This is a genomic window from Maribacter chungangensis (assembly GCF_042676845.1).
Taxonomy (GTDB): domain Bacteria; phylum Bacteroidota; class Bacteroidia; order Flavobacteriales; family Flavobacteriaceae; genus Maribacter; species Maribacter chungangensis.
In genome coordinates this window covers 57,672-115,342 of record NZ_JBHTHY010000024.1, presented here as the reverse complement: position 1 = coordinate 115,342, position 57,671 = coordinate 57,672, and the positions used below count along the sequence as shown (strand labels likewise).

Annotated in this window: 52 protein-coding genes and 1 tRNA gene (1 of these 53 only partly in view); 27 read left to right on the top strand and 26 right to left on the bottom strand. The window is 40.1% G+C overall.

The window, feature by feature from the left end; translation table 11 throughout:
* Positions 1-251 precede the first annotated feature (251 nt).
* Positions 252-336: transfer RNA gene (locus ACFQZJ_RS18510), tRNA-Ser, on the bottom strand.
* A 264-nt stretch (positions 337-600) separates the two neighbouring features.
* On the opposite strand from ACFQZJ_RS18510, the gene ACFQZJ_RS18505 reads away from it, so the two are divergent.
* The 5 genes from ACFQZJ_RS18505 (at position 601) to ACFQZJ_RS18485 (ending at position 6,111) form a co-directional block, all read left to right on the top strand.
* Positions 601-1,608 carry a glycosyltransferase gene (locus ACFQZJ_RS18505; protein ID WP_379936460.1) on the top strand — a complete coding sequence of 336 codons (1,008 nt, stop codon included), beginning with the start codon at positions 601-603 and terminating at the stop codon, positions 1,606-1,608.
* A 289-nt stretch (positions 1,609-1,897) separates the two neighbouring features.
* Positions 1,898-3,820, top strand: a complete 1,923-nt coding sequence (locus ACFQZJ_RS18500) for a vWA domain-containing protein (protein ID WP_379936459.1) — start codon at positions 1,898-1,900, stop codon at positions 3,818-3,820.
* 28 nt (positions 3,821-3,848) lie between these two features.
* A complete protein-coding gene (locus ACFQZJ_RS18495; protein WP_379936458.1) occupies positions 3,849-5,108 on the top strand; it encodes a dihydroorotase in 1,260 nt (419 codons plus the stop codon).
* Between the two features lie 3 nt (positions 5,109-5,111).
* Positions 5,112-5,444, top strand: coding sequence for a hypothetical protein (locus ACFQZJ_RS18490; RefSeq protein WP_379936457.1), 333 nt, complete (start codon positions 5,112-5,114; stop codon positions 5,442-5,444).
* Positions 5,445-5,448: 4 nt separating this feature from the next.
* Positions 5,449-6,111, top strand: a complete 663-nt coding sequence (locus ACFQZJ_RS18485; protein WP_379936456.1) for an alpha/beta hydrolase — start codon at positions 5,449-5,451, stop codon at positions 6,109-6,111.
* A gap of 151 nt (positions 6,112-6,262) precedes the next feature.
* On the opposite strand, the gene ACFQZJ_RS18480 is transcribed toward ACFQZJ_RS18485, so the two are convergent.
* The gene (locus ACFQZJ_RS18480) at positions 6,263-6,757 is read right to left on the bottom strand and encodes a hydrolase (protein WP_379936455.1); all 495 of its coding nucleotides are present in this window, start codon (positions 6,755-6,757) and stop codon (positions 6,263-6,265) included.
* An 86-nt stretch (positions 6,758-6,843) separates the two neighbouring features.
* Positions 6,844-7,614 (bottom strand): MBL fold metallo-hydrolase, encoded by a 771-nt coding sequence (locus ACFQZJ_RS18475; protein ID WP_379936454.1) that lies wholly within the window; start codon positions 7,612-7,614, stop codon positions 6,844-6,846.
* Positions 7,615-7,968: 354 nt separating this feature from the next.
* Here ACFQZJ_RS18475 and ACFQZJ_RS18470 point away from each other — a divergent pair, with 354 nt between their 5' ends.
* Positions 7,969-9,417, top strand: a complete 1,449-nt coding sequence (locus tag ACFQZJ_RS18470) for a TonB-dependent receptor (protein ID WP_379936453.1) — start codon at positions 7,969-7,971, stop codon at positions 9,415-9,417.
* Positions 9,418-9,941: 524 nt separating this feature from the next.
* On the opposite strand, the gene bcp is transcribed toward ACFQZJ_RS18470, so the two are convergent.
* Positions 9,942-10,397 (bottom strand): thioredoxin-dependent thiol peroxidase, encoded by a 456-nt coding sequence (gene bcp / locus ACFQZJ_RS18465; RefSeq protein ID WP_379936452.1) that lies wholly within the window; start codon positions 10,395-10,397, stop codon positions 9,942-9,944.
* Positions 10,398-10,450: 53 nt separating this feature from the next.
* Here bcp and ACFQZJ_RS18460 point away from each other — a divergent pair, with 53 nt between their 5' ends.
* The gene (locus ACFQZJ_RS18460) at positions 10,451-11,113 is read left to right on the top strand and encodes an endonuclease III domain-containing protein (protein ID WP_379936451.1); all 663 of its coding nucleotides are present in this window, start codon (positions 10,451-10,453) and stop codon (positions 11,111-11,113) included.
* A gap of 230 nt (positions 11,114-11,343) precedes the next feature.
* Here ACFQZJ_RS18460 and ACFQZJ_RS18455 read toward each other — a convergent pair whose 3' ends face one another.
* Both ACFQZJ_RS18455 and ACFQZJ_RS18450 read right to left on the bottom strand, forming a co-directional pair.
* The gene (locus tag ACFQZJ_RS18455) at positions 11,344-11,925 is read right to left on the bottom strand and encodes an RNA polymerase sigma factor (protein WP_379936450.1); all 582 of its coding nucleotides are present in this window, start codon (positions 11,923-11,925) and stop codon (positions 11,344-11,346) included.
* A 541-nt stretch (positions 11,926-12,466) separates the two neighbouring features.
* Positions 12,467-13,048 carry an RNA polymerase sigma factor gene (locus ACFQZJ_RS18450; protein WP_379936449.1) on the bottom strand — a complete coding sequence of 194 codons (582 nt, stop codon included), beginning with the start codon at positions 13,046-13,048 and terminating at the stop codon, positions 12,467-12,469.
* Between the two features lie 241 nt (positions 13,049-13,289).
* Between ACFQZJ_RS18450 and uvrA the strand changes: the two genes are divergently transcribed.
* From uvrA to ACFQZJ_RS18435, 3 genes are all read left to right on the top strand, one after another.
* Positions 13,290-16,067: an excinuclease ABC subunit UvrA gene (gene uvrA / locus ACFQZJ_RS18445; protein WP_379936448.1), complete on the top strand. Its 2,778-nt coding sequence runs from the start codon at positions 13,290-13,292 to the stop codon at positions 16,065-16,067.
* Positions 16,064-16,891 (top strand): sulfurtransferase, encoded by an 828-nt coding sequence (locus tag ACFQZJ_RS18440; RefSeq protein ID WP_379936447.1) that lies wholly within the window; start codon positions 16,064-16,066, stop codon positions 16,889-16,891. The genes uvrA and ACFQZJ_RS18440 overlap by 4 nt, the downstream gene beginning before the upstream one ends.
* Positions 16,892-17,092: 201 nt before the next feature.
* Positions 17,093-18,355: a hypothetical protein gene (locus ACFQZJ_RS18435; RefSeq protein WP_379936446.1), complete on the top strand. Its 1,263-nt coding sequence runs from the start codon at positions 17,093-17,095 to the stop codon at positions 18,353-18,355.
* Between the two features lie 469 nt (positions 18,356-18,824).
* Here the strand turns inward: ACFQZJ_RS18435 and ACFQZJ_RS18430 are convergent, their stop codons facing one another.
* Genes ACFQZJ_RS18430 through ACFQZJ_RS18410 form a run of 5 tightly spaced genes read right to left on the bottom strand, consistent with a single transcriptional unit; the run spans position 18,825 to position 25,143 of the window.
* The gene (locus ACFQZJ_RS18430) at positions 18,825-19,685 is read right to left on the bottom strand and encodes an RluA family pseudouridine synthase (protein WP_379936445.1); all 861 of its coding nucleotides are present in this window, start codon (positions 19,683-19,685) and stop codon (positions 18,825-18,827) included.
* A 1-nt stretch (position 19,686) separates the two neighbouring features.
* Entirely contained in the window at positions 19,687-21,141 is a 1,455-nt protein-coding gene (locus ACFQZJ_RS18425; protein ID WP_379936444.1) for an oligosaccharide flippase family protein, read from the bottom strand.
* Entirely contained in the window at positions 21,141-22,412 is a 1,272-nt protein-coding gene (locus tag ACFQZJ_RS18420) for a glycosyltransferase family 4 protein (protein WP_379936443.1), read from the bottom strand. The genes ACFQZJ_RS18425 and ACFQZJ_RS18420 overlap by 1 nt, the downstream gene beginning before the upstream one ends.
* The gene (locus tag ACFQZJ_RS18415) at positions 22,412-24,847 is read right to left on the bottom strand and encodes a YfhO family protein (protein WP_379936442.1); all 2,436 of its coding nucleotides are present in this window, start codon (positions 24,845-24,847) and stop codon (positions 22,412-22,414) included. The genes ACFQZJ_RS18420 and ACFQZJ_RS18415 overlap by 1 nt, the downstream gene beginning before the upstream one ends.
* Before the next feature lie 32 nt (positions 24,848-24,879).
* Positions 24,880-25,143: a DUF4834 family protein gene (locus tag ACFQZJ_RS18410; RefSeq protein WP_379936441.1), complete on the bottom strand. Its 264-nt coding sequence runs from the start codon at positions 25,141-25,143 to the stop codon at positions 24,880-24,882.
* An 87-nt stretch (positions 25,144-25,230) separates the two neighbouring features.
* Here ACFQZJ_RS18410 and ACFQZJ_RS18405 point away from each other — a divergent pair, with 87 nt between their 5' ends.
* Both ACFQZJ_RS18405 and ACFQZJ_RS18400 read left to right on the top strand, forming a co-directional pair.
* Positions 25,231-26,316, top strand: coding sequence for a transporter (locus ACFQZJ_RS18405; RefSeq protein ID WP_379936440.1), 1,086 nt, complete (start codon positions 25,231-25,233; stop codon positions 26,314-26,316).
* Between the two features lie 52 nt (positions 26,317-26,368).
* Positions 26,369-27,487, top strand: a complete 1,119-nt coding sequence (locus tag ACFQZJ_RS18400) for a GTP cyclohydrolase (RefSeq protein WP_379936439.1) — start codon at positions 26,369-26,371, stop codon at positions 27,485-27,487.
* Positions 27,488-27,547: 60 nt separating this feature from the next.
* On the opposite strand, the gene ACFQZJ_RS18395 is transcribed toward ACFQZJ_RS18400, so the two are convergent.
* The 3 genes from ACFQZJ_RS18395 to ACFQZJ_RS18385 form a co-directional block, all read right to left on the bottom strand.
* On the bottom strand, positions 27,548-28,807 hold the full coding sequence (locus tag ACFQZJ_RS18395; protein ID WP_379936438.1) for an aminotransferase class I/II-fold pyridoxal phosphate-dependent enzyme: 1,260 nt from the start codon (positions 28,805-28,807) through the stop codon (positions 27,548-27,550).
* A 120-nt stretch (positions 28,808-28,927) separates the two neighbouring features.
* Positions 28,928-29,968 carry a PLP-dependent cysteine synthase family protein gene (locus ACFQZJ_RS18390; RefSeq protein ID WP_379936437.1) on the bottom strand — a complete coding sequence of 347 codons (1,041 nt, stop codon included), beginning with the start codon at positions 29,966-29,968 and terminating at the stop codon, positions 28,928-28,930.
* An 82-nt stretch (positions 29,969-30,050) separates the two neighbouring features.
* A complete protein-coding gene (locus ACFQZJ_RS18385; RefSeq protein ID WP_379936436.1) occupies positions 30,051-32,108 on the bottom strand; it encodes a S9 family peptidase in 2,058 nt (685 codons plus the stop codon).
* A 142-nt stretch (positions 32,109-32,250) separates the two neighbouring features.
* On the opposite strand from ACFQZJ_RS18385, the gene ACFQZJ_RS18380 reads away from it, so the two are divergent.
* Complete coding sequence (locus ACFQZJ_RS18380; protein ID WP_379936435.1) at positions 32,251-32,577, top strand: YbaB/EbfC family nucleoid-associated protein; 327 nt, start codon at positions 32,251-32,253, stop codon at positions 32,575-32,577.
* A gap of 22 nt (positions 32,578-32,599) precedes the next feature.
* Positions 32,600-33,052 carry a thioredoxin family protein gene (locus ACFQZJ_RS18375; protein ID WP_379936434.1) on the top strand — a complete coding sequence of 151 codons (453 nt, stop codon included), beginning with the start codon at positions 32,600-32,602 and terminating at the stop codon, positions 33,050-33,052.
* A gap of 56 nt (positions 33,053-33,108) precedes the next feature.
* Here ACFQZJ_RS18375 and ACFQZJ_RS18370 read toward each other — a convergent pair whose 3' ends face one another.
* On the bottom strand, positions 33,109-34,209 hold the full coding sequence (locus tag ACFQZJ_RS18370) for an OmpA family protein (RefSeq protein ID WP_379936433.1): 1,101 nt from the start codon (positions 34,207-34,209) through the stop codon (positions 33,109-33,111).
* 143 nt (positions 34,210-34,352) lie between these two features.
* On the opposite strand from ACFQZJ_RS18370, the gene ACFQZJ_RS18365 reads away from it, so the two are divergent.
* Positions 34,353-34,676, top strand: coding sequence for a YegP family protein (locus ACFQZJ_RS18365; protein WP_379936432.1), 324 nt, complete (start codon positions 34,353-34,355; stop codon positions 34,674-34,676).
* Here the strand turns inward: ACFQZJ_RS18365 and ACFQZJ_RS18360 are convergent, their stop codons facing one another.
* Together ACFQZJ_RS18360 and ACFQZJ_RS18355 are read right to left on the bottom strand one after the other, a co-directional pair.
* The gene (locus tag ACFQZJ_RS18360) at positions 34,677-35,699 is read right to left on the bottom strand and encodes a threonine aldolase family protein (RefSeq protein ID WP_379936431.1); all 1,023 of its coding nucleotides are present in this window, start codon (positions 35,697-35,699) and stop codon (positions 34,677-34,679) included. It abuts the gene before it with no gap.
* A 46-nt stretch (positions 35,700-35,745) separates the two neighbouring features.
* Positions 35,746-38,142, bottom strand: coding sequence for a zinc-dependent metalloprotease (locus tag ACFQZJ_RS18355; protein WP_379936430.1), 2,397 nt, complete (start codon positions 38,140-38,142; stop codon positions 35,746-35,748).
* A gap of 140 nt (positions 38,143-38,282) precedes the next feature.
* Here ACFQZJ_RS18355 and prfB point away from each other — a divergent pair.
* From prfB to ACFQZJ_RS18340, 3 genes are all read left to right on the top strand, one after another.
* Positions 38,283-39,381 (top strand): peptide chain release factor 2 gene (gene prfB / locus ACFQZJ_RS18350; RefSeq protein WP_379936429.1). Its coding sequence is split into 2 segments (ribosomal slippage): positions 38,283-38,348 and positions 38,350-39,381, totalling 1,098 coding nucleotides; the frame shifts between segments, so codons are not numbered across the junction.
* A gap of 173 nt (positions 39,382-39,554) precedes the next feature.
* The gene (gene arsC, locus ACFQZJ_RS18345; RefSeq protein ID WP_379936428.1) at positions 39,555-39,899 is read left to right on the top strand and encodes an arsenate reductase (glutaredoxin); all 345 of its coding nucleotides are present in this window, start codon (positions 39,555-39,557) and stop codon (positions 39,897-39,899) included.
* An 85-nt stretch (positions 39,900-39,984) separates the two neighbouring features.
* Positions 39,985-40,485: a hypothetical protein gene (locus ACFQZJ_RS18340; protein ID WP_379936427.1), complete on the top strand. Its 501-nt coding sequence runs from the start codon at positions 39,985-39,987 to the stop codon at positions 40,483-40,485.
* A 356-nt stretch (positions 40,486-40,841) separates the two neighbouring features.
* On the opposite strand, the gene ACFQZJ_RS18335 is transcribed toward ACFQZJ_RS18340, so the two are convergent.
* A complete protein-coding gene (locus ACFQZJ_RS18335) occupies positions 40,842-41,015 on the bottom strand; it encodes a hypothetical protein (RefSeq protein WP_169734617.1) in 174 nt (57 codons plus the stop codon).
* 667 nt (positions 41,016-41,682) lie between these two features.
* Here ACFQZJ_RS18335 and fumC point away from each other — a divergent pair.
* A complete protein-coding gene (fumC, locus tag ACFQZJ_RS18330; RefSeq protein WP_379936426.1) occupies positions 41,683-43,080 on the top strand; it encodes a class II fumarate hydratase in 1,398 nt (465 codons plus the stop codon).
* A gap of 83 nt (positions 43,081-43,163) precedes the next feature.
* Here the strand turns inward: fumC and ACFQZJ_RS18325 are convergent, their stop codons facing one another.
* On the bottom strand, positions 43,164-44,051 hold the full coding sequence (locus ACFQZJ_RS18325) for a hypothetical protein (protein WP_379936425.1): 888 nt from the start codon (positions 44,049-44,051) through the stop codon (positions 43,164-43,166).
* 590 nt (positions 44,052-44,641) lie between these two features.
* Here ACFQZJ_RS18325 and ACFQZJ_RS18320 point away from each other — a divergent pair.
* Positions 44,642-45,463, top strand: coding sequence for an MBL fold metallo-hydrolase (locus ACFQZJ_RS18320; RefSeq protein ID WP_379936424.1), 822 nt, complete (start codon positions 44,642-44,644; stop codon positions 45,461-45,463).
* Positions 45,464-45,738: 275 nt separating this feature from the next.
* Here the strand turns inward: ACFQZJ_RS18320 and ACFQZJ_RS18315 are convergent, their stop codons facing one another.
* The gene (locus ACFQZJ_RS18315; protein WP_379936423.1) at positions 45,739-46,764 is read right to left on the bottom strand and encodes a WD40/YVTN/BNR-like repeat-containing protein; all 1,026 of its coding nucleotides are present in this window, start codon (positions 46,762-46,764) and stop codon (positions 45,739-45,741) included.
* A gap of 71 nt (positions 46,765-46,835) precedes the next feature.
* Here ACFQZJ_RS18315 and ACFQZJ_RS18310 point away from each other — a divergent pair, with 71 nt between their 5' ends.
* Positions 46,836-48,053, top strand: coding sequence for an RsmB/NOP family class I SAM-dependent RNA methyltransferase (locus tag ACFQZJ_RS18310; RefSeq protein WP_379936422.1), 1,218 nt, complete (start codon positions 46,836-46,838; stop codon positions 48,051-48,053).
* 36 nt (positions 48,054-48,089) lie between these two features.
* Here ACFQZJ_RS18310 and ACFQZJ_RS18305 read toward each other — a convergent pair whose 3' ends face one another.
* Together ACFQZJ_RS18305 and ACFQZJ_RS18300 are read right to left on the bottom strand one after the other, a co-directional pair.
* Positions 48,090-48,473 carry a winged helix-turn-helix transcriptional regulator gene (locus tag ACFQZJ_RS18305; protein WP_379936421.1) on the bottom strand — a complete coding sequence of 128 codons (384 nt, stop codon included), beginning with the start codon at positions 48,471-48,473 and terminating at the stop codon, positions 48,090-48,092.
* Between the two features lie 248 nt (positions 48,474-48,721).
* A complete protein-coding gene (locus tag ACFQZJ_RS18300) occupies positions 48,722-50,314 on the bottom strand; it encodes an amidohydrolase (protein ID WP_379936420.1) in 1,593 nt (530 codons plus the stop codon).
* Between the two features lie 257 nt (positions 50,315-50,571).
* Here ACFQZJ_RS18300 and ACFQZJ_RS18295 point away from each other — a divergent pair, with 257 nt between their 5' ends.
* From ACFQZJ_RS18295 to ACFQZJ_RS18275, 5 genes are all read left to right on the top strand, one after another.
* Positions 50,572-51,282, top strand: coding sequence for a class I SAM-dependent methyltransferase (locus tag ACFQZJ_RS18295; RefSeq protein WP_379936419.1), 711 nt, complete (start codon positions 50,572-50,574; stop codon positions 51,280-51,282).
* 366 nt (positions 51,283-51,648) lie between these two features.
* Positions 51,649-52,197 carry a CIA30 family protein gene (locus ACFQZJ_RS18290; protein ID WP_379936418.1) on the top strand — a complete coding sequence of 183 codons (549 nt, stop codon included), beginning with the start codon at positions 51,649-51,651 and terminating at the stop codon, positions 52,195-52,197.
* Positions 52,198-52,285: 88 nt separating this feature from the next.
* Positions 52,286-53,053 carry an SOS response-associated peptidase gene (locus tag ACFQZJ_RS18285; RefSeq protein WP_379936417.1) on the top strand — a complete coding sequence of 256 codons (768 nt, stop codon included), beginning with the start codon at positions 52,286-52,288 and terminating at the stop codon, positions 53,051-53,053.
* Positions 53,054-53,189: 136 nt separating this feature from the next.
* Complete coding sequence (locus ACFQZJ_RS18280; RefSeq protein WP_379936416.1) at positions 53,190-53,606, top strand: DUF2141 domain-containing protein; 417 nt, start codon at positions 53,190-53,192, stop codon at positions 53,604-53,606.
* Between the two features lie 191 nt (positions 53,607-53,797).
* A complete protein-coding gene (locus ACFQZJ_RS18275) occupies positions 53,798-54,736 on the top strand; it encodes a LysR substrate-binding domain-containing protein (protein WP_379936414.1) in 939 nt (312 codons plus the stop codon).
* A gap of 360 nt (positions 54,737-55,096) precedes the next feature.
* Here ACFQZJ_RS18275 and ACFQZJ_RS18270 read toward each other — a convergent pair whose 3' ends face one another.
* Complete coding sequence (locus ACFQZJ_RS18270; RefSeq protein ID WP_379936413.1) at positions 55,097-55,258, bottom strand: hypothetical protein; 162 nt, start codon at positions 55,256-55,258, stop codon at positions 55,097-55,099.
* 85 nt (positions 55,259-55,343) lie between these two features.
* A complete protein-coding gene (locus tag ACFQZJ_RS18265; protein WP_379936412.1) occupies positions 55,344-55,541 on the bottom strand; it encodes a hypothetical protein in 198 nt (65 codons plus the stop codon).
* Positions 55,542-55,686: 145 nt separating this feature from the next.
* Here ACFQZJ_RS18265 and ACFQZJ_RS18260 point away from each other — a divergent pair, with 145 nt between their 5' ends.
* Positions 55,687-56,955: a D-alanyl-D-alanine carboxypeptidase/D-alanyl-D-alanine-endopeptidase gene (locus tag ACFQZJ_RS18260; protein ID WP_379936410.1), complete on the top strand. Its 1,269-nt coding sequence runs from the start codon at positions 55,687-55,689 to the stop codon at positions 56,953-56,955.
* A 149-nt stretch (positions 56,956-57,104) separates the two neighbouring features.
* Here ACFQZJ_RS18260 and ACFQZJ_RS18255 read toward each other — a convergent pair whose 3' ends face one another.
* Both ACFQZJ_RS18255 and ACFQZJ_RS18250 read right to left on the bottom strand, forming a co-directional pair.
* The gene (locus ACFQZJ_RS18255; protein WP_379936408.1) at positions 57,105-57,617 is read right to left on the bottom strand and encodes a peptide-methionine (S)-S-oxide reductase; all 513 of its coding nucleotides are present in this window, start codon (positions 57,615-57,617) and stop codon (positions 57,105-57,107) included.
* Between the two features lie 42 nt (positions 57,618-57,659).
* Positions 57,660-57,671, bottom strand: the final stretch of a protein-coding gene (locus tag ACFQZJ_RS18250) for an NUDIX domain-containing protein (protein ID WP_379936407.1). Its footprint extends 576 nt past the window's final position; the window shows 12 of its 588 coding nt (coding positions 577-588); its start codon lies off the right edge, out of view; it ends in the stop codon at positions 57,660-57,662.

Here is a 57,671-nt window from a genome sequence, read left to right as displayed (position 1 = left end):
ATATTTTGGTCATTCTGGTGACCTTTAATTATACATTAATATACAAAAATTAGAGGTCTTTTAACTGATATGTTATACTGATTTATAAATAGTTATAGACAATTAGGTGACCTAATTAAGGTTATAAAACGGTCACCTAATAGGTCACCCACAGAATGGTTTTTTATACATTTTTTGATGTTTTTGGTAAAATAAAAAGTCCCATAAACATTGAGTTTACAGGACTTTCGTCGATTTTGAATAAATCTAAGCGGAGAAAGAGGGATTCGAACCCCCGGAGGTGTGACCCTCAACAGTTTTCAAGACTGCCGCATTCGACCACTCTGCCATTTCTCCAAGTGTCTCATCAGGTATTCCCTGAATGCGGGTGCAAATATAGAAAGCTTTTTCTAGCTATTAAAACCTTTTCAGTAAATTAATTGAAATGTTTTCGAGCAAAGAAACCGATTGGTTGATTTTCTAGACTAAAAAACAGAAAGAGACACGTGTGGAGTAGTACATTACGGCTTATGCCCATTATCAATCAAAATAAACTACCCTAAAGATTGGATACTTAAACAATCCATAGTAGTTTGCTTTTCCTTATTTCAAATCGTTATAATGACTCGGCCATTAGTTAGTGTTCTTATCCCTTACAAAAACACATCGACATACCTAAAAGAATGTTTGGATTCTATACTTGCACAAACCTATACGAATTGGGAGGTTATTGCTATAGACGACAACTCAACCGACGACAGCCTTAAAATTGTTACAAACTTTGGGGAACAGGATTCCAGAATAAAAACCTATCCCAATCAAGGAAGCGGAATTATACCAGCCTTGCGAACTGCCTATACAAAAAGTAAGGGCCATCTTATCACCAGAATGGATTCGGACGATATCATGCAGCCCTCTCGGGTACAGCAGATGGTAAAAGACTTGAACCTAAATGGAATTGGACATCTATCCGTAGGCCAGGTGCGTTATTTTTCGGAACGCGGTATAAGCAATGGCTATGAACGTTACGAGCAATGGCTGAACGGTTTAACTACCATGGGCACTAATTTTTCGGAATTATATAAAGAATGTGTGGTTCCCTCCCCTTGTTGGATGTTACACAGATCCGATTTGGATGCCTGTAACGCTTTTGAACCAGAACGCTATCCTGAGGATTATGACCTTACGTTTAGGTTTTACGAAATAGGTCTTAAAATCATACCTTGTAGTGAGGTGCTGCTTTTATGGCGAGATTACGATTCCCGCACTTCACGCACCAGTGCGCATTATGCACAAAATTATTTTCTAGAAATTAAACTACATTATTTCCTCAAACTCCATTACGACCAAAATAAGTCGTTAATCATTTGGGGGGCGGGAAAAAAAGGTAAGCAAATGGCACAATTACTTCAAAACGAAGGTATCCATTTTACCTGGGTCTGCGATAACCCTAAGAAGATTGGCAAAGAAATCTATGAAGTTCCCTTGATTTCGTTTCATAAACTGAAAGATATAGATGATTTCCAAAGCATCATCACCGTAGCCAATGCAGAGGAGCAAAATACCATGAGAAAGTATCTCTCACATTTAGGGAAATCTAACATGGTGGATTACTTTTTTTTCTGCTAAGTTCCTAACATCTATAATGTTAATCCGCTAAATAGGATTCCATTCATCCCAGCTTGATATAAAATAAAGTTATAGTCCCAAACCCATACCTTAAAAGGCTGTATCTAAATTATTGAAGGAATAGTAAACTACGGGGCAAGCCCACGTGGCATTACATAAGAAAACGATTTTTAATTTCGAGGCAAGCCTCGAAGTATCAAACCCTTTGGCGGTGCCAATGAAATATTAACGCTACTTCGCGAAAGTTGATACCTTCAAAATAAGTATCTTTACATAATTAAAAACAGGAATGCAGTTTAAATATCCAGAACTTCTTTGGGCGCTACTACTTCTAGTCATTCCAATTATCATCCATCTTTTTCAGCTTAGGAAGTTTAAAAAAACACCGTTCACCAACGTAAAACTGCTTAAAAAGGTAGTTTCGGAGTCTAGAAAGAGTAGTTCCATAAAAAAATGGCTCGTGCTTTTTACGCGGATGGGTATAATAACCGCCCTTGTTTTGGCCTTCGCACAACCTTTTAAGGCAGATAGCATTGCGTTGAAAGAAAAGGAGCATGTGTTTTATTTGGACAATTCCTTTAGCATGCAGACCAAACTTCAAGGCAGTACACTCTTGCAGAACACGGTACAGGATTTGATTAAGAACATCCCCGAGGAGCAACGTTTTACCTTGTTCACAAATAACAAGGTATACTCGGATGTGAACTTACAGGATATACGGAACGAATTGCTTCAACTACCTGCAAGCACTAATCAACTTACCATTGAAGAAATACTTCTTGCAGCGGAAACCTATTTTAAAAAGGAGCCTGGCATAAGTAAAAATAGCGTTCTAATTTCCGATTTTCAGAGCAACATGGGGCCTGTTCCTATGGAAAATGGTACGGAAACGAGCATCCACTTTATTAAACCAAAGCTGTCTCCCAGTTTAAATATCGCAATTGATTCTGTTTATCTTAGTACAATAGAATCCGATATTGTAGAGCTTACCGCCGAACTTTCTTCAAATGATGACATAGAAACCACTGCCGTTTCTTTATACGATGGCGATAAGTTAATTGCTAAGACCGCGGCAAAATTCAACCAAAACAAAAAGGCAACCGTACGCTTTTCCATTGCTTCAAGTGCATCGATTATTGGAAAAGTGGTAGTGTCGGACAATGGTCTATCCTATGACGACCAATTCTACTTTAACATCGATACACCAGAAAAATTAAAGGTACTCTGCGTTGGTACGGCAGATATGGACTATCTATCAAAAATATTTACGGAACCTGAATTTTCCTTTTCAACGAGTAGTTTGGCCCAACTGAACTACGGTGCCATAAACAACTACAACCTTATTATATTAAATGAACTAAAGTCGATTCCAACAGGACTTACCACTGCTATAAAATCCTATACCGATACCGGAGGAAACATTATTCTGATACCAGCTTCGGATATAGATATTACATCGTATAACCAACTTTCCAAATACTACTCCAACACGTTGTACAATAGTAAAATAAATACGGAAATTGCCGTTTCCAATGTTGTATTTGACCATCCGGTGTACAAAAATGTCTTTGAAAAAAGAGTCGCTAATTTTCAATATCCAAAAGTAAATAGCTATTTCACCATGCGGACAACAAGTCCAACTGTATTAGGACTACAGAATGGCGCACCCTTTTTAACTGGTTTGGAAAACGCCTATTTTTTTTCGGCCAGCCTATCGCCGGAGAATTCCAACTTTAAAAACTCTCCTTTAATCGTGCCTACCCTGTATAATATGGGTATAAACAGCCTAAAGCTACCACAACTGTACAGCACATTGGGAGAGCCTACGACCGTAGAAATTCCTATTTCATTATCAAAGGACAATATTCTAACCTTGGTGAAAGGAAGGGAAACTTTTATTCCCCAACAAAGACTATTGCCAAAAAAAGTAAGCCTTACATTTAATGAAAACCCTACTACGGACGGCACCTTTAGCATAGAGAACAATGGAGTACCGCTGCGGAACATCAGTTTTAACTACAATAGAACCGAAAGTGAACTGTCCTATTTATCCCTTGAGAATGTAGCGGAGAGCCAGATGCATCAAAATGTACCCAGCTTTTTTGAGGCAAGCAAAAAGAAAAACAGTATAGACGAATTTTGGAAATGGTTCGCTATTTTAGCGGTACTATTTGTCCTTTTAGAAACCCTATTCCAACGAGTATTAAAATAAAACAGTTCGCAAACAACGTACAAGGCAAATGAAAGTACTCTTAAAATCCGCCAAAATCATAGATTCCAAGAATAAGGAACTACATTTAAAAAAGAGAGATATCTTGATCGTGAACGGAATCATCGAAAAAATTGCCGGTTCCATTACGCCTCCACAAAAAACACAGGTCATAACACATAAAGACCTACACGTTAGTATAGGTTGGTTCGATACCGGCGTAAGCTTTGGGGAGCCCGGGTACGAGGAGCGGGAAACCATTGCGAACGGACTACAATGTGCGGCAAAAAGTGGGTTTACAGATATCGTCTTAAACCCTAATAGTAACCCTCTACCCGATAGTAGTTCCGATGTTGTGTTTTTAAAAAACGCTTCCAAAGACCAGCTTACAGGATTACATCCACTTGGCAACCTCACCTTTAATGGAGAAGGTGAATCCTTGGCCGAAATGTTTGATATGAAAAATTCGGGTGCCGTAGGCTTTTATGACTACAAAAATGCGGTTTCCAATCCCAACCTTTTAAAAATAGCGTTACAATACGCCCAAGGGTTTAATGGAACAATATGCTCATTTCCGTTGGATACTAAAATTGCGGGCAAAGGCGTCGTAAACGAAGGCGAGGAGAGCACACAATTAGGACTAAAGGGAATTCCAGCGCTTGCAGAAGAACTTAATGTGGCACGGGACCTGTACATTTTAGAATATACGGGGGGCAAATTGCATATACCCACGATAAGCACCAAAAATGCGGTTGGTCTTATCGCCGCCGCCAAAAAGAAAGGTCTTAACGTAAGCTGTAGCGTCGCCATTCACAATTTATTGTTCAACGATACCACCTTACGGGAATTCGATACAAATTTCAAAACCCTTCCCCCACTTAGAACCAAGGCAGACAGCAAAGAATTGATAAAAGGTGTTAAAAATGGTACTATCGATTTTGTAACGACGGACCATACACCATTAAACATTGAGTTAAAGCAAGTTGAATTTGATAATGCGAGCCATGGAACAATTGGGCTAGAAAGTGCTTTTGGCGGATTACAAACGGTACTGGACCTAGAGACTTCAATTGAACTTTTAACCAAGGGAAGAGAAACCTTTGGTATGAAAACGCCCATGCTAAAAGAGGGAATGCCCGCTTCTTTGACTATTTTTGAACCCAACACGACCTATCAATTTTCGACCTCAAATATTCAAAGCGCTTCTAAAAATAGTATGTTTTTAGGTACAACCTTAAAAGGAAAGGTCTTGGGCACCTTAGCCCGGAACAAATTGATGTTAAACTTTTAAGCCATGACGAAGGAAAATGAAAAAGTAGCTGGAAAAACAACAGCCATAATAGCCTATTTAACCATTGTTGGCGCACTTATCGCTATCTCCATGAATACGGAACCCAAGCACCAGTTTGCTAGATTCCACAATAGACAGGCTTTTGGTTTGCACCTATTGTTCATAGCCTTTGGGATTCTTTCCAACAACTGGGGCAATATATATTCCTTTTTTGGTCTGTTCTTATGTTACTCCATACTCTGGGTGTATGGTTTTTCGGGTGTACTTAGCAATAAAAAACAATCCGTTCCCATCCTAGGAGATTACTTTCAAAAATGGTTCACTTTTATTTCTTAAACAGATGACAACAGCTCCCCTATCTTTAGAACATATTATTAGACCTTCTTCCCTAACCAGTAAAAAAGCACCTGTACTTTTTATGTTACATGGCTATGGAAGTAACGAGGAAGACCTCTTTTCTTTTGCAGCGGAGCTGCCTGATGCCCTTTGTATCATATCCGTTAGAGCGCCCTATACCTTGGAACCTTATGGTTATGCTTGGTATGCCATTAATTTTGATGCTGAAAAAGGAAAATGGAGCGACGATGAGCAAGCCATAACCTCCCGCGAAAAAATAGTGCACTTTATTGACGAAGCCTGTGCCGCCTATCATTTGGACAAAGACAATATTGGCCTATTAGGTTTTAGCCAAGGCACCATATTAAGCTATGCCGTAGCACTCTCCTACCCTAGTAAAATTAAAAATGTCATTGCCCTAAGCGGATACATTAACGAAGGAATACTTGTAAATGGCTACGAGAAAGGGAACTACTCCGATCTTGATATCTATGCTTCCCATGGGCAGGTAGATCAAGTGATTCCCCTAGAGTGGGCACAAAGAGCACCAGAATTATTAAAGAAGCTAAAAATAGATCATGTTTTCGAAGAATTTCCGGTTGGCCATGGCGTTGCTCCTCAAAACTTCTATTCCCTAAAAGAATGGCTATCGACTAGGATAGGGTAATTTTATAACCTGAAATTACCACTAGCCACAAAAAATATGGGAAAAAGCCATTGACCGATACTAAACTTTTTCAAGTAATATAGCACACACAACCCGGCGGGTTCTAACAGCATACCATACGTATTGTCAATACGTGGAATACCATCTATTTTTAATTGCTCCGCGCGTACAATAAATGTTCTTTTAAGGTGAAGTCCACCCCTAAATCGTCCTTAAGTTCATACCCAATAAGTAGTTCTCCCCAATACTTACCATCGGAAAAATCGGCCAGTATCCATTTATGGTTCAGAATTTTAATTTTGTTTATTTTAAAATCGTTCTCCATTCCCTCATAAGGAATTAGCGGATTGTCTCCCTTAGACTCATTGGTTTCTAACAACTTATCGGTTATGTAGCGCGTTAGGTCTTCTATATTCAGATGCTCGTAGTACGCCAGGGCATCGTCGTTGTTTTCCAAAGAAAAATATTGCATTTCCAAAAGGTTAAGCTCGGATTGTTGCAAGGAATCTTCCAATGTGCCAACCTCTTCCTTTAATTTAACAATAGACGCCATATTGGCCTCTGCCATATTACCGCTACTTACAAAAAGATACATACATACAAGGGCGGTAAAAAGAAATAGATAAAGAAAGATTTGATTTTTCATAATTTACAATTCAATATTTAATGGTCCAATTCCAATATCTGTGGACTTACGGGGTCTCACGGTTTACGTTAAACTACTTTTAGGGGTCAAACTTCCAAAATAAGGTTGTCGTAGGCCAAATGAATGTTTTCCGGAAGACTTTTTTCTACTTCGGCATGAAAACCCATTAAATGACTAATATGCGTAAAATATGCCTTTTCCGGTTTTACTTGAGAAACAAAATGTATGGCCTCCTCTAAATTAAAATGAGAGTGATGGGATTCTGTCCTTAGGGCGTTTACCACCAAAATTTTTGTGCCCTTTAATTTTTCTAATTCCTTTTCCTTTATAGACTTTACATCGGTAAGGTATGCGAAGTCATCTATACGATAGCCAAATACCTTTAATCTATTGTGCAAGGCCCTGACCGGAGTTATCATTTTTCCTGCCAAATGAAAATCAACTCCTTTTTTAACGTAGTTAATTTCCACGGCAGGTGCCCCGGGATACCTGTCCTTTTCGTTAAAAATATAGCCAAAACGCTTCTTTAGAGCTTTCACTACCCGTTTGTGGGCATAAATAGGAATATCGCCCTGCTTAAAGAAAAACGGTCTAATATCGTCTATACCGGCAGTATGGTCCGAGTGTTCGTGGGTAAAAAGAACCCCGTCCAGTGTCGTAATCCTGTGCGTAAGCATTTGTTGTCTAAAATCCGGCCCGCAATCAATAACAAAATTGTGGGAATCCCAAGATACAAGTACGGATACTCGCAATCTTTTGTCCTTGGGGTCATCACTTAAGCAAACAGGGTGATTACTACCTATTACAGGTACTCCCTGCGATGTACCCGTTCCCAAAAAAGTAATTTTTAACGCCATATCCGATGTACAAATTTAGGGCTTTAATCATACAAGTTACAACTCAAAAACAAGAAGCATTCACCCATTTTGGAAAATAATACCAGTTCTCTTTTGAAAACGAGCTAAAGAAATTGAATTGTTTTTTGACTTCGAAAAAGAAAAACCGGGCATAGCATGGTTATGGCTGATTTTTATTTTGAAGTTGGGCGTAAAAAGAAACAATTTATCGCATGATTTTTAATTGGGGAACGGTATAAGCACCTGTTTCAAATATCACAAAAAAAGTTTAGGTAAAAGTAATTTCAAATTTTTGAACGGTTTAGCCGTTAGATAGTATGATCTTTATAACTTTGTTAAAGCAAAACGAAACACATGTCATCAGTTGTCAAAAGAGAATCGGCCTTCGAAAATATTCCCTCGATCAAGGCCAAAACCTTAAGAATCAATTTAAATCCGGATATCTACGGCACTTTTGCGGAAATAGGTGCAGGACAGGAAACAGCTCGGCATTTCTTTCGTTCCGGTGGAGCATCGGGAACGATCGCTAAGGCAATGAGTGCTTATGACAAGGATTTTAGCGATGCTATCTATGGCACTGAAAAAGATGGTAGATATGTCACCCAAGCTCGTTTGAAAACCATGCTTTCCTATGAAATGTCGCTCATGGAAGAGCGTATAAGTAGAAAAAGGCATCCGGATAGGTTATTTTTCTCCTATTCCAACACCGTGGCAACCATAGATTTTTCCAAAAGGTACAAGGGACACGGTTGGATAGGAATACGATATCAACTAGACCCAAAACAAAAGGAACTTGACGAAATCATACTTCATATTCGGTTTAAACAGAACGAAGCTAGATTACAGCAAGAAACCTTAGGTATATTAGGTGTTAACCTTATTTACGGTGCTTTTTACAAGTATCACAAACCCAGAAAACTTTTAAAATATCTATACGACCATATTGATAAGGATACCTTGGAAATTGATATGATCAATTTCTCCGGGCCCAACTTTAAAGATGTGGACAATAGGCTGATGAGTTTACAGCTCATAAGAAATGATATGACAGATGCCGTAATGTTTGGACCGGATGGCAACAACCTGTTACCGGCGGCAGTGTTATACAAGAAGAACATTCTTGCCTTGCGTGGTAGTTTTAGACCCGTGACCAAGGTAAATTTGGATATGTTCCAAAAGTCTTATGACATTTTTGTCCGTGATCCGCAGGTAGATCAAGATAACACCATAGTTATTTTTGAAATTACCTTATCCAACCTTAAGGCATCGGGCGAGATAGATGAACAGGATTTTATGGGCAGGGCAGAACTGTTATGTTCCCTTGGCCACTCGGTGATGATCTCTAAATTCCAAGAATATTACAAGTTGGTAGAGTACTTTAACAATTACACCAAAAATAGAATTGGCCTTACGATGGGCGTGAACAACTTGGTAGATATCTTTGACGAAAAGTATTACCGACATTTAAGCGGTGGAATTTTGGAAGCCTTTGGAAAACTGTTTTTCAAAGATTTACAGGTGTACCTATATCCGATGAAAAATGCGGATACCGGGCAAGTTATGACAAGCAATAACGTAAAAGTGCATCCAAGAATGAAAGAGCTTTATAAGTTCTTTAAATACAATGGGAAAGTAATGGATATTATAGATTACGACCCGGAAATCATGCATATTTTCTCTAGAGACGTACTTAAAAAGATAATGAACGGTGAGGATGGCTGGGAAGAAATGTTACCAGAAGGTATTGCCGAAATTATCAAAGAAAAAAAGCTCTTCGTTAGAAAGGAACTTTTGGAAAAGTAAAGATCTAGTTAAAAACAGCGTTGATTTACCAAATCCATAACCGTATCGTTTAAAAGCGGTCGCTAATGTTCGAAGCCCTGTGGACTATGGGTCGCTTGCCCATTTTTCTTGACAGGCACTCCTTTTTTTTTGAACAAACTGTTCCCATTATGTTTCCTTCCCTTGGCAGGGGAAGGTGGATTACCAACCCGACCTAAAGTCGGGATGGCAAGACGGAGGGGGTTGAACTCAGGCCCATGTCCAAACGCAGCCTCTCACGGTAATATGCCGATGCGTCGTGTTTGCACAATATAAATATCCGCCCTGCCCGGTGGTCGGGGCGCTACCCCCTTCCGTCATCTTCCCCTGCATAGGGGAAGGAACACGGACCGAAAATGACAGTGTATAGCGATGATTTCAAAAGGTTCTATTTTGCTTAGTACAATATAAAGCTGTCAACGCCAAGTTAAACTACGGCCAAAAGTTAATAAAATATCTATTTCGTGTTACAAAGCCCCTTTAATGACAAAGGGGCTTTGTATTTTTTATTCTTCCAGTAACTGTGCTGCGTGGTCTTTTGTTTTTACTTTATCGATAACTTTTGAAATTTTCCCGTCCCCATCAACTACAAAAGTTTTTCTATGGATGCCATCAAACTCCCTACCCATAAACTTTTTAGGGCCCCATACACCAAAAGCATTAATCACGGTGTGGTCTTCGTCAGCTAACAACGGAAATGGAAAGTCGTATTTATTTCTAAAATTGGATTGCTTTTTCTGGGTATCCTCGCTAACCCCTAGTAATTCGTATCCAGCATCTTGCAGAATTTTATAATTATCCCTTAAATTACAGGCTTCGGCGGTACAACCTGGGGTATTGGCCCTAGGATAGAAAAAAACAATAAGATTCTTTCCGGAGTAATCCGATAAATTAATAGTATTGCCATCTTGATCTGGTGCGGAAAACGAAGGAACGGTATCCCCTACTTTTAATGTATTCATAGTATCTTTAGATTAATAATGTCTAACAATTATTATACAAAATTAAACAATAAATGACGAAAGCGGAAAAAGTTGCCTTTGCAATTTCAACCTTACAAAAACTATATCCGAAAATTCCTGTCCCATTAGATCACAAAGACCCCTATACTTTATTGATCGCTGTGCTGTTATCTGCACAAAGTACCGATGTTCGCGTAAACCAAATTACACCTTTATTGTTCGCAAAGGCGGATAACCCTTATGATATGATCAAACTTTCGGTCGAGGAAATTAGGGATATCATTAGACCGGTTGGGCTATCCCCCATGAAATCCAAAGGTATTTTTGGATTGTCAAAAATGTTGGTGGAAAAATATGAAGGTATTGTGCCAAAAGAACTTGCTCTGTTAGAAGAATTTCCGGCTGTAGGTCATAAAACCGCAAGTGTTGTCGTTTCTCAAGCTTTTGGTATTCCTGCGTTTCCGGTAGACACCCATATTCATAGACTCATGTACAGATGGGGTTTTACCAACGGTAAAAATGTAGTACAGACCGAAAAGGATGCAAAGCGCCTCTTTCCTAAAGAAATATGGAACGATTTACATTTACAAATAATTTGGTACGGAAGGGAATATTCCCCCGCAAGAGGTTGGGATTTAGAAAAAGACGTCATCACCAAAACTATTGGCCGAAAAAAGGTGCTGGACAATTATTATAAAAATAAAAAGACCCGCTAATTACGGGTCTTTTTATTAGTTTAAGAAAGTCTCGAACCTTAAATCTTTGTGTTCGAATTCATACAATGCCTGTGAATAACTCAACAAAAAATTGATGGTTTTAGGACAGACTTTATTGAATCCAATTTGTTCTTGGTAATCAGAGTAAATTTTTTCCATATTTCAATTGTTGTTACACTTAAATAACGCAACAAAAAAAGAAATATTGTTTTAGCTAAGATTCGCCCAATTTAATTGGTAAGGACGATATTGTTTTTTTCTATGATTTTTCGCATATTAATTAGGGCATATCGCATTCTTCCCAATGCTGTATTTATACTTACACCTGTGTTCTCGGATATTTCCTTAAAACTCATATCCTTGTAAATACGCATTAAAAGTACTTCCTTTTGGTCATCTGGAAGCTCCTCGATCAAGTGACGTAAATCGGAATCTATTTGGTCTTTGATCAGTTGCTTTTCGGCGTTTAACTTATCATCACCAATAACGGAGAAGATATTAAAGTCGTCATTACCCTCGAACATGGGCATTCTCTTGTTCTTTCTAAAGTGATCGATAATTAAGTTGTGTGAGATGCGCATAACCCATGGAAGAAATTTACCTTCTTCGCTGTAACGACCCTTTTTAAGGGTTTTGATTACCTTTATAAAAGTATCTTGAAAGATATCTTCTGTAATATCCCTGTCCAACACCTTGGAGTAGATAAAACTTGTTATTCTTTGATTGTGTCTGTTGATCAATACAGAAAGTGCTTTTTCATCACCGCTGATATAATCTCTTACTAATTCTGAATCATCAATTTGTAGTTCCATACGAGTTACTTTCTTTTAGGTTTAACGACTTGGGAATCTGTTCCTATTTTTTCGTTAGTTATTTAAATCTGAGATAAAACTAGAGAAAAGGCACCCTGTACAAAAAAGTATGTTGTAAAACCCTCCTTTTATGATGTGAAACAAGGAATATTTATTTTTTATACAATAAATAGAGCTGTAGCTAGTTGCGTGGGAAACCTGAGACAAGGGTTGTCTCCTTTGTAATTAATACTATAATATGGGCTACATTAATATGGGATATAGAAAAAAGAAAACCCCAAGGGTAACATCCTTGGGGCTGATCTATATTATTTAAGGTGATTTTAGTTTAAGTTACTTTCGAACGTTATGCCTTTTGCTTCCGTAATTTTTAAAGATTTGGAGTACGCTAACAAAAATTCTACAGTTTCTGGCTTAGCCTTTAGTAAGGTACACTTGTCTTTTTTCTTAGAGTAAATTTTCTCCATAATACTTTTTGTTTTGGTTCCCTAGTAGAACGGTCCAAAAATAAAAATAATAGATCCACTCGACCTGTGGTAAATTAATTCGTTAAAACTATGTTATTGGCTTCCACTAGCTTTCGTAAATTAATTAACGCGTAGCGCATCCTACCTAACGCCGTATTAATACTTACACCCGTATTGTCGGATATTTCCTTAAAGCTCATATCCTTATATAAGCGCATCTGAAGCACCTCTTGTTGATCTTCGGGAAGCTCCTTGATCAAATTAAACAAGTCGGAATCGATTTGATCTTTTATCAACTGCTTTTCTGCGTTCAAGCAGTCATCGTTCATCATCGCAAAAATATTATAGCTTTCCGTAGCATTGAACATGGGCATTCTATTGTTCTTCCTAAAGTGATCTATGATCAGGTTGTGGGCGATACGCATAACCCAAGGCAAAAATTTGCCTTCTTCGTTGTAGGCTCCACGTTTTAAAGTACGAATTACTTTGATAAAGGTATCTTGAAAAATATCCTCTGTTAATTCCCTGTCGTTCACCTTGGAATAAATAAATCCGGTTAAACGGGAATTATGACGATTGATAAGAACTGCCATAGCTCTTTCGTCTCCTTGAATGTAATGACTGACTAGTTGGGAATCTTCGATTTGCACTTCCATAACTTTACTTTTGCGTGTTAAACGAATCCCATTTTATAAAAATGGGCTGTTTGAGGTTAAATTCTAACGTTACAAAGTAAAAGTGCGCTATAGGCGAATCGAATTGTTAATGAGCTTCAAAGATAGTAAAAAATTGATATTCCAAAAATTATGTGAAAATAATCGATGAACTGCAACATCTATATCTATTGGGTTCTTATTAAAAAGCGCATAGTGTATCTTTGTAGCCTTATTTAAAAATATGCCCAATCTAACAGAAGTAAATCCAAAGGAGAATATTATAATAAAAGGTGCCAAACTCCACAATCTAAAAAACATAGATGTGGTAATTCCCAGAAACAAGCTAGTAGTGATAACGGGTCTTTCGGGTTCCGGAAAATCAAGCTTGGCTTTTGATACACTTTATGCGGAAGGTCAGAGACGGTATGTAGAAAGTCTCTCTTCCTATGCCCGACAGTTTTTGGGAAAACTGGACAAACCTAAGGTAGACTATATAAAAGGTATAGCTCCTGCCATTGCCATTGAGCAGAAGGTGAATTCGACCAACCCAAGATCTACGGTTGGTACGACGACCGAAATCTATGATTATATTAAATTGTTATATGCACGTATTGGAAAGACCTACTCTCCCATCTCGGGCAAACAGGTAAAGAAAGATACGGTTACCGATGTTATTAACCATGTAAAGACCTTTGCCGATAATACGAAGTTACTGCTGCTTGCTCCCATCACCATTCGTGAGGACCGGGATACCAAAAAATCTCTAGAATTGTTTTCCAAACAAGGTTATGCGCGCATTAAACATGACACTAAGGTTATTAGAATAGACCAAGCCCCGGAAAACATTGGAAAGGAGTTCTATTTGGTCATAGATCGTATAATCACAAAAGACGACGAGGATTTTTACAACAGACTTGCCAATGCGGTGGATACCGCTTTTTTTGAAGGAAAGGGAAAATGTATTATCGAGACCTTAAACGATGCCGAACAAACGCAGTTCAGTAATACGTTTGAGCTGGACGGGATGCTATTTCTGGAACCCAATGTGCACTTGTTCAGCTTTAACAATCCGTATGGTGCTTGCCCTAAATGCGAGGGTTATGGCGATGTTATTGGCATAGACGAAGATTTGGTCATTCCAAACACCGCCTTATCCATTTATGAAAATGCCGTTTTTCCTTGGCGGGGCGATAGTATGGGCTGGTATCGGGATCAATTGGTAAACTCGGCCTACACATTCGATTTTCCTATTCATAAACCTTGGTTCGAACTTTCCGAGGAACAAAGACAATTAGTATGGGACGGTAATGCACATTTTATTGGCATACATAAATTCTTTGCTACGCTAGAGGAAAAGAGCTATAAAATTCAAAATAGGGTGATGTTGTCCCGTTATAGGGGCAAAACAAAATGTAGCACCTGCAACGGCAAACGCCTACGCCCGGAAACGGACTACGTAAAGGTGGGCAGCAAATCAATTTCCGAACTGGTTGGTTTGTCCATAGAAAAATTAATAGGGTATTTTTCACAGCTAGAATTAAGTGAAAACGATGCGCTTATAGCCAAGCGATTGTTAACCGAAATAAACACCAGACTTGGGTTTTTAGATAAGGTAGGCCTTAATTACCTAACCCTGAACAGAAAATCCAATACGCTATCCGGTGGGGAAAGTCAGCGTATAAACCTAGCCACCTCTTTGGGCAGTAGTTTGGTAGGCTCCATGTATATTTTGGACGAGCCCAGTATTGGCCTGCACCCCAAGGATACCGAAAATTTGATTGATGTATTGATTTCTTTACGGAATTTAGGAAATACGGTTATCGTAGTAGAACACGACGAGGATATTATGAAAGCGGCGGATACTGTAATCGACATAGGCCCGGAAGCAGGCACACATGGCGGAGAAGTAGTGGCGCAGGGAACGCTGAGCGAAGTTTTACAATCCAGTTCGCTCACGGCAAGCTACCTAAACGGTACTATGGAAATTAAAATTCCAAAAGAAAGACGCACCTCAAAGAACCATATACAGATCATGGGTTGCAGGGAAAACAACCTAAGAAATATCAATGTAACCTTTCCGTTGGATATGCTAACCGTGGTAACGGGAGTTTCAGGTAGCGGTAAAAGTACCTTGGTCAAAAAATTATTATATCCTATAATGTTAAAGGAAGTTGGTGGTTACGGTGAAAAAGCCGGACAGTATAGTTCTGTATCCGGAAAATACAAACATATTAAACACGTAGAATTTGTAGATCAAAATCCGATCGGGAGATCGTCACGCTCCAATCCGGTTACCTATATCAAGGCTTACGATGATATCCGAAGCTTGTTCGCCAGTCAAAAGCTCAGCAAAATTAGAAACTATCAAGCAAAACATTTTTCCTTTAATGTAGATGGGGGACGATGCGAAAAATGTAAGGGAGAAGGCGAGATTACGGTAGAAATGCAGTTTATGGCCGATGTGCATTTGGAGTGCGATACCTGTGGAGGAAAACGCTTTAAAAAAGAGGTTTTGGAAGTCACCTTTAACAATGCCAACATAGATGATGTCCTGAGTATGACGATAGATAATGCCATTGCATTTTTTGAGACCGGAGCACAAACTAGAATTGTATCCAAATTAAAGCCTTTGCAAGATGTAGGTTTAGGTTACGTAACGCTGGGGCAATCTTCCTCTACCCTTTCCGGTGGCGAGGCACAGCGTATAAAGTTGGCCTCGTTCCTTGTAAAAGGGACAACAAAGGACAAAGCCTTATTTATTTTTGATGAACCTACAACGGGACTCCATTTTCACGATATCCAAAAACTCTTAAAATCCTTTAATGCCCTTATAAAAAAAGGACATTCCGTGGTCGTCATCGAGCACAATGTTGAATTGATCAAATGTGCCGATTATATTATTGACCTAGGCCCAGGTGGAGGAGAAAATGGTGGTGAACTTTTAGCGGAGGGCACTCCTGAGGAAGTTGCCAAAAGCAAAAAATCATTTACGGCCAAGTATTTGAACGAGAAACTATGATGAAAGAACAATTGGTATCGGTTTCTTGGTTGAAGAATCACATAAACGACCCGAATATCGTGATACTGGATGCCACCATTCCCATAGTTACGGATAATTCCCAAACAGCTGAGACCAATATTATTCGAGGCGCGCGATTTTTCGACCTTAAAAAAGTGTTCTCGGATACCAGTGCTACCTTACCTAACACTGCACCCACCCCTGAACAGTTTGAAATCGGCTGTAAGAACTTAGGTATCAATTCAGATTCCATTATCGTTATCTATGATGCAAAAGGCATCTATTCCAGTCCAAGGGCTTGGTTCCTTTTTAAAATTATGGGCCATCATTCGGTCGCCGTTTTAGATGGTGGACTCCCAGAATGGATCAAACATGAAGGAAGTTGCGACATGGAATCTGCAATAAACTATCCCATGGGGAATTTTAAGGCCAATTTTAATCCCTCACGGTTCATATATGCCGATGCTATTTTGAAGAATATCACCACCGAACACTGTACCCTTATAGATGCCCGCAGCAACGAACGCTTTACAGGGAAGGTGCCCGAGCCAAGAGCCGAATTAAAAAGAGGCCATATACCAAAGTCCATCAACCTACCATTTACCGAGCTTTTGAGTAACGGCAAATTTTTGCCTAAAAATGAATTGAAAGCCAAGTTTGAAAATTTATCGCTTGGTACCTATCCCTTAGTATTTTCGTGCGGTTCCGGAATCACGGCATGCATTCTTTTATTCGCCGCCAATTTGGTCTTGGACAATGACCTTTTGCTCTACGATGGTTCCTGGAGTGAGTGGGGAGCTGGTGATATGTATCCTATTGCTTAACATCCAATAGCCCGTATTTTAAAGATAGTACTACTTAAAATTAGTAAATACCCATATCTTTATTTTTTTTAATTATATGATTATCAGTCAACTAGATTGATTTTTAATTTTTTGGCACGCGGTTTGCATTAAACAAATCGGAAAGTAAATAGTTACTTCCGGAATACACCTGCCAAACCGCAGGTCTTAAAACCTTATATTATGAAAAAGTTCGTATTTATTATTGCAACGGTACTTTTTGGATCAGTAATGGCCAATGCCGCAACAGCTGAGAATAAGGTTGCTAACGTCAACCTTAACCCTGTAAATTCATTCATATTTGTTGAAAATGGAGTAACCTTTTCCGTTTTTCCCGATGGTGAATTCGACTTTTATGTTGACAACAGATTAAATATAAACGGAGGCGCACGAATAGGAAATGTCGGTGTTACCTTTAATTCAGGATTCAATTACAATCCTTATGTACAGTACGACGATTTTGGAGCAGTAATCCAAGTAGAAAACGTGCCCATCTTTTATGACTTTTATGGTCGTGTGAATCAAATAGGTAACGTGAATATAAATTTCAACAACGGGTTCGTCAATAGAATCGGTGGAATGAATATATTTTACAACGGTGGTGCGTTTAGTCACTACAATGGTTTCATAAATATATATAACCGAAGATATATTTACCGTCCGTTTCATAGATGGTTCGCCAGACCGGCAGTTGGATTTTTTAATGTATGGCATACCCCTTACAGACAATTTTATAGGCCGATCAGATATACCTGGCACAGGCCTTACAGAAATAATGTTAGACGTGCTTATGCTCAAATTGGAAGAGAGCATAGATACAACAGGGTGCGAAGAGAGCGAGCTACGGTGTATAGAAATGATAGAAGGGTAGCGGTTAGGGATAATTCCTTTAGAAGGGACAAAAGTAGTGCCAATAGAAGTAACCGAACAGTTGCCGGTAGAAACAATGCCAATAGGGGCAACACTGTGGCTAAGCGAAGTAACGGAATACGTAACAATAGAACGGTAGCTTCAAATACAACCACCCGTGCTAACAGAAGCAACAAGGTTTCGAACAGGACAGCTACGGTGAAGCGAAATGCAAGTACTGTAAACCGTGGAAACAATAGGTCTACCGGGGTAAACCGTAGCAAGGCCACTACACGCAGCAACAGCACTACGGTTAGAAACAACCAGGGAAGAACCGTTAGCAAAAGAACGGTTACGAGAACCCCAAGGAGTACAACCCTTTCTAGAACTACGAAAACGTATACCAAGCCTGCTACAAGAAGCTCAAATACCCGTAGCGCCAGCAGAAGTGCGACCTCTAGATCGGTTAGCAAAGCGCCATCCAGATCAAGAAGTACGGTTAGTAGAAGTAGCAGTTCTAGATTTGTGAACAAAGCCCCCGCGAGAAGTTCATCAAGATCGTCTGCCAGTAGAAGTAGTAATAGTAGAAGGCAATAATATATAGACTCTGAAACGAGTTCGGAGCAACGGTAGTTTTTAGGTTGGTTAGTTGTTTGGCCCCGTAGCGGATTTATCCGGTACGGGGCTTTTTTTAGCACTCTCCCTAGCCCTCTGCCAAGGAGAAGGGACGAATCATAACTATTTGAACCCTTGTAGCTATCCTAAATCTTTTTACACCAATTAAATTTTAACAAACACCAAAAAAGGATTTAAATGTAAAAAGCTACTTTTCAAAACAAGTTCCATTGATACACTTATATAATCCCGCTCCTTGGGAGGGATTAAGGGAGGTCTTTTTTCAATAAATTATACCAGTTATCTTTTGAAATTTAGTCAAAGAAATTAAATTGTTTTTTTGGCCTTCGAAAAAGAAAAATCGGGCATAGCATAGCTACGGCTTGTTTTTATTTTGAAGTAGGCGTTAAAAGGAACTATTTATCGGCTTATTTTCAATTGGGAAATAGTATTAGAACATGGGAAACAACTTCATAAACTTTTTGGGAAGCTCACTTTTTACCAATAGTACGGCCTGCGTTACGGGATGCACAAATTGTAAGGAATACGCGTGTAGATACAATCCCTTGCCCGTTAGCACTAAACCCGGTTTTCCATAGTCGGCATCGCCCAGAATTGGATTTCCAATAGAAGCTAAATGCTTTCGCAACTGGTGCCGTCTACCTGTTTTTGGGTATAACTTTACCAAATTCAAATAACCGAAGCGTTCGGAGACAAGGGTTTGTTCCACTTGGTAGTCGGACACCGAAGCTTTCCCATTTATGGGTGCTTCCGCCCTACCCTTTGTATCCATTTTTCCTATTGCAACGGCATAATATACTTTTTGGATTTGTCTGTTTTCAAACAACTGGTTGAGTTGAATAATGGCAGAACTGGTCTTACCTACCAACAGCACTCCCGTAGTAGGGTAATCCAATCGGTGTACGGGTTTGGGAACAACGGCATCCAAAACGTCACTTTTCTGTAGATTTTGTTCCAAAGCATTGGCAACGGTCAGAAACCGATTACCGCTAACAATTATACCTGCAGGCTTTTCAACAACTGCCAAATACGCATCTTCGTACAAGACCTTTAGAGCCAGTACTACTTGTCTTTTATGCTTTCTTTCCGTGGCTTTTAACTCGATACGCTCTCCGCCGGCAATATACGTAGTAGTGGTAGCAATTCTCCCATTTACCAAAATCAATTGCTTTTTTAGTGCTTTTTTTAAGGCCGATTTTGTGGGGCAAACCTCAAAAATTCCAACACCATATTCCTGTAAACGAATCGGGATTTTCTGTTCCACAGCGATATGGGAGGCTATTACATCCACATTACTTCTTTAAAAACTTGGAAAGCACGCCATATACATCCTCGGAAATTTTGAATCGGAATAATATTCCAATGTACATAGCGGTAATCAGAACGCTTTTTAGAAGAATATTGATTACGGGATGAAACTCAAACCGGAATGAATAGAACAGCACGCCTACCACCAGTAGCAAAGCCATCACTTTTACGGTTTCAGATGTAAAGGGAGACATGCGGAATTTGGATTTCACATAGTATAACTTTAAGCTATTATAAATGAAAAAGGCGGAAAAACTAGCAATAGCGGCGCCATTAATGCCATACGCAGGAATTAACCATAGATTGAAGCCGATAGCCATCACGGCCAGCAAAACACCAAAAAAGAGAATAGAACGATAGTAATCGGAATTATACAAGATGGAGTTATTGTTGCCTAAAAGTGCATCGTATACCTTAACAAGACCAATCCAAAAAACAATCATGAATCCACCGTTGTAATTTTCGGGCAAGAGTTTGTATAAATCCTCAAGATTCAATAAGATCAACAAGAACAAAAGACCGGCAATGATAAACAAGGTCAAAGAACTTTTTTGATATAACTGTTTAAGCGACACCGTATCGTTTTTGTTCAAATACGTGGCGGTCATGGGATAGGTAATCTGATGCATAGCTCGTGAGGGCACGGCAATGGTAGAGGCTATGAATCCGGCCACGCCGTAATAGGCCACATTTTCCAATTCCAAAAAACTGTTCAGCATAACCTTGTCCACCTCCATAAGCACAATGGCCGTGGAACCGCCTAAAATAATGAGTGCGCTGTACTTTACAATATTCCACCAGTTCTCAGGAAACGAAAATTGAATTTTGGGCATTCGAAGTGTGTAGGCATACAACTTCATAATGAGCATCCGTAACAAATAAAACCCTACCAAGGCATTTATAAATCCTTCGATGCCTATATAATCAAAATACAGGAGCACCAGTAAAACAGACTGCCCCACCCTACAGAATACTTCTTTTAAAAAGTTGCCAAAAACGGACTTCATACGAATCCGTGCCCAGGCGTAGAACACCTCAAAATAGGCCATGGCCATACCCGCAAAAAATATATGCCACACATAATCACGGACTATTGGATTTTTATTGGACAAAAGATTACCGATGGCCTCGTTGGCACCGTAACTTATGAGCGCAACAGGTAGTATAAACAGCAAGGGGAGCAAAAGCATCATGGTCAAAAAACCTTCCTGCTCCTTTTCCGAATTAAAGCTACTATAAAATTTAACCAAAGCGTTGGGCACTCCAAACGAGAGAACGGGCATTAAAACGGTAGCTACCGAAAGCACCACTTGAACCAGACCATAATGATCTGCCTGCATAAAATTAGTATATAAAAACAAGGTATTAACGGCGCCTATGGCAAAGCCAATATAGGTGACTACGGTGTTGTTTAAAGACTGTTTTAGTACAATACCCATTAGATATACTCCGCTAGTTGTCGTGTAAGTTCGCGCCTGCTGTACCTCTCTACATTCATGGAAGATACACCTAAAGCCTGTTTTTCATATTGATGAAACCAGTTTAAAAGTACATTTTTAAGATCAGCATGTGAAGTATATTCAAAAATAGCACCTGTTTTTGTTTGGGCCACCATAGTTGAAACCTCCCAATTCTTAGGGCCAACTCCCAAAATAGGCCGTCCTGAAGCCATATACTCGAACAACTTGCCCGGAATAATTCCGGTTGTTTCCGGGGAGTCTATTTCCGCTAAGAGCAGCACCTGCGATTTTTGTTGATATGCAAGAGCTTCGTCATGGGGCACATAACCGATTACCTTTAAAAAGTGTTCCAGACCATTTGCTTTAATTTCCTCCAAAACATCCTTGCTGATCACACCTATAAATTGCAAACATAAAGCCTTGTTAAACGCTATGTTTTCCTTTACCAATTCCGCCAGTACCTGCCATAAGTTCTGGGGGTTTCTGCCACTTAGCATGGAACCAATATGCGAAATGGTAAACTTCTGATCCAAGGGTACGGCTAAGGGTTTTTCGGTATCAAAGCCGTTCGTAATTACCTTAATAGGTTTATTGGTAAGTTGCCTAAACTCGCGCTTGGTTGTTTCGCTGGTCACCACCAGTTTATCGGCCGTGTTCAAAACTAAGGCTTCCAATTCTTTGTGCCTATTCTTTGCCCATCCCATCAATTTCAATTTTTTATGATATCCGATGGATGTCCATGGGTCTCTAAAATCGGCAATCCACTGTACCTTATTATGTTGTTTTAAAAAATGGCCGATAAGATGAACGCTGTGTGGGGGACCGGTAGTGATAATCGTACCTATGCCTTCTTTCTTAAGTATCTCGTGAAGGAATTCTACAGATGGCCGTACCCAGTATTTTCTAGCGTCCGGGATAAAGAAGTTTCCTCGTATCCACAACAAGAATTTCTCTGTTAGCGACTGATTAGCAGATTGAATGATTCCGGAGCTAATACGTTTTGTATTCCTCCGCGATAACAGACTCGCAAAACGATAGGGTTCAAAAATAGGCTGTTTGTAAATGGTGATATCCTTTGGAACTTCATTTAAAAACGAAGAATCGGTTATGGGATATTGCGGATTCTCGGGTACATAAACAACAGGCTCAACATCAAAATCCCTAAGGTATTTTACAAATTTCAACCATCGTTGTACACCAGGACCGCCAGCCGGTGGCCAGTAGTATGAGATGATAAGTACCTTGTTCATTACTGTTCGTCCTCCTTCCTAGCTTTCCAAAACGTAAAGCCGATACCACCTAAGACGACCAGACCTAACAAAATGGTGCTGGCCAAAGTTATCTGGCTCCCAATCTCGACTACCCTAGGCTCAAATTTGAATTCTATCGTGTGGTTTCCGGCCGGCACTTTCAATGCACGTAACACATAATTAACTTTAAAATGGTCCACCGGTTTCCCATCTATGTAGGCGTTCCATCCGTTTGCATAGTACATTTCAGAAAACATGGCCACTCCTGCATTAGGATTTTCAGATGTATACCTCAAGTGATTGGGCTGATAATCCACCAGGGAAATCGCTGCAGTTGAATCTACCTGATAATCGAATCTATTAATGTTTTTAAAGACCTCTGAATTAACAACTGCAAAGTTGCGGGTATCCAAACTATCCAATGCCCTAATTTCATCGTCTGCCGTGGATACTTCTTTGAGTTCCTTTACAAACCAAGCATTTCCGTTTGCGTTGGGATTTTGTATAGGAAACTTGTTTCCATCCTCATCTTGTTGCACCACATATTTTACATTGAGCATGTTAAAAATGGATAGATTTCCATTGTACAGATGGTAATCGAACAGGTCTTGCATTCCCGCTGGCTTGGCCGCATGGTATCCAGTTATCGAATTATGAAAGTAAGCCGTCTTGGCCGAATCAAATCCATCCGTTTGGTCAAAGACACGAAAAACGCCATCGTCTTTCAAAATCTCCTTATCCGCCGCGGTAGCTTGGAACGGTTGTAACATTTTTCGCTTGGAAACAAAGCTATCACTGTTTACGTACCTAAGGTTAACTCCTACCAAATCAAAAACGATCAAGGCGCCGATCGCAACAATGGCCAAATTAGGCTTCAATTTCTGTTTGATCAGAAACCAAAGCAAGGCCGCTACGAGCGCTACATAGACCATAGAACGCAATAAATCGCTTGTATAAACGGCTTTTCTATCCAGGCGCAGCATCTCTGGCAATTCTTCCAGACCGGTCATTCGCAAGCGATCATCCGCGGGACCAATAAAATCGAACATTCCTTTAAAGACGAAAAGCAACACACCTAATCCAAGAACCACCCCCGATGCTAGCTTTAAAGAACGTAACTTGTCCTTTAAATCGACCTTATTGGACAAAATCTTCTTCAGCGCAATTATGGCCAATATGGGCACGCATAATTCCAAAATAACCTGTATAGAGGATACCGCTCTAAACTTGTCGTATAACGGAAAATAGTCGATCATAAAATCGGTCAATACACCAAAATTCTTTCCCCAGGACAAGACAAGGGATAACAAAGTACCGAACAACAACCACCATTTGTGTTTTCCGCGAACTAAAAATAATCCTAGTACAAACAAAAAGAAAACAATTGCACCGATGTAGGCCGGACCGGAGGTTATAGGCTGGTCTCCCCAATAAAGCGGAATACCGGTTACAAAATCCAAGGCACTGGACCTGGGCAAGCCTTTATCGACCAAATAGTTAAAGGATTTGGAATCTTCGCCTAAATTTTCCTGACTAGCCCCACCGAACAAGCGCGGCACGAACAAATTCAGGGATTCGGAAATGCCATAGCTCCATTGGGTGATGTATTCTTTACTTAAGCCACCAGTATTTTCCTTTAGCGTACCGTCCGGATTTATAGTAAGTTCGCTTTTACCCCTCGTACTCCAATCGGCATACTCCTTTGTCGCCATTAATCCAGTTGCATTGGCAGCAATCCCAAGGGCAACGGCAAACAATAAGATACCTACGGATAAAAAATAGTGTTTCAGTTCTTTTCGTTTTAAGGCATCGATAAGATAAACGATACCCAATACCAACACCAACAAACCAAAATAATAGGTCATTTGATAGTGGTTGGCCACAATTTCCAAGGCCATTGCGAGTGCCGTAAGTATAAATCCCCATAGATATTTTTTTCGGAAGACCAGCACTATTCCGCCCAAAACCATTGGTAAGTAGCCCATAGCATGTGCTTTCGCATTGTGACCTGCACCAATAATTATGATAAGATAGGTAGAGAAACCAAATGCCAAAGCTCCAACGATGGCGAGTTTATAGTCTATTTTTAAACAACAGAGGAGGATATAAAAACCAATAAAGTACAAAAAAAGATAATCTGCCGGCCTGGGCAAAGTACGTATCAGCCGGTCTAGTTGTTTTATATAATTGTGTGGATAATTGGCCCCTAACTGATAGGTGGGCATACCTCCAAAAGCGCTGTTCGTCCAATAGGGTTCCGCATCGTTCTGTTTACGAAAATCGTTCTGCTCCTTGGCCATGCCCGTATATTGGGCAATATCGTGCTGGTAGATTACTTTCCCCTGTAACACCGGATGAAAATATGCCAGCGCAGCTAGAATAAAAAAAACGGTTACAAAAAAATGGGTGAAAAAGAATCTTAAACCTTTCTTCATTTGCCGGATGGTGGTTGGTTACGCAAAGATAACTAGTCTACTTCTTCAAAGTCTATATACTCGCCTACTTTTTCGCTATCCATCTTTCGTTTAGCAGATTTTTTCTTGATAATCACATCCCCAACTTGCTCATCTGCCGATCTTTGCTGTTGATCAAAACCCTCAAAAGCCTGTTTAAAATGGGATTCGGTTTTCTTTGCTGCGTAGTTTATGATCTTAGGTGCAAACAGTTTTGCCAATATTTTCAACAGATAATATCCTAAAAGGATAAATAAAATTGTTTTTAAAAATGCCATTTAATTAAATACTTATATATCAAAAATACAATTATCACGTTGTATTACTAGATTGTAAAGTATTAAAATAATTATAAAGTCCTATTCATGGGTATTGGCTCGAACATCAAAAAAACTATAGGTCAGCTTTCTTTTGCGGTACTATTTGCATCGGTATCGGTGACAGGTCAATATACCGATGTCATTAACTCCAACCGTCCCGGACTCTCCGTAAGTGCCTACGCAGTAGGTAAAAATGTGGTCCAACTGGAAATGGGGGCTTTTTACGAACAACAGGATCATGGACTTTTAAATACCCAGTCGGATATCTGGGGAAGCGATATTTCCTTGCGATATGGACTCCTTTTTGAACAACTGGAACTAAACTACGAAGGCACGTTTCAGCATCAAAATATTCTTTTTACCAGCTTTGGTATCAGCGAAACCAGAACCGATTTTCAACGTAATAGGCTTGGGCTAAAATTTTTAGTTTACGACCCTTTTAAAAACCCAGAGCGGAACAAACCTAATTTGTACAGCTGGCGTGCGAACAACAAATTCCAATTTAAAAACTTATTACCAGCCGTATCGCTCTATGCAGGGGCGAATTTTGTTCTGGGAGACAATCCTTTTTATCCCGGTGAGGCACAGATTTCCCCAAGGGCCATGATCGCAACCCAAAGTAAGTTAACGTCGAGAATGGTTTTGATCACCAATACATCATACGACCGCATAGGTACCGAATTCCCGGAACTAAATTACCTCATCTCTATCTCCCATGCCTTTAGAAACCCCAAATGGAGCGTGTTTGCAGAACACCAAGGCATACAAAGCGATCGGTATTCCGATTTACTGTTACGGAGTGGTGTCGCCTATCTTATGAACGAAGGATTACAGGTAGATATGAACTTAGGTGCAAGCTTCAAGAACACGCCATCACGAGTCTTTATGAGCTTAGGTGGCTCTTACCGATTCGATTTTCATAAAGATAAATTGGTGCCGATAGAAGACCAAGCAGCGGACGAAAATGGTGGGGAAATTAAAAAAGGGGCAATGAAGTTGGAAAAAAAGAAAAAGAAGAAAAAAGGAAAAGGAGCGGAAGACATAGATCTTGGCCCCTCTAAGAAACAATTGAAAAAACTAAAAAAGGCACAAAAAAAGAAGAAAAAGGATAGCGGAGAAATCGAGTTCTAAGCTTTTAAATACTGATTAATATTCCTAATATTGGAGCGTATAAAACCTATAGATGATTACAATCAAACAGGCTATCTCCCAAAAGGAACTTAAACAGTTCGTAACCTTCCCATTTTCCCTGTACAAGGATAATACCTATTGGGTACCCCCTATCATCAAGGACGAACTGGAAAGCTTTGACAAGTCCAAGAATCCTGTTTTCAGGGATGCCGATGCACAGTTTTTTTTGGCCTATAAAGACAATAGAATAGTAGGCAGGGTTGCGGCAATCGTTAATCATTTAGAGATAAAGCAACAAAACGTAAAAAAAATGCGGTTTGGCTGGTTCGATTTTGAAGATGATTTTACCATTTCAGAAGCATTACTTCAAAAAGTGGCCGACATTGGTTCACAAAACAATTTAGAATTCATGGAAGGCCCGGTAGGTTTTTCCAATCTTGACAAGGTTGGCGTACTGGTAGAGGGTTTTGACCACATCGGCACCATGATAACCTGGTACAACCACCCTTATTACAAGGACCACTTGGAGCGTTTGGGCTTTAAAAAGGAAAAAGAATACCTGGAGCACAAGTTTCCTGAAAAAAATGCAGATCCCAAACATTTTGTACGTATCAACGAATTGATAAAAAAAAGATATGGGCTACGACCGTTAAACTTTAAGAAGACAAAAGACGTTATGCCTTGGGCGGATAAAATGTTCGACCTCTTTAATGAATCTTACGCCTCATTGGCCTCCTTTGTACCTATCACGGATATCCAAAAAGCTTATTTTAAAAAGAAGTACATCAGTTTTATCAATCCCGAATACATAAAATTTGTGGTTGATAAGGAAGATACGTTAGTAGCTTTTGCCATTGTAATGCCCTCCTTCTCGGAAGCCTTACAGAAAGCAAAGGGTAAATTATTCCCTTTTGGTATTTTTCATTTATTAAAAGCAAGGAAGCATAGCAAGGATGTTATTTTCTACCTCATAGGGATACAACCTGCGTATCAAAATAAAGGGGTTACTGCCATCATTTTCAATGAATACCACAAAACCTTTAGAGAGAAGAAAATAGAAATGTGCTACCGAACGCCAGAACTCGCCGACAATACGGCGATACAACAGATATGGAAACATTTTGATCCGGTTGTGTACAAAAGGCGCTGCACTTACAAAAAGCCTATTTAACGCATAAAAAATGCCCGAAATGGTTAAACCGTTCGGGCATTTATAAATTATAGTATGGGACTACTCCCCCATTGCCGCGGCAACCGCAGCAGAAAGCCTTTTATATGTACCATTTTCCAATCGTTCACGTATAGCGGAAAAAGCTGTTAAAGTTTCGGTGATATCTTCCATGGTATGGGTTGCCGTAGGAATCATGCGCAATAAAATCAAACCTTTAGGAATTACCGGATACACAACTATAGAACAAAATATGCCATAGTTTTCGCGTAAATCCTTTACCAATGCCATTGCCTCGGGAATACTACCGTTCAAATAAACAGGTGTAACACAACTTGTAGTTGTTCCAATGTCAAATCCTTTTTCCTTAAGTCCGTTTTGCAACGCATTTACGTTTTCCCAAAGTTTTGCCTTCAACTCTGGCTGTGTACGCAACATATCCAAGCGTTTCAAAGCCCCCTTTACATAAACCATAGGTAATGATTTCGCAAACATTTGCGAACGTAGATTATATTTAAGGTAATCTATGATCTCCTTATCAGCTGCTAAAAACGCCCCGATACTTGCCATAGATTTTGCAAATGTGGCAAAATACACATCAATGTCATCCTGTATGCCTTGTTCCTGGCCTGCTCCGGCACCGGTTTCTCCCAAAGTTCCAAAGCCATGGGCATCATCGACCAAAAAACGGAATTTATACTTTTTCTTGAGGGCAACAATTTCTTTCAACTTACCTTGCTGACCGCGCATTCCAAAAACACCTTCGGAAATCACTAGGATTCCACCCCCTGTTTGCTCGGCCATTTTTGCGGCACGCTCCAAATTTACTTCCAGGCTTTCTATATCGTTATGCTTAAAGGTAAAACGCTTGCCCATGTGCAAACGAACACCATCTATAATACAGGCATGGCAGTCTACATCGTACACAATTATGTCATCCTTTGAAACCAACGCATCGATTGCCGACATAATTCCCTGGTATCCAAAATTCAGTAAATAAGCGGATTCCTTGTTAACGAACGCTGCACATTCTCTCTCCAACTGCTCGTGAAATTCGGTGTGGCCACTCATCATTCTAGCGCCCATAGGATATGCGGAACCATATTCGGCCGCGGTATCGCCATCAACTTTTTTAACCTCCGGTAAATTTGCCAAGCCCAAATAGTCATTTATACTCCAAGTGATTACCTCTTTTCCTTGAAATTTCATTCTGTTGGAAATAGGCCCTTCTAACTTTGGGAACACAAAATAACCCTCTGCCTGTGACGCCCATTTACCCAGGGGGCCTTTATTTTCTATAATTCTATCGAATAAGTCTTTCATTGCCTAAATTTGGTTCTACGTGCAAAAGTAAATATTTTTAAGAAGCATTCATAACTTAATTACGAGATACAAAAAAAGTGGGCCACAGACCCACCTTATAAATCTTCTAAAAAAAACCATTTACTTCACAAACTGTATTTCTTGGGTTTCCTCAACGCTTATTGTATTCATAAAACCCTGATCTTCCATCCACTGGTCATTATAGATCTTACTCATGTATCTTGATCCATGATCCGGAAAAACAACAACCACAATACTGTTCCCATCGAACTCACCTGCTTCGTTCAATTGTTTTAAAGCCTGCATCGCAGCACCACTCGTATACCCCACGAACATCCCTTCTGTCCTAGACACTTCCCTAGCTGCATGGGCACTGTCGGCATCCGTTACTTTAATATATTCATCTATTATCTCAAAATCCGTAGCACCGGGAATCAAATTTTTACCTAAACCTTCTATTCGGTAAGGATAAATTTCCTTTTCATCCAATTTACCGGTTTCGTGATATTTTTTCAAGACGGAGCCAAAAGCATCGACTCCTATAACTTTTACATCCGGATTTTGTTCCTTTAAAAAACGTGCGGTACCGGATATCGTACCCCCAGTTCCGCTGCAAGCCACCAAATGCGTGATCCGTCCGCCCGTTTGTTCCCAAATTTCTGGCCCAGTAGACTTGTAGTGCGCTTCTATATTCAATTTATTAAAATATTGATTGATGTAGATAGAACCTTTGGTCTCTTTGTGCAGGCGTTTGGCAACCTCGTAATAAGAACGTGGATCATCTGCACTTACATGGGCCGGACAAACATATACTTTTGCTCCCATTGAGCGCAGCATATCTATTTTATCCTTGGATGATTTTGAACTAACGGCCAGAATACAATCGTAGCCTTTAATAATACTGGCCATAGCAATACTAAAGCCGGTATTACCAGAAGTTGTTTCTATAATGGTACTGCCTTCCGTTAGGATACCCTTGCGCTCGGCCTCTTCGATAATATGCAATGCAATACGATCCTTTGCGGAATGCCCTGGATTAAACGCTTCTACTTTTGCATAAAAATTACCTTGAAATCCTTTGGTGACTTTGTTCAATTTCACCAGTGGTGTATTTCCTACCAGTTCCAAGATATTGTTGTAAGCCTTTATCTCTTTTTTCATAAGGGGAATCCTAATGGTTTATAGCTCTAACATTTTTTTAATCAGTTAAAACGTACGGTACAAATTTACTATATTTTTTACACTATGTAATTTTGCCTTCTAAATCTAGAAGAAAAGCAAACTCTTTAGCGACTTCTTTTAAGGCTTCAAACCTTCCAGAAGCACCTCCATGGCCGGCTTCCATGTTTATATCCAATAGTAAGAACTTGTCATTGGTCTTCATCTCACGCAGCTTGGCAACCCATTTGGCAGGCTCAAAATATTGCACTTGAGAATCGTGTAGTCCTGTTGTTACGAGCATATTCGGATAGGCATGTGCAGAAACGTTGTCATAAGGGGAATACGATTTCATATATTCGTAATAGCTTTTTTCGTTGGGATTGCCCCATTCGTCATACTCTCCGGTAGTCAAGGGAATAGAATCGTCCAACATGGTGGTTACCACATCTACAAAGGGTACGGCCGCAATGATCCCATTGTACAGCAAAGGCTCCATATTTACTATAGCTCCCATTAGCAAACCACCCGCAGAACCTCCGCTGGCGTACAAATGCTTGCTGCTCGTCATTTGCTCAGCGATTAAAAACTTGGAGCAATCGATAAAATCGGTAAAGGTATTTTTCTTGTTTAAAAGCTTACCGGCTTCGTACCAAGGTCTTCCTAAATATTCGCCACCACGAACATGGGCTATGGCATAAACAAACCCACGGTCCAACAGACTTAAACGAACGGATGAAAAATAAGGGTCTATTGTAGCGCCATACGAACCATAGGCATATTGAAGCAACGGAGTCTCCGAATTTAAATCGGTATCCTTGTGGAATACCAATGAAATAGGAATCTTAACACCGTCCCTTGCTGTTGCCCAAAGGCGTTGCTCCTTATAATTTTGCTTTTTAAACCGTCCTCCCAACACTTCCTGTTCTTTCTTAACGTCCTTCTTCTTGGTACGCATATTAAAGTCTATAACGGAGCTTGGTGTGGTAAGGGAATTGTAGCCATAACGGAGTATTTCCGTATCAAAATCGGGGTTTGTATCTACATAAGCGGTATAAGTTTCACTTTCAAAAGGGAGAAAATACGAATCCGAACCGTCCCATTTGGTTATTTTTATACGGTTTAGTCCGTTTTCTCGTTCGGATAGTACATAATAATCTTTAAAAATATCAATATCCTCTAGCAGCACAGTTTCCCTATGCGGAATAAATTCCTTCCAATGCGCGGCATTGGTGTTCTCTTCCCCTACTTTCATCAGTTTAAAATTAGTGGCGCCGTCCTTATTGGTCAAAACATAAAAAGAATCCTCGTAATGAAAAATGGTATATTCCAGACCTCTTTCCCTAGGCGAAAACATTTTAAATTTTCCATGGGGCTCATCCGTAGATAAGATCTGAAATTCTGAGGTAAGTGTACTAAACGAACCGATGACCAAGTATTTTTTTGATTTGGTACGATACACGAACGTACTAAAGGTATCATCGGTTTCTTCATACACCAAAACATCTTCTTCGACCGGTGTTCCTAAGATATGCCTGTATATTTTATCGGATCTTAGCGTAACAGGGTCCTTTTTAGTGTAAAACAAGGTGTTGTTATCATTGGCCCAGACACCACCGCCTGTGGTATTCTCTATCTTTTCGTCATAAACCTCACCCGACTTCAAATTTTTTATGCGTAATGTATATTGACGCCTAGATACAGTGTCCACGCCATAGGCCGCCAATTCATTGTTCGGGCTCACCGCTATACCGCCCAATTTAAAATAATCATGACCTTTGGCCATTTCGTTCACATCGAAAATAGTTTCCTCGGCAGCTTCCAAAGTTTCCCTGCACCTGGAATATACTGGATATTCCTTTCCTATTTCGTAACGCGTTTTGTACCAATAGCTGTTGGATTTATATGGCACCGAAGAGTCGTCCTCCTTAATTCTCCCCTTCATCTCCTTAAAAAGAGCTTCTTGAAATGTTTTGGTGTGCGCCGTAAGCGTTTCGTAATAGTCTTTCTCTTGATTGAGATAATCGACAACCTTAGGGTTTTCCCTATCGTTAAGCCAATAATAATGATCCAAGCGCAGGTCTCCGTGCTTTTCCAATCTAGTTTCTATTTTTTTGGCCGACGGAGGTGTTATTTTACTCATTTACGTGCTTATTTTTTGGTAACGGGTGCAAAAATAAGGTTAAATCCTATCAAGTTTTGGCACTGATCTTGTTTTAATAAAATTTAAGTACTTCTATGGATTTAGTACTTTTACCGTACGTAACGTTTAAAAACAAGTATATATGTTTGGAGATATGATGGGCATGATGGGTAAACTGAAAGAAACCCAACAAAAAGTGGAAGCCACAAAAAAAAGATTGGATACCGTATTGGTAGATGAAAAATCCCAAGACGGATTATTGGAAATTACCCTAACCGCCAATCGTGAAATCAAAAAAATAAACATTGATGATAACTTACTGCAAGACAAAGAGCAATTGGAAGAGTATTTGATACTTACCTTGAACAAGGCCATAAAGAAAGCAACATCTGTACACGAAACCGAACTTGCGGCGGTAGCAAAAGAAGGGATGCCCAATATTCCGGGGATGGATTCGTTCTTAAAGTAAGATGCATCCAAATTTTGGCAACATGAAAAAACTTTTTATACTATTTGTAGTCCCATTATTGCTATCCGCTCAGGTAAACAATGATCGTAAAACAGAAAACGATTGGCACTATAATCTTGAAACTGCCAAAAAACTGGCAAAAAAACAGGATAAGAATATTCTACTCTATTTTACGGGAAGTGATTGGTGTGCTCCCTGCAAAGTATTAAAAAAAGATTTATTTGATACCCCTGCGTTCGTTGAGGCTTCCCAAAATTACATTCTGGTGTATATAGATATGCCCAGAAATCAGGATCTGCTATCCTCAGAGCAATTAAATCGGAACAAAAAGGTGGTGGCAGAACACAACAGAAAGGGAGTGTTCCCACTGCTTAAGGTACTTGATCCAAAAGGAAAATCGCTGGACGAATATTCCGGTTACGCAATGAACGGAGATGTACAATATCATTTGCGACTATTAGCTAAGTACCAATAAAATAAAAGGCTTTCCTGTTCTGGAAAGCCTTTTTTATTCGGGGAAACTTAAGGTAATTAATTATTTATTAACCTAAACTCCGTTCTCCGGTTTACGCTATGTTCTCTTTCGGTACACGTAACGCCTTCCTTACAACGGTTCTTAACTTTGTTCTCTCCGTATCCGTTGGCAACCAATAAACTGGAGTTTACTCCTTTGGTAATCAGATAATCGGCTACCGCTTTTGCTCTTCTTTCCGACAGGTCTTGATTGTTACTGCTATTGCCCCTAACATCTGTATGGGAGGCAATTTCCAATTTTACACCTGGGTTCTGTTGCAATACAGGCATTAACCTAGTATCGATTATTCTTTTGGCCTCGTTCGTTAAACTTGCGCTACCCAAATTCCAGTTTATCGGTAATGCTTGGTACTCGACCAGAGAACACTCGATTTCTTTCCAAGTTGTAAGTCCGCCTTTAGTTTTAAGCACCTCTTTCGAAACTGTTTTTGTAACGGCGGGCACTATTTCTTCAACAGTATAGGCATCTTTATCTAAAACTGTTTTAGTGATCGTTGCAAATTCCGCAGGTATAATTTCCTCTACTACACGAGCGGGCTCCAGTAATACCCTTTTAGTATACGAATCACTTTTTGACCCAATAGCGGTCTTTGCGACAGCTGCATCTGCGCCTAAAACTTTGGTGTCTATGGTCGTAAATTCTGCGGGATACCCCTTATAACACCAATATCTACAATCGTCCGGATTACCTGAGGCACAATCTGGAGCAGCGGCACCCAGCTCCCATTGAGCATAAGCGGGCTTGATTTCAATGGTTTCCGAACTTGGTCGGAAACTGGCCGGTGTTATTTTTAAGGTGTTCCCACCTTCTTTGGAAACATACGTTACGGTCTCCGTTCCCCATTTTTCAGGAATTACCGTCAGTTTTTTTCCTGCAGCTTTAATTTCTACACGTTCGGTAATTGTCTTGAACGTAGCCGGTACCGTTTTTAAAACTTTGTAAGCCGGGGCGACAGTAATCGTCATAGTCTCGTTCACGTAAACATCAGGAGTCGTACAGCGTACATAACACTTTCCAGGTTCCGGATTTTCAGGTAAATCTTGTGCCACGGAAATCGCAGCAGTCATAAAGGCAAAAACAAAAAGTACTTTTTTCATAATGGTTGATTTTTAAAATGTTATTGTGTACCTAGTTAGAACCTTTTTTTTTAAACAAGTCACTTATTATTTCAAAAAAAATAGCATCAAGCCAAAACATACGCCAAAAAAAGATTTCCTATCTTTAAGAAAAAGCTTGTAAAATGATTGAATTAAAGAAAGTTACATCGGATGAATTTGAGTTTTTGGTAAAGTCGGAATCCGGAAAAGCACTGTTAAAAAGTATACCCTTTGCAAACGAGCAACTAACACACGAGACCTTGAACGGTTTATCTAAAACAATATCTACGGCAAAAAGTTTTGAGCGTAAAACAAATTTCAACGGTCAGTTTTTATTCGAACTAAAAAATAAAGAGGGTAAGATAATAGGAAGTAGTGGACTATACCGTTCCGAGGCCGGTATGGAAAACGGTATAAAGAATTTAATCCTACAGCTAAAGAATCAAACACCTACCAACATCGTTTAATTATAGACTTGGTAATATACTAAGCAGCCGATCGTGCATGGTATTGGTATAATCCAAATGCGTTACCATACGCAACTTTCCTTGGCCCATACTTATTATATGTATGTCTTTTTGTAGTAATGCCGCTGTAAACACCTGACTATTATAAAAGGTTTCATCGATTTCGAAGATGATGATATTGGTCTCAATGGGCTCTACTTTCTTTACATATTTTAAACCAGAAAGCACCGAACCTATTTCTTTGGCTTTCGCATGGTCCTCTGCCAATCGTTCTACATGATGATCCAAGGCATACGTTGCCGCTGCCGCTAAGAATCCCGCTTGGCGCATACCGCCGCCAAGTACTTTACGCACCCGTATCGCTTTTGATATTATTTCGCGGCTACCCACTAAAACAGAACCAACCGGACACCCTAGACCCTTGCTTAGACAAACGCTAATGGTATCGAAAAGCTGACCGTATTGCAACGGATCTTGGTTCCTTGCAACCAGGGCGTTCCACAATCTGGCACCATCCAAATGGTAGCCAAGACCATGGTCTTCACAAACAGATTTTATTTTCTGCAGCTCGGTAAAGTCCCAACAGGCACCACCACCCTTGTTCGTCGTATTTTCGATACAGACCAAGGTAGACAATGGGCTATGGTAAAAGTCAGGCGGATTAATTGCATCCCTAACCTGCCCGGCCGTCATCATTCCCCTATGCCCATCTACCAATCGGCAAGAGACACCACTGTTAAAACTTACACCGCCACCTTCATAATTGTACACATGGGCGTATTTATCACAAATCAATTGTTCACCCGGTTGGGTATGTAGTTTTATGGCCGTTTGGTTGGTCATGGTACCACTTGGAAAAAACAGGGCGTCTTCCATACCGAACATGGTAGCCACTTTCTCCTCCAAGGCATTTACCGAAGGGTCTTCCTTAAAGACATCATCACCCACTTCTGCATGCATCATGGCATCCAACATCCCAGGGGTTGGTTTGGTTACCGTATCGCTAATAAGGTTTATTTTCATTTAATAATTTCAATTTAAGTTAAAGTCCGTCAACCACCATACAGCATTAATGAAAACAGTCCATACCTATTGGGGACCCATCTGGTATTACGGGTGCCGGAATCACCTTAAATTTATCAGGATGCGCATAAAACGTTTTAATTCGTCTTGCCATTTCCTTGTTCATGGCGTTATTTGATGCCGCTAAACTTAAAGCCAATGTATTTAGTTGTTCATTCGCAATGGCATTTACCTGCGGATGCACATCCTTGCTTGCCGCCAGGTTCATAATATGGAACAACACCCTAAAATTAATATTTTGCTGTACGCCGCTTATGTATTCATCGCTGTGCTTTTTAGCAATAGTATTGGCCACTACCGTACTCAAAAGTTCTTGCAATCCAAGGTTTTTGGAATCTAAATACTTTTGCTGTATGAGCCTAGAAGCCCTTTCCGGATGCAATAGGAAGCCCAAGGTCATATCGGCTGCTGTTTCCGCAGCGGACAACGGATCAAAGGACACCCCGGTTTTTCCGTTAATGGATTCGCGTGTTTTGCCATAACCAAATGCCCTGGGCGGGAAAAGACCCAGTTTTTCTTTCGGAATTGCGATTTCCTCGGCATCCAACGTTCGTATTACGGCATTAAGCGCGTCTTGTTGCATTTTTCTATCGACCGTAGTCACTACATTCTGGCCATCTCCTTTTACCGCATAGTTATACTCCAAACCACCAATAATCTTAGCTACACCTTCTGTTTGGTATCTATGAAAGAAATAAAGCGGCACAAAAACATCCTCCAATACTGAGTTTGGTTCGTTCGTTCTAATATTATCAATGGAAAAATTGTCGATTGCCGTTTTACGAATTTTCATCATTTCTTCCAGTTCCGCACTTACGTCGGTGCCATTGTCCCATAAATGAGCCAAGACATGCGCGCTTCCTTGTGGCCGCGCATCTTGATCGGTAATGTAGCGCAAGCCCTTATCTTGGGCGGACTCCAAAATTTTATTCAGTTCCTTGCGTTCATCGGTGCCTTCTACAAAGTCTGCATAAGAATAAGCCACGGTTACTTTGTCCCAATCTCCCATTCCTGTAGCATACGCATTGGAAAAGTCTATTTTACCCCTTTTTATTGAAAATTGCGGATGTGGATAATCCATTACGCTGGCCCTATCTTTGGTACTCGCGGCAAAGTTATGCGCAAAACCAAGGGTATGGCCTATTTCGTGGGCGGAAAGCTGTCGTATCCTTGCAATGGCCAACTCCAGCATCGCTTGGTTATTATCGTCCCTGTCCGCAAAAGGCTTATCCATTAACGCTTGCGCAATTAAAAAATCCTGACGAATACGTAAACTTCCCAAACTCACATGTCCCTTAATGATTTCGCCGGTTCTTGGGTCCGTAATACTACTACCGTAACTCCAACCTCTGGTTGACCTATGTACCCATTGTATTACATTATAGCGTACATCCAAAGGGTCGGCATCGTCCGGCAATATTTTTAATTGAAACGCATCTTTGTAACCAATAGCTTCAAAAGCCTCGTTCCACCAACGACCACCTTCCAGTAGTGCGCTTCTTACCGGTTCCGGGGTACCATTGTCCAAATAATAAACGATGGGCTCTACGGCCTCGCTTAAGGCTGCTGAGGGATTTTTTTTCTCTAATCGGTGACGGGTAATAAATCGTTTTAAGATGGGGTCCTCCACCGGGGTTGCATAATCGTAATACGTAAAAGGATAGGAACCGCTTCTTGGGTCAAAGACTCTTTTTTTATATCCATCATCCGGCAATTCTATGAAGGAAGCATGTTGTGCCACGGTAATCAAATCCGGATTTGGGGTTACGGACCTAATGTATCCACCAGCAGCTTCACCTTTAAATGTCATGGTCATATCAAACTCCACATTTTTTGGGAAAGCTTTGGTACGTTCCAAGGCAAAAGCACTTTTAGCGCGGTCCAAGCTGTAGGAACCCTGCTTGGCACGTTTTAATCGTTTTACGACGCCATGGGCATCTTGCATCAAGAAATCGGTAATATCGATTACATAGCTGCCGTTTTTTTCTTCTTCGATTTTAAAGCCTCCTAAAATCGATTTAGCAAAGGCCTGTTCTATAGATTTTTTTTCCAAGTCGTTATCGGTCAAGGCCCTAAACTTTAAATTCGGTTGCACCAAGAGCAATTTACTTCCGGCTTTTTTAAAATAGACTACCTGTTCATTCCCCAATTGCCCCCTATCCAAACCTATATCGTTACTGCCTATTCCGCTACTTAAAGAATATACGTACAAAAATTCATGGTCTAGCCGATCAACCTCCAAGAAAATTTTATCGTTCTTACCGTCGTAATAAAAGTCAAAAAGACCTTCATATTTTTTATAGTCGGATTTGTTTTCGGAGAACTGGGCCATAGTAAATTGACTTGCAAAAAAAATGGCAAAAAGTAAAGCTAGATTTTTCATTTTCTGAATGGTTTAGTCCTTAAAAATATGTAAAATAACGGAAATAACACCTCATAACTTCCGGCATGGTAATAAAAGAACCAAACCCGACAGAAAATTGACGAAAAGTATACTATTTTTACCCAAAAATTAATTCTAGTATGAACATTACCGCAGACCACTACAAAGGTCTTTTAGATCGCCTTGGTGCGTTAAGGAGGTATCTTTGACATTGATGCCAAACTTATTGAAATAGAGAACGAACAAGAGAAAACCTTGGCGCCTGATTTTTGGGACAATCCGCAAGAAGCGCAAGCGCACATGAAGTTCATCCAATCCAAAAAACAATGGGTAGATGATTACAATGCCGCAACTGCACTTGTGAACGATCTAGAAGTTCTTATAGAGTTCTTACAAGAAGGAGAAGTTTCCGAAGCGGAAGTCGAAATACAGTACGAAAAAGCGCTGAACGTATTGGAAAAAATGGAGTTTAAGAACATGCTATCGGAAGAGGGAGACGAGTTGCCCGCCGTTCTTCAGATAACCGCTGGCGCCGGTGGCACGGAAAGTTGTGATTGGGCCGCCATGCTCATGCGGATGTACATGATGTGGGCAGAAAAAAACGGGTACAAGGTAAAAGAACTGAATTACCAAGAAGGAGATGTTGCCGGTATTAAAACGGTAACCCTTGAAATTGATGGTGAATTCGCTTTTGGCTGGCTTAAAGGAGAAAACGGGGTGCATAGATTGGTACGCATCTCGCCTTTTGATAGTAATGCAAAACGACATACCTCTTTTGTATCCGTTTATGTTTACCCTTTGGTAGATGACAGTATAGAAGTGGATGTAAATCCGGCGGACATTACCATAACTACTGCAAGATCTAGTGGTGCCGGGGGACAAAATGTAAATAAAGTAGAAACCAAGGTACAGTTGGTACACCACCCGAGTGGCATACAGATTTCATGCTCGGATTCCCGCAGCCAGCACGATAACAGAGCTACGGCGATAAAGATGTTGAAATCTCAATTATATGAGATCGAACTGCGCAAGAAAATGGAAGCAAGGCAGGAAATAGAATCCTCGAAGATGAAAATAGAATGGGGATCTCAAATTCGAAATTACGTAATGCATCCTTATAAATTGGTAAAGGATGTAAGAACAGCTGAGGAAACAGGTAATGTTGATGCCGTTATGGACGGAGATATAGACCGATTTTTAAAAGCATTTTTAATGATGATGGGACAAAGGGACGATTAAAGCCACTAGCCCACAAAGGGTGAACAGGTTATGGTTAAAAGCTAAGCGTAGAGTGTAGTTCGGAGAATAAGTACTTCTTTTCTTAGCAAAGAACAATAAGACCAAAAAGAAAACAGTTGCCCCGTTGTACATGATCTGAAACCGTGAACCTTGAACCTTGAACCTAAAACATTATGATTAAAATTTACCACAATCCAAGATGCAGAAAATCACGAGAGGGACTGCAACTATTGGAAAACTCTGGCAAGGAATTTGAAGTTGTAAGATATTTGGAAGATATCCCAACATTAGCGGAATTAAGAATAATAGTCGATTCCCTGAATATGGCACCAGAGCAGCTCATACGAAAAAACGAAGCGATCTGGAAAGAAAAGTTCAAAGGCAGGGTGCTCTCGGACGATGAACTATTGGCCGCGATGGTTTCTTATCCAAAACTAATTGAAAGACCTATAGTTATATGTAACGGAAAAGCGGCAATTGGAAGACCGTTGGAAAATATTACCACATTGTTAAAATAGCATTGAATCTAGTTTGAATACTACGATTTATAGTTGCAGAAAACACAGTCTTTTACAGGTCAAACAAAATATTTATTTTTACTTCATGAAATTACAAAACAGATGTAGCTTTTTTAAAGGAATTTTATTTCTTGTTCTCCTAATGTTAGGTTCGGAATGTTATGCCCAGTTTAATAGGGGAATGCAAAGAGGAATGGGAAGAGGAATGGGAAGGCAGCGCAGTGCAATCCCTCAGGCACAGCACACCCCAGAACCACCGGCACCTAAAACATCCGGGGAAATTGTAGAGGATCAAATGCCGGCCATAACAGAAGCACTTGCTTTAAACGATTTTGAAGCCGCGGTAGTGAGTTCTATCCTCAAAAAATATGTCCAGGAAAGAATCGAGGCCCAAATTTTAAAGCTTCCACCAGAAAAGATGAAGGAAACCTTTACCAATATTTCCGAACGACAGGATGAAGAATTAAAAATGAGTTTGCCCCCTGAGAAATACGAAGCATTTTTGGGATTAATGCAAGATGGTGTAAACAAAACCATCAAAAAAAATAAAAAGAAAAAGAAAAAGCAAAAGAAAGAAAAAAATTGAGGTCGTGAGCAACTCTTGTATAGCTTAATGTAACATAGAAAATACTACCCTAACTTCATACAAAGAAATTCTAAAAAAATTCAAAGCCATCGCTAATTTGTCATTGAGAATTCCAAACAACCAAAATCGCACAACTTCGCTTTAATCTCCTGGAGATGGTATAACACCGTAATAAATGATTTATTAGGGTAATAAGCAGAGGAAATCACCCAATACGCAGGATTCAAAAAAGATGATCATATTGCCAAGAAGGGATGTTTTTATCCAACTAGGAAAGTGAAAAAACCACAATAGCATGAAGTGTGGTTAACTAGAAGCGTGGTTAACTAAAAAAGAAGCCGATATGGCTTCTTTTTTTATGCTTCGCGTTTGGCTTTTTTTGCCTCACGTTTTTCTTTCAACAGTTCTATAATATTGCCGCCCAACCAATAAGGTACCACGAACACCAACAAAAATATCATTAACCAAAAACCTATCGTTAATATGGTCAAAAAAGCTAAAAATCCTAAATATTGGTCAAATTCAAACATAATAGTATACTTATCTGTGACAAAGATACCATAATCGTATTATTTTTTGCAAACTAAAATTAAAATTAAATGAAAATTTCTTTAATCCTACTATCCTCGTGTGACACCGTATTAATATTAGCGCCTTGATGGTTAATGGGTTTTTGGTCCAAGGGGCGAAAAAGCGTTCCGAAAAACTAAGAATTATTATGTAGACTCCCCCGTCCCAAAAGTTCGAGCGGCAAAAAAGGCAGTTCCTAATTTGTATATTATACCAATTTAAGTTTTGAATGTCGTGTTTAAAATTTGAATTATTTTTTTCTCAGTTTAGGAATGAAATCTAAGCATAGCATTAGCTATGGTTCTATTTTATGACGACAAATGAGGAAAAAAGAAACTTGTTTTATGCGACATCTAGAATTTAAATTGGTATTACTATCCCCGTACTACATCAATATCGTGGGAAAGGCGAATAGACAACCCCAAGATAAAGCTGTCGGAAAATTTCTTCGGATTTAGGTTTTATCCTATTGAATCTTAATATATTTTAACCCTTTATTTTCTGCTTAATGACTATACCTTAAATTTGTATTTAGAGTTAACTATATTGGCGGAGGACTTCAAAAACGTTTTATCGGCCCAAAGAATTCTTATTTGTACAATTAAATTTTAAACAGTAATTATCATTATGGAATATAGAGTAGAGAAGGACACCATGGGAGAGGTAAAGGTTCCCAGTAACAAATATTGGGGCGCACAGACAGAGCGTTCCAGAAACAATTTTAAGATCGGTCCATCGGGATCCATGCCTTTGGATATCGTTTATGGCTTTGCTTACCTAAAAAAGGCAGCGGCATTTACCAATTGCGAGCTGGGTGTGCTTGCCCCAGAAAAACGAGATTTAATAGCGCAGGTCTGCGACGAAATTTTGGCAGGAAAACATGATGATCAATTTCCTCTGGTAATTTGGCAAACAGGATCCGGTACCCAGAGTAATATGAACGTGAACGAAGTGATTGCCAACAGGGCACATGAAATTGCTGGACATAAGGTTGGTGAGGGCGAAAAAACAATACAGCCCAACGATGATGTTAACAAGTCGCAATCCTCTAACGATACGTTTCCTACGGGCATGCACATCGCCGCTTATAAAAAACTTATCGATGTCACAATTCCCGGAATTACCCAATTAAGGAACACGCTACACAGTAAAGCCCAAGAATTCAACACTGTAGTCAAAATAGGTCGCACCCATTTAATGGATGCCACTCCCCTGACCCTTGGTCAAGAATTTTCTGGTTATGTTTCGCAATTGGACCATGGTCTTAAAGCATTGAACAACACCCTACCGCATTTGCAGGAACTTGCGCTCGGTGGTACCGCTGTAGGTACAGGTTTAAATACACCGGAGGGGTACGATGTACTGGTGGCAAAGTATATTGCCGAATTTTCAGGGCTCCCCTTTATAACGGCAAAGAATAAGTTCGAAGCCTTGGCAGCGCATGATGCGATCGTAGAAACGCATGGTGCACTAAAACAGTTAGCGGTTTCCCTCAACAAGATTGCCAACGATATTCGTATGATGGCCTCCGGACCTCGTTCGGGTATTGGGGAAATTACGATTCCGGCAAACGAACCGGGTAGTTCAATTATGCCAGGGAAAGTTAATCCTACGCAATGCGAGGCCTTAACCATGGTCTGTGCCCAAGTTATGGGAAATGACGTTGCCGTAACCATAGGCGGCACACAAGGGCATTATGAACTTAATGTCTTTAAGCCCATGATGGCGGCCAACATTTTACAGTCCGCCCAATTACTGGGAGATGCCTGCAAAAGTTTTGATATTAATTGCGCGGTAGGCATTGCCCCCAATCACCAAGTAATCAAACAGTTATTAAATAATTCACTGATGCTCGTAACTGCGCTAAATACCAAAATTGGCTACTACAAAGCTGCCGAAATTGCCAATACGGCCCATGACAACGGCACCACACTTAAAGAAGAAGCCATTAATTTAGGATATGTGACCGCAGCGCAGTATGACGAATGGGTTAAGCCGGAAGAAATGGTAGGCAGCTTAAAATAAACCATCTAGAATGCATTGAAAAGCAAAAGGGAGACACCACCACTAGGTATCTCCCTTTTTTATAGATAAGATTAGTGTTCTTTCTATTTTAAAGTGAACTGTGACGTTCCCAATAATTTCAAGTTATCATCGTATACATTAACCATATACTGTCCCTTTTGAAAATCCCCTGCAGGTTTGTTCAAATAATCACAAATATCCAAAGATTTATTTTCAAAGTAAAAGCTGGTACTTTTGCTGTAGGTTATAGACGCCCCGTTATCATTGGTCATGGACATACTTTCTCCAACAACGTTACCTTGGGGGTCCAAAGCTTCCAAATAAAACTCACGATCGCCCGCCTCTGCAATAACGTTATCCGCTATCGTAAAGCAAATTTTAAACTTATCCGTGGCTCTGGCCCTTGTAGTAGAGGATAATTTACCACTGTTCCTTTCCCTAACGGCATCAACACTAATTTTTGAAAGGTTCAACGCAGAACCTCTTTCCACTGCCTGGGCCAAACTTGTATTCTGAACTACTAAAGAATCGTTGAAAACTGTTTGTTTCTCTAACTCTACAAAGGTACTGTCCCTTTGCATAGCTATTGCGGTATTGGACCTTTGTAAAGAATCTACCTGCTTTAAAAGTTTTGCCCTTTCTGCCTTTAAAACATCAACTTGTCTTCTATATCTGCTTAAGGAAGATATATCTGCCTTCATAGTTTTCACGGAATCAATGTATCTCGCGATATTATCTCTTGCAGAAACTAATTCTTCGTTGGTTGCGTTGCTTTCAAGTATAGCCTTGTCGTATTCGGATTTTAAGCTATTCAAATCCTCGACAACCAACTCCTTTTCGGAAATAAGATCCTTTTCGGTCTTTTTCTTGTCCTGATAAAGACTTACGGTATAAATTATTGTCCCCAAAAGCACTACACCCAGTAATGCGGCCAAGACTTTTAACCCGTTGTTATTTTTTGTTTCAGTCATAATGAATTATTAAATTGATTTTTTTTGGTTTGGATAAAAGTACTAATTCTATCGGTCTATATACGGAAGGAATCTATTTTTAGATTTTTTGCCCAAAAAAAACATTGCTCCCTACCCGTTTATTCGTTCAAAGGGCTAACTATATAGATGAATAACCAATATTTGAAAGAATTGTAAGAAACTAATGATGCTTTTTCAATACCGAGGATTCTTTTTGCACAGTAAATATCACCTGCATAGCGCAATACGTTTTATGTGGAACGGCAATCAAAAGATTCTTTTTGTCCGGTGGAAAAACAATTTTGGCAAAGTCGTCGCTGCTATAATGATCTTACTAAATAGGCAGGCGTTCGGAGATAAGGGATTAAATATTTTACGAACAGGGCGGTGTTAAGAATGCAATTGTTTTTAACTTATTGATAATTAGGGCAGTATTACTTCCATTAACGGTTGGTCATTCCTAAAACGAAGTAAGTAAACTACCTAGGGGCAAGTCCGCGAGGCATTCGAAGGAAACGAACCTTTAACTTCGATGCAAGCCTCGGGGTATTAAACCCTTTGGCGGTGCCAATAAATAAAACACAAGTACAATGAAAACAATAGTCTGCACACTACTAGGATGCATACTGCTTGGCGGATGCAAAGAACAACAGAATAAAAATCCTTTGATAGATTCGGAAATTGAGTATACCTCCGAAACGCCACCACCACCACAGTTGGCAATATCCAGTGACCAAACCTCGGATGTAAAAATAGTCCCAATCGAACACGCTACCGCTGTATTGGAGTGGAAAAACATTACCATATACATAGACCCTGTGGGCGGCGCAGCTGCCTTTGCCGGACAAAAGCAAGCAGATTTAATATTGATCACCGACATTCACGGAGACCACTTTAACTTGAAAACGCTAGAAGCCTTAGATACTTCAAAGGCAAAAATTATAGTCCCACAAGCGGTAGCCAAAAGAATCCCCGAAAGCTTTACACCTCAATTGGATGTTTTGGACAATGGCGATTCCAAAGAGCGTCTTGGCATCACGATAGAAGCCATCCCCATGTATAATCTGCGAGAGGAAGCATTAAAATTTCATGAGAAAGGAAGAGGAAACGGATATGTGCTAAATATAGATGGAAAAAGAATCTATTTCTCCGGCGATACCGAGGATATTCCCGAAATGAGAGCACTTAAGAATATAGACAAAGCCTTTGTTTGCATGAACCTGCCTTATACAATGACGCCCGAAAGTGCCGCTAACGCGGTGCTGGAATTCCGCCCAAAACAAGTCTATCCATACCACTACAGAGGAAAACCAGATGTTAGCGATGTATCAAAATTCAAGGAATTGGTACAAAAAGAGAACTCGGAAATAGAAGTTATACAACTGGACTGGTATCCTAACGATGCGTTCTAAAATCGACTAAAAATAGAAGTCATTTAAACTTTTTCCGTTCGCTAAAAAATTGCTCTTTTTCACCGCGGGCTGCAACTGGCTCCTCATTCAAAAGCCAAATTGCTGATTTTTGTTTCGGCCCTGTCTTTTTTTCCTTCCGTAGCCATGCTATGTAACTCAAAAAAAGTCTTCAAATGTTCAAAACATCACTAGTTTTCACTTGAACGCGAAAAGTAGAAACCAATTCATGTATAAAAAATTGATGATCAAAACAATACATAAAATAATCGCACCTATTATTTAAACCTCAACCTGGCAATTCTATTTCTTCCGGCGGCATAGGCAACGGTATCGTTCTTAAAGCGCAGGGTATAAAACGACTCGTCAGACAGCTGCCTCCAGGATTCGCCTTGGTTGCTGGAATAGGCAATACCGGTAAATCCCAAAGCGAGGATTCCTTTACCCTTCGTCCCAGGCACAAATTGAATACAACTTCGGTAATTTGGTGTAGTTCCGTCCGCCATTAAGTTCCAAGTTCTACCTCCGTCAACTGTTATCATTTTATTCGAGGTATTTCTTTCTGGGTTTGTATAGTCCCCACCGATAGCTACACCAATAGTATCGTCATAAAATGCAATTGAATAAATACCTTCTGTAGGTTCTTTTGAAAGAATCGGTGTTCGCTGTACTTCCCAAGTCCGCCCTTTATCAGGTGAGAATAATATACGTTTCGTTGTTGCGACCCATGTTTTATCCCCAACTACGGCGACATTGGTGTTACTTGCCGCAAAAGCACCCTCTCCTTCGATTCCATCGGGCAAAGCGCTACACGGCAGTTTATTCCAAGTCAACCCACCGTCACGGGTGATAATGATGCTCATACAACCGTTCATGGTATCCCCAACGGCAATCCCCTCGTTATCGTTCCAAAAAGTCATCGCATCATAAAAAACGGCACCATCCTCTTCTTTATACACAAGTTCCATTTTTCCTTGGTTACCAGTCTTGTAGAGTAGTGCAGGATTGGCGACCGAAAGCATAAAAAAATCGGATGAAGTATGGGCTACCGCACGAAACTCAGGTAAAATTGTATCGTATTTTTGTATGTTGGTCCGTACTTTTCCCGAAGCTAAATCAATAGAACCAAAAGTCCCCTTATTCGCTGCAAAGGCCAAACTTGTGCCCATGATTTCAATAGCCCTTATGCTTAGGGAGTCCGTGTAAAGTATTTCTATCTCTACCTTTTCAAAAGAATTACGCTTGGCAACCTCGGAACAGGAAATAAATAAAGCAAAAACAAGTAAAAAACTAAAGTAGCGCATCTTCATAAAGTTTCTCAAAAATAAAGGGAATCGCTTCTAAAACAATACCTTTGCGGACTTAATTTTTTAGGATGAAACTGCACAGAAACCTTGTATTTGCCGTAATAGACGCTTTAAATTTAATATTTAACGAGAAAGAATATGCCGACAAGGTGGTTCAAAAGGTATTACGTTTTGATAAGCGTTGGGGTGCAAGAGATCGAGGTTTTATTGCCGAGACAACTTATGAAATGGTACGATACAAGCGACTTTACGCAGAAATTGCCGATGTTAGGGAGCCATTTAGCAGACCCGATCTTTTTCGCATGTGGGCCGTTTGGGCAGTGCTTAAAGGAATCGCGTTGCCCGACTGGAAACAAATAGAACCCACCCCGGAGCGTCGTATCAAAGGAAAGTTCGATGAACTCTCAAAGATTCGAAAATACCGTGAGGCCGTACCTGATTGGATCGACGAATTGTGTGAAAAATCATTAGGGGAAAAACTGTGGACAGCAGAAATAGCAAAGCTCAACGAACCTGCGGAGGTTATCCTTAGAACAAATACCTTAAAAACCACTAGGGAATCGCTGCGCAAAGCACTGTTGGACGAAGGCATTGTCACCGAACCCATCAAAGGCTATCCTTTGGCATTACGTTTGCCTGAAAGGGCCAATGTGTTTGTAACGGAATCGTTCAAAAAAGGACTTTTTGAAGTACAGGATGCCTCGTCCCAATTGGTAGCAGCGATGCTAGATGTTAAACCCGGGCAACGTGTTGTGGATACCTGCGCCGGTGCCGGCGGAAAATCCTTGCACCTTGCCGCTCTAATGGAAAATAAAGGACAGTTGATCGCCATGGATATCTATGGCAGTAAACTAAAGGAACTAAAAAGACGTGCCAGAAGAAATGGCGCGCACAACATAGAACCAAGGGAAATAGATTCTACCAAGGTCTTTAAAAAACTGTATGGAAGTGCAGATAGGGTTCTAATAGATGCTCCGTGCACAGGCTTGGGCGTTATTAGAAGAAATCCGGATACCAAGTGGAAAATGCAACCGGAATTCTTGGAGAAAATCACCAAGACCCAGCGCGAAATTTTAGGAAGCTACAGCAAAATACTAAAACCTGGCGGTAAAATGGTCTACGCCACTTGCTCCATTATTCCTCAAGAGAACAACGATCAGGTAAAATCATTTCTGTCCAGCGAGGAAGGTACTGACTTCGCTCTTATCAGTGAAAAGAAAATCTATGCCTCTAAAAGCGGTTTTGACGGATTCTATATGGCTTTGTTGGAAAAGAAATTGGTGTAATTCAAAACCGCTAAATTCCAGATTATAATAGCATATTTAAAACAGGGCTGTTTGTTGTGATACAGCTTTCGTTTCTGTTTTAGCTTTAACTTTAGTTGCCCCACTTTGCTTATCTCCCCAACGTTGCATGGACTGTACCACAGGCAGTAATGATTTCCCCAAAGGGGTTATCGAGTATTCTACACGAGGCGGAATTTCTGGAAACGTCTTGCGCTCCAATACCCCGGTTTTCTCCAAAGACCGTAGTTGCTTGCTCAACATTTGTCGGTTAATACCTTCCACAGCGGTAAGCAACTTGGTAAATCGGTTAGCGCCTTTGGAGATGTTGTAAAGGATGATAGGTTTCCATTTGCTATCCAACATGTTCATACACGTTGTAACTCCGCATACAGACGCAGATTTCGTTTCTTTCACAGCCATAAACTATTTTGGTTAGAAGTCGCTTTAACGTTTGTTATTTAAAAAAGCTAAAATACTGGAATCCCTTTTACCATCATAACAATAGTTCCCTTAGATGACCATAGTTTTAAATCAACCTATAAAATACCCTGCATTCAAAATAGCATGTCTACGTTATTTTAGTATGATTATCAAACCAAAACGGAGTTCACGATGTTATTCCTAAAAATCCATTCTCAGAATTTTAACCACAAAAAGAAATATGGACCCTATTTTTTTAACGTAGGATAGTCCACCCCCAATTGCTCCAAGTAGGTATCGTATTTAGTTTCGTCAAAATAGAATTTCTCCAGTTCGGACCTAAACTGACCTTGCTTGTCCGCATTCAAATAAATGGGTGGCAAATCGCTTTCCGAAATCATAGGGACGAATTTCGTTTCCTTCGTTTGCTCATTATTGAAATAATCCCAAGCACCGGTCAATAACTCTGGTTTTAAAAGGAAATCCAGAATCGTCATGGCCTCTGCCTTGGCTCCTGCAACTACCCCTTTGTGTGCAATAGGTGTTGCCATGGAAATCGCATTGCTCCAATGGTGCCCTTGCAACCCTGGAATGTTAGACGGAAAACGCATGGTAACCGTAGGTATTTTCCAAGAAATATCGCCTATATCATCCGAACCACCACTAATAGGCTCAATAACAGGTAATCCTAACGGAGCAAGTTCGGTACTCAAACCTTCTATCTTTTTGGAACCCACCTCGGTCTGTACGGCTTTGGCCAAGGCTTGGTCGTCTTCGGACCATGTAGGCAAGCCCACCTGCTTAATATTCTCGTACATCGTTTCAGCAATGACCTTATTGTAGTGTCTAGGCCAAGCAGCACCAAGTACCTTATGTTTTACCGTGGTACCCGTCATCATTGCAGCACCTTCGGCAATTTGATTTGCCTCATGGTACATTTCCATAATGCCATCGTACTTAATATCCCTAAAATAAAACCATATCGAAGCTTTTGAGGGAACTACGTTAGGTTGGTCTCCTGCATCCGTAAAAATAGAATGTGATCGTCTTAAAGGATGTAAATGCTCCCGCTTATAGTTCCATGCAATATTCATTAATTCGGCCGCATCCAAGGCGCTTTTGCCACGCCAAGGAGACCCGGCGGAGTGGGCGGATTCGCCATCAAAAGAGTATTCCACCGAAATTAGTCCCGTACCCCTTGTGGGGCCATAAGAAACACTGAAATTGTTACTCACGTGCGTAAAAATGCACATATCTATATCATCGAACAATCCGTCTCGTACATACCACGCTTTAGAACCAAGCAGTTCCTCTGCTATACCGGGCCAAACCAGCAAGGTACCCCCAATATTTTCTCGTTCCATGACCTCCTTGACGGCCAGGGCGGCAGAGATATTCATAGGAATTCCCGCATTGTGTCCCTCTCCGTGTCCAGGCGCTCCCTCTACAATAGGTTTGTGGTAGGCTACGCCAGGGTACTGGGATGCTTTTGGTATACAGTCCACATCACTGCCCAATGCTATTGTGGGACCCTCCCCATTACTCCAGGTAGCGAACCAAGCCGTAGGAATACCAGAAATAGAATTTTCGATTTCAAAACCGTTTTCGGCCAATATACCGGTAAGGTATTTGGAGGATTCAACCTCCTGAAATCCCAGTTCGGCAAAACTGAATATCTTGTCGACCATTACTTGGGACTGTTTTTTATTGGCGTCAACTATGGCTGCGGCCGCCAGTTTTAATTTTTCGATTTGCCGTGCAGATTTTTTCATCTGAGCCATACATGTCGTGGCGATAAACAATGCTGCTAAAAATAAAAGGGTAGTTGTTTTTGGTTTCATGGTGGTTTTTTTTCTTGAAGTTAAAAAGGTACAAAAATGTGTGGTGATTTTGCCACTTAAGTTATTATTTGGTTTCTCCAATAGAGCATCGAAATGATTTAAGACGAAAGCGAGGGACTGCCTTTACTGCCTGAAACTGTTATTTTATCAAAAATATAAAATAGGGAATACACCCTAACTTTAGCCTTTCCTTAAGTAAGGCTTACGCGCCAAATCCCTAACTTTAACGGGCAAATGAAAATGAAAAAGAAGTCATAATGATAAAGAAATTCATCATCTGTTTAGCTTTTATGGGTTTGGCGGGTACGGCAGCACTATTTGCCCAGGAAGACCGCTACAGCTACAAGAACGGCGACCGAAACGGGATTGGAAAGTGGTACATGGGCCGCGAGATTTCATACGTAATGGGCTACCAAGGCATGTCTTGGCTAGAACGCGAGGAGCGTGAAAAAGAGGAAAACACGACTACCCTATTGAAAAATATGAATATTAGAATTACGGACGATATCGCGGATATTGGTGCCGGTTCTGGCTACCACGTGTTTAAAATGGCAGCTATGGCAACCAGAGGGACCATCTATGCCGTGGATATCCAAGATGAAATGTTGGCCGCCATGCGGGATAAAAAATTAGCACGGAAGACTGTGAACCTTGCCTTGGTAAAGGGAAGCGAAAAAAACGTGAATCTAGAACCAAATTCCGTGGATAAGGTACTTATCGTTGATGTATACCACGAAATGAATTTCCCGTATGAAATGATGGTATCGATAAAAAAAGCCATGCGGGACGATGCAAAACTCTATCTTATTGAATACCGGGGGGAAGACCCCAACGTACCCATTAAAAAATTACATAAAATGACCGAAGCCCAAGCCGTAAAGGAAATGGAGGCGCTAGGCCTAGTGCTGGAAGAAAATACCAATAATCTTCCGTGGCAACATTGTATGGTGTTTGTGAAGGGTACATAGTTGGTAGTCGATAGTGGGTAGTTATTAATAGGATAATGGGTTGAGAATTAGGTGCTCCTATTACGTTCGCAAGGATGGCTTTTAGATTATATGGTCTAGTATCATGGATATTGGCAAATGTCCAAAACATACAGCTCCTTCCTCATGCAGGGGAAGGTGGACCGTTCGCCATAGGCGGAACGCGTCGGAAGGGGTTGAACCCGGGCTATAATTGAGACTCAAATCGTAACCATACGATACTAACAATCAAAATGACCAGAGTCTGATGCTTTCAGGAATATCATAACCAGTTTAGTTGTTGAAAATATACCTACAACCGAATTGAATCTAATTTATTTGCATACGACGACCGCCTAAAAATGAATTATGCCATATTTAGTTACATTTATACTCCTAATGTTTCTCAAAACAAACCTAATGACGGCACAAACCCTAGTCAATTTTAAAGAAAATCCAAGCACTGAAAATTGGAATATAGTGGATGATGTGGTCATGGGCGGCCGCTCCTCGGGCAGCTTTACCCTATCCAAAGAAGGTTACGGAAAATTCTCAGGAACCGTGTCTTTAGAAAATAACGGAGGCTTCTCTTCGGTAAAGTATGATATGGAGACTGTAGCCGTAAAACCAAGTTACACCATACGCATACGCCTAAAGGGCGATGGCAATGCCTACCAGTTTCGTGTGAAGGACAAACGCCGCCATAGCTATAGTTACATCGCCACATTTGAAACTACGGGCAACTGGCAAACCCTAGAGTTTACGCTGGCCGACCTCTACCCTACCTTTCGTGGGAGAAAAGTAGACCTTCCCAATTTTGACCAAAACACGATTGAGGAACTCCGCTTTTTAATTGGCAATAAAAAACCACAGGCCTTTGAGTTGTTTTTGGAGTCTATTGCGGTTTTAGAAAACTAACCAATCCTATTTGGAAAAGTGAACAATAGACCAAAATCAAATATATTCCTACTTTACCATCAATTAGCTTTTGCCGAACAAAAAAACCATGTGCTACGATATTAAAACAAGTTTAGAAACCCAGCTTAGAAGAGCGGAGAAAGACCAAGACCTACAGGCCATTGCAGATATTCGGGAACGCCTAGCGCCTCTAACCGATTTACCCCTGCACCATGCATCTGGCTTTACACATCCGGAGGTGTTGATCTATACAAATAAGTCCCCTAATTTTCCAGAAGTCGCTACTTGGGGCCTTGTACCGCATTGGACTAGGGATACAAAACAGCAGAAGCAACTTTGGAACGCTACACTTAATGCCAGAGGGGAAACCATTTTTGAAAAACCTGCTTTTAGGGATGCAGCCCAACACCATCGCTGCATCATTTACGTAGATGGCTTCTATGAACATCACCACCAAGCAGGGAAAACGTATCCTTTTTTTATTCAGCATAAAGAAAAACAGCCTTTAGCACTTGCAGGACTTTGGAGTGAATGGCGCAATCCAGAGACTAGAGGTCTATTACGCAGCTTCACCATCGTTACTACCGAAGCCAATGCCCTTATGAAACACCTACATAACAACCCCAAGCTAAAAGCACCACGGATGCCTTTTTTACTTCCGCACGAATTGGAAGATGCATGGCTAGAACCTAGTACAAGTGATGCGGACAAAAAAAGCGTTCAAAAACTCATAGCACCGCTAGCGGATGGAGAGCTTACCGCCCATCCCGTAGCACGTCTGAGAGGAAAGGAATACTTAGGGAATGTGGAAGGTGTTTCAAATGCAGTGGTTTACCCAGAACTTGTCATATCCTAACAGCTCGGAATTCCATTTAAAAGCCCCTTGGGTACAACTCGTCCGTATCATGCTACAATTGGGTAGTTCCGTTTTTAAATACTTCTCGTTTTAAGGGAGATTTGACCCAACGTTAAACACATAAACATCAAATCACATGAAAACATTTACACTTATTTTAGGATTAGCATTGATCACACTAACAGGTAACGCACAGGACAGCGAGGGCGTTACGGTAACCGTAACGATCGAAAACGTACTATCGGATGAAGGAAAAATAATGGGAGCATTACATACGGAGCAGACCTTTATGAAAGGCCCTGGTGTTGTAAACCAAGAAATTAAGGCCTCCAAAGGCGAACTTACCCTTAGGTTTGAAAAGGTACAAAAGGGCACATTTGCCTTGATGCTGTTACACGACAAAAACGAAAATAACAGAATGGATTTTGAAGCGAACGGAATGCCAAAAGAGAACTACGCTACTTCTGGCGAAACTAGCTATGGCCCGCCAAGTTTTACCGACTCTAAATTTGAAGTTGGAGAAGAAGATCTAGAATTCAGGATTCGGTTCTAAAAGCAGCTATTCATCAATCGAGATAAAGCGCCTCAAAGAGGTGCTTTCTTCATGTTAAATAGGTTTCAATTTATTAGAAAATCCATGCCAACCATGATATCCTACAATCATAATACAATCGTATAAACATGAGCATTATCATAAGTTTAATTGATAGTTTTTGTATAACTTTGATATGTAAACTATAGGTAATGACAATCACACAATTACAATATGTACTGGCGGTAGCAGAGTATCAAAATTTCACCTTGGCCGCTGAAAAAAGTTTCGTAACCCAACCTACGCTGAGCATGCAGGTGCAAAAGCTAGAAGACGAGTTGGATGTACTTATATTCGATAGAAGCAAAAAACCCATCTCGGTTACGGACGTAGGAAAAAAAATAGTAGCACAAGCAAAAGTGATCGTAAACGAAGCAGGGCGCATAAAAGATATCGTGGACCAGGACAAAGGGTTTATTGGAGGAGACTTTACCTTAGGCATTATTCCAACGGTAATGCCCACACTATTGCCTATGTTCTTAAAGACCTTTATCACTAAATACCCAAAGGTAAACCTGATTATTAAGGAACAAAGCACGGAGAGTCTTATAAAAAATCTACAGGACGGACATTTAGATGCGGCCATAGCAGCGACCCCTTTAGAAATAGAATTCATTAAGGAAAGGCCCTTATATTACGAGCCCTTTGTAGGCTATATTACACCTGAACATCGTTTACATAGTGTCAAACAATTATCGGTAGAGGATCTAGACGTTTCGGATATTTTACTGTTACAGGATGGTCATTGTTTTAGGGATGGGGTACTTAACTTATGTAAAACGCCGAAAAAGTTGGGAGCGGAACACTTTAAGCTACAGAGCGGAAGTTTTGAGACCCTGGTAAACCTATCCAACGAAGGTTTGGGCATGACCCTGCTCCCCTATCTCAACAGCATGGAACTTGGAACTGAAAATAAAAGGAATATCAAATATTTTAAAGAACCCTCTCCCGCGCGCGAGGTTAGTATCATCTACCATAAAAATGAACTTAAAATTCAGATTACGAATGCGCTACGGGATGTCATAACCAGTATTGTTAAAGGTGCGATAGCATTTCAAGATGTAAAAATAATAAGTCCTTTAAGTAAATAAGCCCTTGACATACTCTCAAAGGATTCGTAAGTAATTCGCTTAAATTTTAAAGAAAAGTCTTTGGAGCAACTGGCCTAGCAGGGGAGTCAAATTTAAGTTTTGCTAATCGATTACATAATAATCAATTAGCTCTTAGGCAAACATGTGAACATTCAGCTACACACAACGGATTTATTGCAAACAAAGTCAATACATTATGCTCAATTAGCCATTATATTCCAATTTCCCTTTCACTGTTGTATTCCATTTTCAAAACAGAATGCGTATACGTGTACGTTCATTAATGTAAAAATGATTCCTAAATCCTATCCGTATAATTAAAGGTTCCATTGTTTAGAAAATTAAGAAAACCTCCATTAGCTATAGGAATATCCACTGCGGTAACCGCTTGCTAATTCTTTCTGAAACCTGTTCCCAAGCCCCTGGCATGCTAGCCTGGGGCTCTGCTGCCTCATCCTTTCGAGAATCCGTATCACAGCCCAAGAAAACAACTAAGGATATCACAAATAAAAAAATTTCCATTTGAAATGTATTTTATACCTAAAATATAAAAAATAATAGTAGTTCCTACCTTAACTAAAAAAAGCCACTTAACAGTGGCTTTTTTTTATGGTTTTAAATACATTAAACTTGTTTGTAATTCTGGCTTGTCCGTTATGAACTGTTGTAACCAGAGTCTCAATTCCTCTACCTCTTCGGGCAGTAAAAGTTGAAGTGCTTTTTTTAGTTCCTTGCAAAATAACTTTACATCAAAACTAACTTTTTTCAGTACTGTCTTGCTGTACTCAAGCATTGATTTTGCCATTGTAGTACCTTGTTTATCGATTAGTTGTTACGTAAATTTAAACAAAAAAGAAGATATGATATTGCAATGAATTCGTTAAAAAAAACTTATAATTGTTAAATTATATAAGCTTACACTTTTTAACACAACGATCTTCCACAATCCAATGAAACGAATATTCTTAAGTTGCTGTTTAATAGTAGTGTTAAGCAGTTGCACATCAACAAAAAAAACGATACAAAAAGGTCTGTCCAGTACCCTATCGACTCCTTTTTATGAAAACCAGTTCACTGGAGTTTTGTTTATGGATGCCACGACCAAGGACACCTTGTTCAATCAAAACAGTACCAAATATTTTACACCGGCCAGCAATACCAAAATTTTCACCCTGTACACGGCTTTAAATACCCTTCCGGATAGGATACCTGCGCTAAGGTACATTCGTCAAAACGATACTCTTTTTGTTCAAGGTACGGGAGACCCTTCCTTTTTGCATCCCTACCTTAAGGATAGTACCGCATTTAAGTTTCTTCAGAAGGAGAAAAATATCGCGCTCAGCACGGGCAATTTTCAAGATTCAAGATTTGGTCCCGGATGGTCCTGGGAGGATTACGACTATTATTACTCCCCGGAGCGCAGCGGATTTCCAACATACGGCAATGTCGTACTGCTTACCAACGGAACAGAAACACCGGTTGTACCCGAGTATTTTAAGGACAGCGTAATTCCAATAGCAAATAAAACCAACCGCAAGGAACATCGCAACCTGTTCTATTTTGATGCGGCAAGGACAGACACCCTTGAAGTACCCTTCAAAACAAGCGACACCACCCTTAAAGCGGTTCTAGAAAAAGAACTCAAAACTACGATTACGATAGTCAAAGAAATGCCTTTAGGATCGAAACAAACCCTTTACGGCATCCCAGCAGATTCCTTGTATGTAAGGCTGATGCATGAAAGTGATAATTTCATTGCCGAACAATTATTGTTGTTGTCGGCCTCCGAGACTGCCGATACCTTACAGACGCAAATAGCCATTACAAATACCTTGGATAAACTGTTGCCAAACCTACCGCAAGGGCCCAGATGGGTAGATGGATCTGGTCTTTCGCGTTACAACCTTTTTACCCCGCAATCCATGGTGCATGTATTGGAACGTTTATACGTAGAACTACCCAGAGAACGCCTTTTTAAAATATTCCCTTCGGGAGGTGTTTCGGGCACTTTGACCGACTGGTATGAAGGCAACTCCACGCCATACATTTATGCGAAATCCGGAAGTTTGGGAAACAACTATTGTCTAAGCGGCTATCTATTGACCAATTCTGGCAAAACGGTCATTTTTAGTTTTATGAACAATCACTTTAAACATCCATCGTCAGAAATAAAAACCAGTATGCAACAGCTTTTTGAAAAAATTAGGGATACCTATTGAATAGTGGGTAGTGGGTAGTGTACGTTGTAGTGGGTAGTAAAAAAAATTGTAGGATGCCAAAGTCCCAAAAAAAAATCAACCTTTACTTTTCACTTTTTACTTTTCACTTTTTACTTTCTACTTTTTACTTCTTACTTTTTTACTAATTACTATTTACCACTCATCTTGGTGTCCAAGTTATATTCTTTTGAGAATTTGGTTTTTAGCATTTGTAATTTAGGGGCAATATGGGTTTTACAAAAAGGCCGATCGGGATCGGTGATATAATAGTCATGAAATTGACTATCAGAGGCTTTAAAAGCACCAAACGGCAAGACTTGTGTAATCAGTTTTTTGTGAAAATCCTTTTGCAGGGATTCCAACATATTTGAAATATGGTCAACTTCTGCCTCTGCAAATACATAAACGGCAGAGCGGTATTTGTTGCGCATGGAATGTTGGGAGGTACTGTTGTGGGTATGCAAATGAATGGCGATGATATCGGATAGTCCAATCATATCTTCCGAAAAATGCACGATTACGGCCTCGGAAAACGATGTATGCGCTCCGGTAGACGCAATAAACCCTTGTTCTACTTTACATACACCCTTTAGAGACTGAAAAACCGCTTCGGTGCACCAATGGCATCCACCGCCTAATCCAATTTTTTGTAGTTTACTCACACACAGTCGGTCGTAAAAAAACGATATACCTTACCCCGAACATCAATCTGAAAA

What these genes read in the sequence shown, in the direction of transcription:
- ACFQZJ_RS18505 (WP_379936460.1), top strand. Translation starts at nt 601, where the DNA reads ATGACTCGGCCATTAGTTAGTGTTCTTATCCCTTACAAAAACACATCG.
- ACFQZJ_RS18500 (WP_379936459.1), top strand. Translation starts at nt 1,898, where the DNA reads ATGCAGTTTAAATATCCAGAACTTCTTTGGGCGCTACTACTTCTAGTC.
- ACFQZJ_RS18495 (WP_379936458.1), top strand. Translation starts at nt 3,849, where the DNA reads ATGAAAGTACTCTTAAAATCCGCCAAAATCATAGATTCCAAGAATAAG.
- ACFQZJ_RS18490 (WP_379936457.1), top strand. Translation starts at nt 5,112, where the DNA reads ATGACGAAGGAAAATGAAAAAGTAGCTGGAAAAACAACAGCCATAATA.
- ACFQZJ_RS18485 (WP_379936456.1), top strand. Translation starts at nt 5,449, where the DNA reads ATGACAACAGCTCCCCTATCTTTAGAACATATTATTAGACCTTCTTCC.
- ACFQZJ_RS18480 (WP_379936455.1), bottom strand. Translation starts at nt 6,757, where the DNA reads ATGAAAAATCAAATCTTTCTTTATCTATTTCTTTTTACCGCCCTTGTA.
- ACFQZJ_RS18475 (WP_379936454.1), bottom strand. Translation starts at nt 7,614, where the DNA reads ATGGCGTTAAAAATTACTTTTTTGGGAACGGGTACATCGCAGGGAGTA.
- ACFQZJ_RS18470 (WP_379936453.1), top strand. Translation starts at nt 7,969, where the DNA reads ATGTCATCAGTTGTCAAAAGAGAATCGGCCTTCGAAAATATTCCCTCG.
- bcp (WP_379936452.1), bottom strand. Translation starts at nt 10,397, where the DNA reads ATGAATACATTAAAAGTAGGGGATACCGTTCCTTCGTTTTCCGCACCA.
- ACFQZJ_RS18460 (WP_379936451.1), top strand. Translation starts at nt 10,451, where the DNA reads ATGACGAAAGCGGAAAAAGTTGCCTTTGCAATTTCAACCTTACAAAAA.
- ACFQZJ_RS18455 (WP_379936450.1), bottom strand. Translation starts at nt 11,925, where the DNA reads ATGGAACTACAAATTGATGATTCAGAATTAGTAAGAGATTATATCAGC.
- ACFQZJ_RS18450 (WP_379936449.1), bottom strand. Translation starts at nt 13,048, where the DNA reads ATGGAAGTGCAAATCGAAGATTCCCAACTAGTCAGTCATTACATTCAA.
- uvrA (WP_379936448.1), top strand. Translation starts at nt 13,290, where the DNA reads ATGCCCAATCTAACAGAAGTAAATCCAAAGGAGAATATTATAATAAAA.
- ACFQZJ_RS18440 (WP_379936447.1), top strand. Translation starts at nt 16,064, where the DNA reads ATGATGAAAGAACAATTGGTATCGGTTTCTTGGTTGAAGAATCACATA.
- ACFQZJ_RS18435 (WP_379936446.1), top strand. Translation starts at nt 17,093, where the DNA reads ATGAAAAAGTTCGTATTTATTATTGCAACGGTACTTTTTGGATCAGTA.
- ACFQZJ_RS18425 (WP_379936444.1), bottom strand. Translation starts at nt 21,141, where the DNA reads ATGGGTATTGTACTAAAACAGTCTTTAAACAACACCGTAGTCACCTAT.
- ACFQZJ_RS18420 (WP_379936443.1), bottom strand. Translation starts at nt 22,412, where the DNA reads ATGAACAAGGTACTTATCATCTCATACTACTGGCCACCGGCTGGCGGT.
- ACFQZJ_RS18415 (WP_379936442.1), bottom strand. Translation starts at nt 24,847, where the DNA reads ATGAAGAAAGGTTTAAGATTCTTTTTCACCCATTTTTTTGTAACCGTT.
- ACFQZJ_RS18410 (WP_379936441.1), bottom strand. Translation starts at nt 25,143, where the DNA reads ATGGCATTTTTAAAAACAATTTTATTTATCCTTTTAGGATATTATCTG.
- ACFQZJ_RS18405 (WP_379936440.1), top strand. Translation starts at nt 25,231, where the DNA reads ATGGGTATTGGCTCGAACATCAAAAAAACTATAGGTCAGCTTTCTTTT.
- ACFQZJ_RS18400 (WP_379936439.1), top strand. Translation starts at nt 26,369, where the DNA reads ATGATTACAATCAAACAGGCTATCTCCCAAAAGGAACTTAAACAGTTC.
- ACFQZJ_RS18395 (WP_379936438.1), bottom strand. Translation starts at nt 28,807, where the DNA reads ATGAAAGACTTATTCGATAGAATTATAGAAAATAAAGGCCCCCTGGGT.
- ACFQZJ_RS18390 (WP_379936437.1), bottom strand. Translation starts at nt 29,968, where the DNA reads ATGAAAAAAGAGATAAAGGCTTACAACAATATCTTGGAACTGGTAGGA.
- ACFQZJ_RS18385 (WP_379936436.1), bottom strand. Translation starts at nt 32,108, where the DNA reads ATGAGTAAAATAACACCTCCGTCGGCCAAAAAAATAGAAACTAGATTG.
- ACFQZJ_RS18380 (WP_379936435.1), top strand. Translation starts at nt 32,251, where the DNA reads ATGTTTGGAGATATGATGGGCATGATGGGTAAACTGAAAGAAACCCAA.
- ACFQZJ_RS18375 (WP_379936434.1), top strand. Translation starts at nt 32,600, where the DNA reads ATGAAAAAACTTTTTATACTATTTGTAGTCCCATTATTGCTATCCGCT.
- ACFQZJ_RS18370 (WP_379936433.1), bottom strand. Translation starts at nt 34,209, where the DNA reads ATGAAAAAAGTACTTTTTGTTTTTGCCTTTATGACTGCTGCGATTTCC.
- ACFQZJ_RS18365 (WP_379936432.1), top strand. Translation starts at nt 34,353, where the DNA reads ATGATTGAATTAAAGAAAGTTACATCGGATGAATTTGAGTTTTTGGTA.
- ACFQZJ_RS18360 (WP_379936431.1), bottom strand. Translation starts at nt 35,699, where the DNA reads ATGAAAATAAACCTTATTAGCGATACGGTAACCAAACCAACCCCTGGG.
- ACFQZJ_RS18355 (WP_379936430.1), bottom strand. Translation starts at nt 38,142, where the DNA reads ATGAAAAATCTAGCTTTACTTTTTGCCATTTTTTTTGCAAGTCAATTT.
- arsC (WP_379936428.1), top strand. Translation starts at nt 39,555, where the DNA reads ATGATTAAAATTTACCACAATCCAAGATGCAGAAAATCACGAGAGGGA.
- ACFQZJ_RS18340 (WP_379936427.1), top strand. Translation starts at nt 39,985, where the DNA reads ATGAAATTACAAAACAGATGTAGCTTTTTTAAAGGAATTTTATTTCTT.
- ACFQZJ_RS18335 (WP_169734617.1), bottom strand. Translation starts at nt 41,015, where the DNA reads ATGTTTGAATTTGACCAATATTTAGGATTTTTAGCTTTTTTGACCATA.
- fumC (WP_379936426.1), top strand. Translation starts at nt 41,683, where the DNA reads ATGGAATATAGAGTAGAGAAGGACACCATGGGAGAGGTAAAGGTTCCC.
- ACFQZJ_RS18325 (WP_379936425.1), bottom strand. Translation starts at nt 44,051, where the DNA reads ATGACTGAAACAAAAAATAACAACGGGTTAAAAGTCTTGGCCGCATTA.
- ACFQZJ_RS18320 (WP_379936424.1), top strand. Translation starts at nt 44,642, where the DNA reads ATGAAAACAATAGTCTGCACACTACTAGGATGCATACTGCTTGGCGGA.
- ACFQZJ_RS18315 (WP_379936423.1), bottom strand. Translation starts at nt 46,764, where the DNA reads ATGCGCTACTTTAGTTTTTTACTTGTTTTTGCTTTATTTATTTCCTGT.
- ACFQZJ_RS18310 (WP_379936422.1), top strand. Translation starts at nt 46,836, where the DNA reads ATGAAACTGCACAGAAACCTTGTATTTGCCGTAATAGACGCTTTAAAT.
- ACFQZJ_RS18305 (WP_379936421.1), bottom strand. Translation starts at nt 48,473, where the DNA reads ATGGCTGTGAAAGAAACGAAATCTGCGTCTGTATGCGGAGTTACAACG.
- ACFQZJ_RS18300 (WP_379936420.1), bottom strand. Translation starts at nt 50,314, where the DNA reads ATGAAACCAAAAACAACTACCCTTTTATTTTTAGCAGCATTGTTTATC.
- ACFQZJ_RS18295 (WP_379936419.1), top strand. Translation starts at nt 50,572, where the DNA reads ATGATAAAGAAATTCATCATCTGTTTAGCTTTTATGGGTTTGGCGGGT.
- ACFQZJ_RS18290 (WP_379936418.1), top strand. Translation starts at nt 51,649, where the DNA reads ATGCCATATTTAGTTACATTTATACTCCTAATGTTTCTCAAAACAAAC.
- ACFQZJ_RS18285 (WP_379936417.1), top strand. Translation starts at nt 52,286, where the DNA reads ATGTGCTACGATATTAAAACAAGTTTAGAAACCCAGCTTAGAAGAGCG.
- ACFQZJ_RS18280 (WP_379936416.1), top strand. Translation starts at nt 53,190, where the DNA reads ATGAAAACATTTACACTTATTTTAGGATTAGCATTGATCACACTAACA.
- ACFQZJ_RS18275 (WP_379936414.1), top strand. Translation starts at nt 53,798, where the DNA reads ATGACAATCACACAATTACAATATGTACTGGCGGTAGCAGAGTATCAA.
- ACFQZJ_RS18270 (WP_379936413.1), bottom strand. Translation starts at nt 55,258, where the DNA reads ATGGAAATTTTTTTATTTGTGATATCCTTAGTTGTTTTCTTGGGCTGT.
- ACFQZJ_RS18265 (WP_379936412.1), bottom strand. Translation starts at nt 55,541, where the DNA reads ATGGCAAAATCAATGCTTGAGTACAGCAAGACAGTACTGAAAAAAGTT.
- ACFQZJ_RS18260 (WP_379936410.1), top strand. Translation starts at nt 55,687, where the DNA reads ATGAAACGAATATTCTTAAGTTGCTGTTTAATAGTAGTGTTAAGCAGT.